The organism is Ignavibacteriota bacterium, assembly GCA_013285405.1.
Lineage (GTDB): Bacteria > Bacteroidota > Ignavibacteria > Ignavibacteriales > Ignavibacteriaceae > IGN2.
Genome location: CP053446.1, coordinates 1,557,127 through 1,614,797 on the forward strand (window position 1 = coordinate 1,557,127; position 57,671 = coordinate 1,614,797).

Genomic DNA, 57,671 nt, shown 5'->3' on the forward strand with positions numbered 1-57,671 from the left:
GATATTGATTCAAGGAATTTTTTTCCTTCTTCAGTTCGGAAATCTCCGACACGTGATGTGAACATATTTATTACAGGCAGCCAGTAAGGAGGGATTGTTTCCATAAGAGTATTAATATTTGAAGGACCAACAATATCAACTCCGCATGCGAACACATCAGGAGTAAACGTCAAACCAATTAAAGTTGCATAACCACCGTAACTTCCTCCCATAATTGCGACTTTATCTTTTTGTGCGATGCCTTCTTTAACTGCCCAATTAACTGCATCAATCAAATCATTGTGCATCTTCCCGCCCCATTCTTTATTTCCCGCATTAATAAAATCTTTACCAAAACCTGTTGATGATCTGAAATTCACACTCAACACAGCATATCCTCTGTTTGCAAGCCATTGATGAGTTGAATTGAAGCCCCAACTATCCCGTCCCCAGGGACCGCCATGAACAAATAATATCATCGGTAAAGGTTTGGATGGATGATAGTCTTCAGAGTTGCTTCCATAAGGCAGCGTCAAATAGCTGATCAGATCAAGTCCATCTCTGGATTTAATAATAACAGGATACATTTTTGAAAGCTTAACATTTTCAAGAGCTTTCCTGTTAGTGAAAAGAAATTTTGCTTTCTTCACTGACCGGTCATAAATGTAATAATAAATTGGTCCATCATCCTTCGTGTATGATACAACCCAGAAATTATCATCCTGCGATCTGTCTGTTACATTCACATCACCATCGGTTACGCTTTTAAGATAATCCATATCAGGTTTGATAGATTGATCAAGAATTTCCCATTCAGTCCGCAAGTAATCACAAGCCGCAGCCTCAATTGTTTTTTCGGTTGGATGGATCATTATTCCACTCAGATCAGCTTTTGGATTTTCAAAAATTAATTTTTTCTCGCCAGTGATGAGGTTTACTGATATTAAAGCAGCAGTGTTTCTGCCACGACTATCAATCATATAAAGTACATCGCCGGTTTTGTTAAAGCTGATAGGAGTTGTTGTCAGTGCATCTTCCATCGGAATTTTATCAAATGTTATCCAGCTACCGTTTCCGTCGGGCGTGAATAATTCCATACCTCCGTCAGATGTATTTTCAAATGCATATCTGATATTGTAATCATCATCAGTCTGAAATCCGGCGAACTTATCATTCTGTTGAATCAAATTCATATCACCTGTAATAATATTCAATCTGTAAATATCAAAGTATTGCGGATTACGGGTATTCAGACTAATCAGAATTTCATTTGGATGTTTATAACTAACTTCCTGAATATCTGCGCGTGGTCTTAGCTTGCGACCGTCGGGCATCGTTACTGGCTGACCATCAGGACCATTAATCTCTTCAAATGGTGTGAGGTTTACATCTTGTTTCGTTTTCACATTAACAGCATGTAACTGCCAATTTTCATCACCACCAAGATCCTGAAGATATAAGATCTGTTCATTGTTGTATGACCAGAAATAAATTCTGATTCCGCGGAGCGTATCTTTTGTAACCACAACTGCATCTTCCGGATTATCAATTGGCGCTACCCAAACGTTTAATACGTCATTGAAGGGTGCCAGATAACTAATCATCTGGTGGTTTGGACTAATTTTTAAAGATGCTTTGTCCGGATTTCCGAATAAAACTTTTCTGGATATCAATGGCTCATCCTGTGCTAAATTGCTTGGAATAAATAAACCGCATATAATAATGGAAAAGCAAAGCAGACGAATAATTTTGTCTTTCATATCAAACCTCTATAAAATTTTTAGTTTTGAGTTGACAATTATTTAATAATAATATTTCAACATATCCTGTAAACAAAATTAAAAATCAAACGTCTGTTGTTGTACATATACTTGATAAACGGATTTAAAGTTACATCATTGGTACCTCAATAAACAGAAGTCTCGAATCTTCACTTGCATTAATTGATATCTCCTCTGTTTCCCAAAGACCAATCCCGTCACGTTTGAATAATTTGTCATCACCCACCGAAATATTACCGTCAATTAAAAATAAATAAACACCATTTCCTTTAGTGTGAATTTTATAATTAAGAGATTTACTTTTTTCTAAATCTGATAATGCAAGGTATGCATCCTGGTTCAACCACAAGTTATCACCCTTCTTTTCAGGAGTGACAATGAATTGCAGTTTATTTTTTCTTTCTTCCGAATTAAAAAATTTCTGATTGTATCTTGGTTCGTGTCCTTTTTTATCAGGGAAAATCCAGAGCTGTAAAAGTTTTGTTGTTCCATCATTCAGATGATTATATTCCGAATGATGAATTCCGGTTCCTGCGGACATCACCTGAATTTCGTCAGGATAAATCACACCTTCACCACCAGTGCTGTCTTTGTGGGCAACAGCACCTTCCAATGGAATGGTTACGATTTCCATATCGTTGTGAGGATGTGTTCCAAATCCTTCTCCAGCTTCAATTGTGTCATCATTCAAAACTCTCAGCATTCCAAAGTTAACGCGTTCAGGATCGTAGTAGTTACTAAAGCTAAAAGTATGATAAGTTTTCAACCAACCATAATCAAAATGACCCCTGGTATTTGCTTTATGAATGATTGTTTTTCCCACAAAGCGGGTTTTCGTTTCACTCAACATTTTATCCTTTCGTTTATTTGTTACTTAACCAAATAATTAAATATAAATAATAATTTAGATGATTAGATAAGCTCTATCTCCGACAGTTTCAATATAACATTAGATGAGTGTTTTGAATCACCATTTATCATTAAAATCCAATATTATAAAATTTAAACTTGAATTTAAGATAATACTAATAGTAACTTACTATCAACAGCACTAGAATTCTTTATCTTGTTTTCCTTTCTGTGTTTTAACTTAACACCAAGCTCGTCCACTTTGTGGTCAATCAAAAATTTTCGTTTTAATAAATTAATTATTTTATTCAATTAATAAATCCCGGAGGATAAAATGAAATCAATAAATCCTTATTTAAATTTTCCCGGAAACACCGAGGAAGCTTTTAATTTTTACAGAGACATTTTTGGAGGAGATTTTGTCGGCGGTATAAATCGCTTCGAAAATGTACCCGGTACTGAAAAGCTGAGTAAAGCAGATAAACAAAAAGTAATGCATATTGGTTTGAAAATGGGAAAAGATAATTACCTGATGGCTACAGATGCATTGGAATCAATGGGCTTCAATGTAACCTTTGGTAATAATTTTTATATTTCAATTGATGCTGATAGCAGAGATGAAGCGGACAAATTATTTAATAAACTTTCCAACGGTGGTAAAGTTGAAATGCCAATGGCTGATCAGTTTTGGGGAGATTATTTTGGTTCACTCGTAGATAAATTCAACATCCGATGGATGGTAATTTATACTCCTCCAAATGCGAATTAGAAAAAAATAAAGGAAGGAATTATAAATGTCGAATGAATCAAAATCTCTATCTGCGGGAAGAAAATTAAAACTGCAAGTTCAAATGACAATTGATGGTTTTGTTGCAGGTCCAAATGGTGAACTGAATTGGTTAACATGGAATTGGGGTGATGATATTAAAAAGTATGTAAATGAATTGCACGATTCTGTTGATACAATTCTTCTTGGAAGAAAAATGACGGATGGATTTATTTCGCATTGGTTGTCAGTCATTGAAAATAAAGATGTATCGTCAAAGGAATTAAGCGAAAATTATGAATTTGCAAAAAGAATGATTGATATTCCAAAAGTTGTTTTCACCAAAACTATCAAAAAACATAATTGGGTAAATACGTCACTGGCTACTGGTGATTTAACAGAAGAAATAAAAAACTTAAAAGAAAAATCTGGTAAAGATATTATTGTATATGGCGGTGCCGGATTTGTATCATCATTAATTAAAAATAATCTTATTAATGAATACAATCTTTTCATTAATCCATCTGCAATAGGAAAAGGTGTGGAAATGTTCAGCAGACTTGATGAAAAAATAAATTTAAAACTTTCAGAGAGTGTTGCATTCGATTGCGGAATCGTTTTGAATAAATATGTAACAAATAGTAAAGGAAATTAATATGCAAAAAATAACTCCATTCCTTTGGTTTGATACACAAGCTGAAGATGCAGCAAAATTCTATTCAACTGTATTTGACAATTCGAAAATAGTAAATGTCAGCAGGTACGATGAATCTGCTGCAAAGGTAACCGGAATGCCTGTCGGTTCAGCATTTGTCATTTCATTTCAACTGGAAGGAAATAATTTTACTGCAATGAATGCGGGTCCACATTTTAAAATCAATGAGTCGATATCACTTTTTGTTTATTGTGAATCTGATGAAAAGATTGAAAGAATTTACAAGAAGTTATTGGATGGCGGAAGTGCATTGATGTCATTGGATAAATATGATTGGAGTCCGAAATATGCCTGGGTAAAAGATAAATTCGGACTTTCATGGCAATTGACGGTTGAGAAAATAAATTCAGCACAGAAAATTTTGCCAGCATTTTTGTTTGTGAATAAAAAATCAGGTAAAGTAAAAGAAGCAGTTGATTTCTATACTTCAGTATTTCCCGATTCAAAAATTCTTCTGGAAGCTCCGTACCCGGAATCACAAAATCTTCCGAAGAACACTCTTCTCTTTGCTCAATTTAGTTTGTCAAAATATTTATTTAACTCAATGAGCAGTACGCTTGAACATGATTTCGATTTTAACGAAGCTTTCTCTTTTGTTGTTGATTGCAAAGATCAACAGGAAGTTGACCATTATTGGAACAAACTAACATTTGATGTCGGCGAGGAAAGTATGTGTGGTTGGCTAAAGGATAAGTTTGGAGTATCATGGCAAATAACTCCCAAAATTCTGATTGATATGATGAATGATAAAGATCCGGTCAAAGCTCAAAGAACAATGCAGGCAATGCTGAAGATGAAAAAAATAATTATTTCAGATCTGGAGAAAGCATATAAAGGAAATTAATATGAGAAAATTAATTATAAATACTTTTGTTACACTCGATGGTGTAATGCAGGCACCAGGTGGACCAGAAGAAGATCCAACAAGTAATTTTAATTTCGGCGGTTGGTCTTTCCATTACTGGGATGAAGTGATGGGAAATTTTATGGATGAATTTATGTCAAAGCCATTCGAACTGCTTCTCGGAAGAAAAACTTATGAAATATTTGCTGCTCATTGGCCATATATAACAAACGATCCGGTTGCTGATAAATTTAATGCAACAAAAAAATATGTTGCTTCCAGAACAGTGAATAAACTTAATTGGGCGAATTCTATTTTGATAAAAAGTAATGTCGAAAATGAAATTAAAAAAATAAAAGAACAAAATGGACCAGAACTTCAGGTTCATGGAAGCAGCAACCTTATCAAAACTCTCGTTAATGAAAATCTTGTGGATCAATTTAATATCTGGACTTTCCCTGTAACTGTTGGAAAAGGAAAACAACTGTTTGGTGAAGGAGTGAATGCATCCAATCTCAAACTTGTTGATGTTAAATCATCAGGCACAGGAGTAATCATTGCAACTTATCAACCTGCCGGAGGATTAAAATTAGGATCATTCGCATTAGAAGATGAAACTGAAGAAGAACTTGCCAGGCGTAGAAAGCTTGCTTCTGAATAATGAATTATAAAAAAATATTAAGGAGTATAGCCATGCAAAAACTAAATTTCTCAATCGTAATTAAGGCATCGAAAGAAAAAGTTTGGAACACAATGCTTGATGACAAAACATACCGTCAATGGACAGAAGCGTTTTCACCCGGTTCTCACTTCGTTGGCAGTTGGAATAAAGGAAGTAAAATGCTTTTTCTCGGACCGGATCAGGACGGTAATATTGGTGGAATGGTCAGCAGAATAAAAGAAAATAAAAAACACGAATATCTTTCTATCGAACACCTTGGTCTTGTTCAGGATGGAAAAGAAGATACAACAAGCGATGCAGTAAAACAGTGGGCTGGTGCACTTGAGAATTACACATTCAAAGATCTTCACGATAAAACAGAACTGTTGGTTGATATGGACATCAATGATGAGTACAAAGAAATGTTCGAAAATATGTGGCCTCCAGCACTTGATAAACTAAAAATACTTGCAGAGACAAAGTAATTTGTAATAAATTGCCTGCCATTTTTTGCTATTAAAAAAATCAGAATAAAAGTTGAAAGAAGAATTAGAATATGAAATAGGTTTGGAGAATAATCCAGACAACCGAAATATGAAATCCCTTTGGCAGGAATTAAAAAATGCAATAAGGGGAAGCGATGCTGATTATACAGAAATAAAAATTGGCAAAGCAATTTTTCTACTTGCAGTTCCGATGATACTTGAGTTGATTATGGAATCAACTTTTGCAGTTGTTGATATTTATTTTGTCGGAACACTTGGTGCTTCTGCTGTTGCAACGGTTGGTCTTACTGAAACATATTTATTTCTGCTTTACTCAATTGCAATGGGATTAGCAACAGGAGTTACTGCAATAGTCGCAAGACGAATTGGAGAAAAAGATAAAGAGAAAGCAAGCATTTCTGCTATACAGGCGATCTTTATCGCACTGGTTGCTTCAATTCCATTTATGATCGCAGGTATATTTTTCGCAAAAGAATTACTCGTATTGATGGGTGGTGATAAATGGACAATTGATCATGGTTATAAATATACTCAGTGGATGCTGGGAGGAAATGTTGTAATCATATTGCTGTTTGTTATTAATGCAATCTTCCGTGGTGCTGGTGATGCTGCAATTGCTATGCGTGTACTCTGGATAGGAAATGGAATTAATATGATTCTCGATCCTATATTAATTTATGGACTTGGACCATTCCCCGAATTAGGAATTGAAGGTGCGGCGATTGCTACTAACATCGGAAGAGGTGTTGGAGTAATTATGCAACTCTGGTTTCTTTTCAAAGGTGTTAAACATATCAGGGTTTTAAAATCACAATTTCAACTTCAATGGGAAACAATTAAAAAAATAATTAAAACTTCTCTTGGCGGAATTGGGCAAATGATTGTTGCAATGACCTCGTGGATTTTTATAATGAGAATAATTGCAGACTTCGGAAGTCAAGCCGTGGCAGGTGCAACTATTGCAATCAGAATAATGATGTTTACCATGATGCCTTCGTGGGGAATGTCAAATGCAGTAGCTACACTTGTTGGTCAAAACCTTGGCGCAAAGCAGCCCGATCGTGCTGAACGATCTGTTTGGATCACCGGAATTTGGAACATGTCATTTTTAATTCTGGTTTCAGTTGTATATTTCTTCTTCAGTGAAAACCTGGTCGGAATTTTTACAGATGAGCCAGGTGTTATAGAAGTCGGAGGAATGTGGCTCAAGATAGTGTCATATTCGTATTTTGTTTATGCATGGTGGATGGTTTCCGTACAGGCATTTAATGGTGCTGGTGATACTATGACTCCAACAAAAATAAATCTTGTATTTTTCTGGTTGATACAAATTCCGCTTTCATACTTTCTCGCAAAGATTGTTGAAATGGATATTTCAGGAGTTTTCTGGGCAATATTCGCTTCAGAAACTGCAGTTGGTTTATTCACACTTTGGTTATTCAAAAAAGGAACTTGGAAAAAAGTTGTATTATAAAGTAAACCATTACAAATGAAATCGGATTTTAAAAAACAAATTTTTGTGATGTTGGATTTATGTCTGCAAATAAAAAAGTAGTAGAAAAGTATATTGATGGATTTAATAAGTCTGATCACGAACAAATTTTATCTTGTCTAGCAGATAATGTCGAATGGATTTTGCCCGGAGTCTTTCATTTAAAAGGAAAAGATGCCTTTGATAAAGAAATTGAAAATCCTGCATTTGAAGGTAAGCCAGTTATTGTTGTTACAAGAGCCATTGAAGAAAATAATATTGTCATAACAGAAGGGACTGTGCGCGCAAAGAAAAAAGATGCTGAATATATTAATCTGGTTTTTTGTGATGTGTTTGAGATGAAAGACAGTTTAATTAATAAACTGACCTCATACTTGATGGAGGTAAAATAATTTTTAATGGATATGAAAGAACCTGTCGTCAGGAAATTTTTGAATCCCGCTATTCATCATAAACCTATTTGGTATTTCTTCTGTAGATGTCACAAAGAATAGTCAACAAAGCAGATGTTAAAAAACTCACTTCTAAGCACAAAATATTTTTAAATATTAAAGAAAAGTACGGCACCCCTCCAAACTGGAACAGACCCGAAGGATTTATATCATTATCAAAAATTATTTTAGAGCAGCAGGTAAGTCTTGCATCTGCTGAAGCACATTTCAATAAGCTAAATAATTATCTGACTGAATTTTTGCCAACGAATGTTTTGAAATTGACTGATGAAGAAATGCGTACTTGTCAGATCAGTAAACAAAAGGCAGAATATCTTCGTGCTTTATCGAAGGCTGTAATAAACAAAGAATTGGATTTTGATGAATTGTCAGGAATAAATCCTGACGAGGTTCGTAAAAAACTTACAAGCATAAAAGGTATCGGCGATTGGACAACAGATATTTACTTAATGTTCTGTTTACAAAACAAAGATATATTTCCTTTAGGTGATATTGCCCTGATAACTACAATTAAGGAGTTGACTAAAGTAAAATCTGATAGTGGTATTGTTTGTTTTACAAAAAAATTAAAACCATATCGCTCATTAGCAGCTTACTTTTTGTGGTTCTACTATCTGAAAAGGAGAAACCGAATTTAGATCAGCCTCTGAAAATTGTTTTTGCATCGAATGCCTTAACGGGATTAGCTGGTTAGAGTTCAAAATTTTGATCTCTTATAAACTCATATCAAAAATTTGCTTAATAGAAATTTGTATGATAATGACTCAAATACTATATTTATCAGCATATATAGTGTAAAATATTATATACCACAAAAAGAAAGTATATAAAATATGCCAGAAATCAACTTTAAAGAGAAAAAATTTAACAATCCTGTTGAGCTTTCACTGGATATTATTGGTGGAAAGTGGAAAATACCAATAATCTGGAGGCTGCGAGATGACCCCAAAAGATACGGCGAACTTAAAAGATTACTACCACAAGCAACGCACAAAATGCTGACACAACAACTTCGTGAACTTGAGCGCGATGAAATTATTATACGTAAAGTTTATCAGGAAATTCCACCTAAAGTTGAGTACAATCTTACTTTACTCGGGAAATCGGTTATTCCGATTATCGATTTATTGAACGATTGGGGTGATGAATATAGAAGTGTGTTCAATAAAGATTGATCTCTGATTGGAAAGCTGAACTAATTTATCAGCTACCCGTCTATGAGTAAAATAAAATTAAATAGATTTTTTCGATCCGAAGCAATATTTATCTTAATACTGAAAATTATTCAATTAAGAAAACAGGTTGAACATGTCATCCTACAGGGAACAAAAAAAATTACTTGAGACATTAAAGAAATATGAACGTAATTTCTCTCGTCAGGAATATGAGGAATATAAGATGTTTATAAAGAGAGATAAAGATGATGATGAGTTTGACACACTTTCTATGCAACGGTTGAAAGATTTACATGATAAATATCATAAACCGGTCGATACATCAAAGTATGATAAATTCTTCAAGAAAAACACTGATCAGGGATCAGGTAATTGAATATTAAAAACCCTCCATTTCATTGTAAACAAATCGAATTGTAACTAATTTTGACCTTCTTATTCTAACGAGGAAATAATGAACCTGAAACTTTTACATAGAATTTATGCAGCCGGAGTTTTTTTTGTAACACTGGTCGTTTATTGGATGACCGTTCAACCTTCGGTATCGTTCTGGGATTGCGGTGAATTTATTGCCGCGAGCTATTACTTGCAGGTACCACATCCCCCCGGAGCTCCTTTCTTTCTCATACTGGGTAATATTTTTTCAAAGATTCCCTTCTTTGAAAATGTTGGGTTTAAAATAAATTTAATTTCTGTTTTATCGAGTGCACTCAGTGTGTTTTTACTGTACTTAATTGCTGTAAAGCTTATCAACATTTTCACCGGTAAAAAACCAGAAACGTTTTCAGAGGCAATAGCAACATATACTGCATCAGCTATTGGAGCGCTTTCACTCGCTTTCAGTGATACATTTTGGTTCAATGGTGTTGAAGCTGAAGTTTACGCCTTCAGTACTTTGTTAGTTGCTGCAATAGTTTATCTGATCATAAGATGGTATGAACGAGCAGATAATAAAGACAGTGAAAAGTATATACTCGGTATTGCTTATCTGGTCGGTTTATCCATTGGTGTTCACCTGATGAGTGTGTTAGCTATTGTTCCTGTAGTGATGATCGTTTTCTTCAAAAAATATGTAGATGATGAAGAAGCCTTAAAGAAGTCAGGTTACATTTTGCTTGCTCATGCCGGAATTATTTTATTACTTGCAATAATATGGTGGGCAGGAGAGACTAGCTCCACTCCGCCGACCAGCGATGAATACAAAGATTTTGATACAAAATTTAAACTTATGATTGTTGTGATAAGCATTGTTGTTATGGGAATTTATTGGAAAAAAGTTTTCAGTAAAAACTCATTTTATCTCCCGATCATTATTGGTGGAGTTGCACTGTTTGCAACCTACCCGGGTGTAGTTAAACTTTTACCGGCAGTAATGACTGCAATCGGGAAAGATAATATCATAGTTGAGCTTCTAATTTTTATTGTATTACTCGCACTACTTGGTTATGCTGTTCATTATTCTGTGAAGAATAATAAGCCAACGCTGCATACAATCTTTATGTCAACAATTTTTATTCTTCTTGGCTTCACTACTTTCTCAATGGTTATTATCAGAGCAAATCAAAACCCTCCGATGAATGAAAATGAACCGGATACTTTTCCAAAGTTGGAACAATATCTCAACAGAGAGCAGTATGGTGATTTTCCAACATTTAAAAGAAGGTTTACAAGTGAACCGCATCAACAGGGAGTTTTTACAAATTATCCCAGCGATTTATCATTCTTTTATAATTACCAGATGAATCATATGATGACCAGATATTGGTTATGGAATTATGCAGGTCGTGAAGGATGGGTTCAGGATGATGGAGCAAATATAGCACCATTCAATTTTCTTGGGAATATTTTCGGCAAAATAATTAATGTGAAGTTTGAAGGCAACGCTGCGGATTCTTTATTCGGAATTCCATTTTTGGTTGGATTGTTTGGCATTTATTATCATTTCCGGCGCGATTGGAAAATGGCATCTGTTTTTATGGTAGCATTTATTTTATTGGGATATCTGACCGCTTTCTATCAGAACCAGCAGCAGCCGCAACCAAGAGAACGAGATTACTTTTATGTCGGTGCATTCTTTGTATTTTCAATCTGGATTGCAATAGGAGTACGTGGTTTAGTTGATTTGGTAAAAAAATATTTTAAGAAAGAAACTTATGGAACTGCTGCGTTGATGGGTGTATTGATGTTGATGTTTGTTTTTATTCCGATTAAAATGCTGCAGGCTAATTATCATACGCACGACCGTTCACGCAATTGGGTTCCATGGGATTATTCATACAATATTTTACAGAGTACAGAACCGAATGGCGTTCTCTTTACTAATGGTGATAACGATACTTTCCCTCTATGGTATTTGCAGGATGTTGAAGGTGTTAGAAGAGATGTAAAAATTGTTAACCTTAGTCTGCTAAATACCGATTGGTACGTACGTCAGTTAAAAAAATAATGATCCCTATGGAGTAGGCACAATAAAAATCAGAATACCGGATTCACGAATTAATCCACAAGATTTAAGACCAATACAATGGTCCCCGACTGATGTTAGTATCACAACTCCCAAAGCGGCTAATCCGGAAGAATTTTCTAAAATTATTAATGAATATGCAGTAAACGATACAACTATACTCTATGCTGGCAAAATGACCTGGAGAATGCCCAACACATTAACTTTTGGCGAAATAAAAGCAATTCGTGTTCAGGATATTATGGTCAAAGAAATTATCGAAGCAAACAATTGGGAACGACCAATATACTTTGCAGTAACTTGTTCGGATGATAGTAAAATCGGTTTGCAGGATTATTTAAAAATGGAAGGGATGACTTTCAAACTTGTACCAGAAAAACGACAACCAGGCAGCGAATTTATAGATGTTGAAATGGTAAAAGCTCAATTGAAAGGAAACACTGAACCGAGCAAAAGCTATTTGCCCGGTTTCAGATTTACTGGTCTTAACGATCCTAGTATTTTCTTTGACGAGAATCATAAACGAATGGTACAGAATTATCGCAATGCATTTATGAGATTAGCAGTTTATTACAGAAGTATTGGTGATAACAAAAATCTTATCGCAGCACTTGATGATATGAATGAAAAATTACCATACAAAGTCCTGGGTATGGAAAATGGTTTGTTATTCGAAGTGGCAAATCTTTATCTGTCTGCCGGCGATAATAAAAAGTTTCTTGAAATAGCATCAGATGTTGAAATGAAAGCATTGGAAGATCTGGAAAAAAATCCAACTGATGTTCAATCATATTATAATCCGTACCGGCTGCTTATTGAAATTTATGAGAACTCAGAACAATATGATAAGCTCCTTGCACTATGGCAGAAGTTAGAAACGATGTTTCCTAATGATCCAACGGTTAAATCCAATATTGAAAAATATCAGCAAATGATTCAGCCGAAAGATTCTACGGTTAAGTAGTTTGACATTAAGTACCTAAAAATTGGTCCGGCAATTGCCGGACTTTTTTTTGTAAATTTTCATTATGAAAATATTAATAATTGCTCTCTCCGGAATTGGTGATGCTTTAATGTTTACACCAGCATTAAAGCTGCTTCGGGAAAATCAACCAAATGCACAAATAGATGCACTCGTAATGTACAAAGGTGCTCAGGAAATTTATGAACTCAATCAGAATCTGAATAAAGTAATTCACTTTAACTTTATGCGGGAAGGCGCAGTCAAATCCTTAAAATTCCTTTCTGAATTAAGAAAAAAATATGATGCTTCAGTAAATGTTTACCCATCAAACAGGAAAGAATATAATATTATAAGCTATATCATCGGTGCGGGAAAAAGAGTCGGGGCAGTTTATTTACGTGAGGACAAAAAGAATTTTGGCTTTTTAAATAATATCAGAGTTTTAGAAGACGATAATGTTCATAATGTTCAAACCAATATTAAGTTATGTGAAGCCCTGATAGGTAAAAAGTTTGTTGAAGAACCTTCGCTTGAGTTTCCAATTCCGGATAGAGATTTAAATACTGCAAAAGTATTTTTATCTGAAGAAAAAATAAGTGAAAATGAAATAGTAATTGGTTTTCATCCAGGTTGTGCAACTTTAAAGAATCATATTAAAAGAAGATGGGAGCCGGAGAAATTTGCAGAACTCGGAAAAAGATTGATTGAAGAAAAATCAGCACGCATATTAATTTTTGGAGGTCCCGAGGAAAATGATCTCAAAGAAAAAATTTATTCATTAATTGATTCTGATAAAGTAAAAGTAATAAAAGCTGAAAGCCTTGCGGGCAGTTCTGCTGTTATGCAGCGGTGTAATATATTCGTAACGAATGATTCGAGTCAGATGCATATTGCTGCAGCACTTGGATTGAAGGTTGTCGCAATAATTGGACCCACAAATCAAAAATATATTCATCCCTGGAAAACAGAACACGAAATTGTTTCACTAAACCTGGATTGTTCGCCATGTTTTTTTTATTCACCTAAACCGCTTACTTGCAGCAGGACTGACGTAAAATTCAAATGCATTAAAGAACTTACAGTTGATATGGTGTATTCAGCAGTTTTTAAATTCTTATAAAATCAATAATAAAATTTTTATGGGACTTTCTTTAGTTTTGAAATGTAAAGTAATTAAAAGTAGTATTTACAAAATCAGTGAGAATCAAAATGACTTCAAAAAAAATAGTCGAGGAATTCTTAATCCAAAAGAAAATTGCAGTTGTAGGAGTCTCGAGAACAAAAACAAAATTTGGAAATGCGATCTATAAAGAGCTTAAGCAAAAAGGATATGATGTTTTCCCGGTAAACCCGAATCTGCAAACTTTTGAAGGTGACGTTTGTTATCCTGATCTGCTTTCAATACCTGATAGAACAGATGCTGTTGTAATCAATGTTCCTCCTGTGCAGGCAGAAAAAGTTATCCGTGAAGCAAATCAAGCCGGGATTAAAAAAGTCTGGTTACAACAAGGATCACAATCTGATTCCGCTGTAAAATATTGTGAAGAGAATGGAATTGATTGTATTTCTAATGAATGCATTCTGATGTTCGCACAACCATCTGCTTTTATCCATCGAGCACATAAATGGATTTTGGGAGTATTAGGAAAACTTCCGGGTTGAACAATTGTGTCATCAGTTTTCCTAAAAAAATCAGCCGACTCTTTTATCAAACGAAAACATCCGTGGATTTTTTCGGGTGCGATTGAAAAAGTAGAAGGCAATCCTGCCAATGGGGAAACGATTCAAATTTTTTCTTCAAACAAAACACTGGTCGGTGTTGGGAGTTATTCGCCATCTTCACAAATCCGGGTAAGAGTTTGGTCATTTAATCCGGAAGAAAAAATCGATAAAGATTTTTTCAGAAAAAAATTTTTAGCCGCATCGCAATTCAGAAAACGAATTGTTGACACCTCACAAACAAATGCTTACAGAATAATAAATTCAGAGAATGATGGATTACCGGGTTTGATAGTTGACAGGTATGCAGATTATTTGATTTGCCAGTTTCTTTCTTCCGGGAGTGACTTTCATAAAAAAATAATTACCGAAACACTTGATGAAGTTTTTAACCCAATCGGAATATATGAAAGATCAGATGTTGAAATAAGAATTAAAGAAGGTCTCGAACCAACCAAAGGAACATTATCAGGAAAGGAACCAGACGATTTAATTCAGATTTTAGAAAACGGTTTGAAGTTTTCTGTTGATGTGAAGAACGGACATAAAACCGGATTTTATCTTGATCAAAGAGATAACAGAAAACTTGTTTCAGAATTTTCAAGAGGGAAAAACGTTTTAAATTGTTTTTCTTATACTGGTGGATTTTCAGTTTATGCCCTTTCGTCTGGGGCAAAAAATCTAACACAAATAGAGGCTTCAGAATCTGCTTTGGATTTATCAACAAAAAACATCGAATTAAATAATCCCGATGATTCAAAGATTGAAAATATTAGTGGTGATGTTTTTGAAGTCTTAAGAAAATTTCGTGATGAAAGAAGAACTTTTGATTTGATTATTCTTGACCCGCCAAAGTTTGCTGAGTCAGAATCACAAATTCAGAAAGCAAGCAGAGGATATAAAGATATTAATTTGCTTGCAATAAAACTTCTTAATCCGGGAGGAATACTTTTTACATTTTCCTGCTCAGGGCACATCTCGCAGGAACTATTTCAAAAAATTGTTGCCGATGCAGCACTCGATTCTGGAAGAGAAGTGAAAATTATTAAACAGTTAACTCAAGCTGCTGATCATCCGGTTGCTCTGAATTTTCCTGAAGGATTATATCTTAAAGGATTGATTTGTTGTGCTAATTGATAAATTAAAAAATCACTTCAACATCATCCCCGACAAGGTCGGGATTTCTGACCTATCTGCTGACAGGCAGGTTGTATGATCAGTTCATTTAATCAACAACATTTTTTTCACTGAAATAAAATCTCCGGCTTGTAACCGATAAACATACATTCCGCTTGCAATATTAGCTGCATTGAATTGAACCTCATAATAGCCTGGTTCTTGCTGTTCATTAACTAATGTAATGACTTCACTACCAAGTATATCATAGACTTTCAATGTTATGTTACTGACCACCGGTAACTGATAACTGATTACTGTACTTGGATTAAATGGATTCGGATAATTCTGCTCAAGCTTGAATTCTTTCGGCCCGACATAACTGAAGATAAATGTCTTTGTCATCATCAGTCCGTTTGCATCTGTTATCATAAAATCAATTGTATCTTTTTTTGTAATTGAAACATTTCTGCTTATATCAAATGTGAATGTTACTTCCGCTTCTTCTGTTGGTTCTATCCTCTCAATTGTTTGCTCTGATTGGTGAAATGTAATTCGCTCTTCCTGAAAGCCCCTCGTTTGGAGGGGTTGGGGAGGCATTACTTTGATATTTTCTGCAGGATTTGTTTCTGAAGTATTTGCAACTGTCAATGTTATTTCGTTGCCTTTTGTACCGGGTGTTACTTCGTAGATTGTTTGTCCCATCATTGTTCCGAATAATAATATGATGATTGCTATTGTTTTCACTTCATCCCTCCATACATATATCGTCCCTGACGGGACTTGATTTTTTTTGTTTTTTCTGTTTCTATAAATATGTCGCTCCTACGGAGCTATGAATCAGAACCTTCATCTTCATTTTTAATTTTACATTGTAAATTCTTAATTGTTAATTATTCATCACTTACGGACACGGAGTTGATTTACTATTGGCTGTTACACTTGCCTGATCCAGAGTCCAGGTTAAGTTTTTTCCGTTGAAATTTACACTGAATACATTTGTATGTGTGCCGGGCAGAAAAAGTTTTGGCTGTCCTCTGTCTATTGGATTTAGTAGAAACTTGTTTTTACTGCCAATCGGTACATAGATACTTACACCATTATCATTAACATATCCGAAATATGCTGTGTATGATCCTCCACCATTGTTTCGTACGCATTGGAGAGTTGGTTTAAATAACAGCATAGTGATCAGGTTATCAACTACTCGCAATGCAACTGTATCAGAGTTGATACCATAATTGCTTATCCAAACAGGAAAATTTCCGAGAGTTGACATCTCCATTCCGGTAATTGTGAAAGTAAGCACTGTGTCTGAAACGACTGTTGTTGTTTTTGCACTACCATTAAAATATGCAACTGATGAATCAGAGAAGTTCTCTCCTGTTGCAGTTACAGTTAAACCGGTTGGCGGGCTGCCACCCGAGACATATCTCAATATCACCTGAGGTGTAATTGAGGTTAATACTGGTGGAGTTACCGCCGGAAGATGTTCCAATAAATACTCTGTGTTAAATCTTAAAAGTGCATAAGCTTCGCTTGTAATATTTGCTGAACTATCTGCATTACATTCTTCAAGAACCGTGTGTAGTGTACTATCCACCCAAGGAACGTGATTACCCTGAAGAAGAATTTTAGCTGTTGTAAATAAGCTGTCGTATTTATCTGCAGTTGTTTGGTTTGCTATCCAATCAAGTTCGAAGGCGCGTTGGTTGTAGTACAACAATGTATCTACAAAATTCACTGCATCGAATGGCACAGGGGAATAAGCTGGTGATATCGAAAATTTTTGTTTTGAGTTAATGAATATATCATCATAATTATAATTATCTGTGTTCCATCCTTTAGAATAAAAATTGGAAATAGTTGGTAGCGTTTCTTGATGCGTTTTTAGACTGAATAGGACTTTAGAGTCACCGGGATTAATAAAATTGTAGCAATGAATATATTTTGAAGTCCATAATACAATTGCAGAACTATCAGGACGGTAGAGAATCCCCCAACATTCATTTGTCGTAAACAGATTAGATACCGCAACATCAATTTTTAATGCCATTTCGTCAATAGACTGAAAACTGGAAGACAAATTAGTCAAGGAATAAACATATTCTAATGAATCGTTAATATTAGAAACAGATGAGAAAACATAAAAATCCAATTTATCTTTAGGATAGAAGGCATCTTCTAACGGTTGTGGGGTGTTTTGCCATTTACCATAGAATTCACCGTTCCAACTAAATGTCCTTAGTACGAAACCGTTATATTCGGTGATATGAAGAGAATCCTCATAATTTAATGGATAAGCGTAACCTTGAATTTCCCATATTCCATCTCCTTCAACATCTGCTAATCTAAAAACACCATTTGAACTTATCTGCAGGGTTGAAACACCTGAATTATCCACATCATTCAGAATTATTCCTTCAGTACCGTTCCAACTTACAATCCAGAGATACATTAAAGGCGATCTACCGCCATCTGACCAAATGTCATAAGATATTCTCGAAATCCAAGACGTCATAATTTCCAAAGAGCCATCTCTGTTTAAATCCTTGATTGACCAAATATATCCACTTTTTAAGAGCTCATAATTTTTTTTAATCATGTTATCCGTATGCCAAAGTATTTGATTATTTTTAAATATGCCAATAACCCCACCAATAGAATCTTCAATAGCGGAATAATTAGCTACGGATGCTAAAAAAACATAACAGCTCTTCAAAAGCTCATTAGAATCTTCAATAATTCCCACATCAGGCCAATGCGAACCCAGTTCAAAACCTAGACTGCTATCAACATTTAGAACATCGGTAACATACAAATCTTCATCAATTATTTCTTTTACTCTATTATCAATTGTAGTAAATAATTCTTCAGTAACACCTGGAGGATAACTTTGTGCATTTGTAAAAGTTATTTCTAAAAGGCAAAAGCTTATAACTATTAGAAAAAATATTTTTTGTTTCATATTTACTCTCCTTCTATTCCGATTGGTGTAAATTCTAGCCCATTACTTATAACATCAGAGCCATAACCTGATTTTCCAGGATTCCATCCTTGATAAACTAACGTCAAAGTGGCTTCTAATCCATTAGACCAATTGTTAAGAGTTTGACCGACTTCATCCTCAAGTAAATTCTGAAAGTGATCCAATGCAAAAGGCCAAAATATATCCAGATCATTTAGGTTTTCTGGAGGGCTATCTTTTGCCTCTGAAAAGCCGTAGTTTAAAACTGTTATATACAAAGGCTGAATTGGACCATATGAACTTGCTATCCTTGATTGTGCAACTCTGTTTTCAAGTCCTTCCATATAATCATTTTTCATATAGTCAATAAATTCCAACCTTGCTTCTTCATTAGCTTGTGGGTTTTCTACTTCTACATTCAGTCCATTTGATCTGTAAATTCTATTTCGAATCTGATTGTATTCTCTGGTTGGTCTGCCATAGAGCTCAAATATTAGTCTATTGGTCTCCAAATTTCTATTACCTAAAACTCTCCAGCCTCCGGGAGAAGGACTATGTTCTATATTTGAATACCTATCTATAAAGTACCAAACAGAATGTGGTGTAGTCTCATAAGACATATATCTAGTGTTAATATGATCTGGAACAGGATTTCCGTTTCCCATACTCTCCCACGTAACCCAAAAATGTCCACCAGTTAAATCAGGTTCGTCTTCCACATCAAATTCCCAGTTCCAAGCCTCATATCTATATCCCGGAGTAACAGCTTGAAGATTGTTATCATAAAATGATTCGCCAACATATTGACCTTTAATGTATTGAGGGGGAAATCCATATTGGCCACCCCATTTAATACAAACTGAATCAATACTGTAATGATTGCTTTCAATGTCAATTCCATTATTAAGTCTGATTGCTTGTGTGCTGTTTCCAAGTTGATCGGGTTTTTTAACAGTAATATTTATGTAAGCAGAGTCATCATTTCTCTTTGCTCTCAGTTTAACAATATAAGTCGAGTCTGAGTACCAATGTTTACCAACAAGCCGAATTAAACCGGCCGGTAAATTCTGACCATTCACCATAGGTTTTGCCTTTTCCCAATAAACACCCATCTTTTTTCCGCAATCATTACAAGTATCAATAACTGTTACAGGATTATTACCCCAAACATCCTCTGACAATCCTCCATCAAGGTAAGGAATTCCATTTGCATCAACAGGGGCTTCTTCAATCATCAATTCATCAACTGTTTTATATCTTGCCTGGTAATATTTTGTCTCTCCAAGCAGTATTGTTGGTTCTTCATTTATATTTGCTTGTACAATTGCATAACTGGTAGTTTGAGGTGGTCCCGGCAGACAATCAAATAAAACATCTTCATCATTATTACTTTTTAGCATCGTTGTTTCTTCAACTAAACCAATTCTTAATAATACTAATCCTGTGCTATCTGCTGTTGTATCTGCAACAAACTTTATTGGCTGGTTTATATCATAAAAATATACATCAATACTGTCATCAACTAAAATGTTTCCAAGTGTACATCCTTCAAGCATTGCTGCTTCAAAAGTTTGTGTTGTATCAAAATCCGTTAGTGTTCCATCAGGTAATCGTTTCTTTATATTTATATCAGCCGTATCTCCGGGAAATAATTCAGATGGGCTTACTTCCACAAAGAGACTGTCCCACTTAATTACTAATTGTTCATCAGCGTACTCGTGGAAAATATCTACCATATATGGAAAGCAAGGACAGTTAACTCTGTTATCAAAATGTGTTGTGTTGTTTGTACTATCCCTTAAGCTCCAACCCGCACAAATCCAGTAATAAATATCATAGTGTAATGTTATAACAAGAGAATCAACCGTTAATGTGTCAGGACTGGTAAACGAATATGTACCCACACCATTCTTAATCAATCCACCACAGTTTGGTTCTAATGTTAAAGTTTCTTCTAACAAACCTTCATAATCGAATGGCCCGGCTTCTAATAATACAGTTTCACCAGGTCCAATTGATGAGGGTGAAAAAACTATATTTCCTTCAGTAGAATCACAATCTTCGTACGAGAATCCTTCTATTATCCAATTACAGTTTGATTGCATTTTTTCGCTTGTCTGTTTATCCGGGTTTATTTCTATTCTTTCTTTTATCACAACCTGTGCTAAAATATTACTTACAAATAAAATAATTAAAATGATGGTTTGCATAGCAAAGTTAGTAAGAAAGGATATATTCGGTAAGTGTTGCTTTTTCACTGTTAACACTGTGACAAATCTCTTTTTGTTAGAGAAAAATTTTTCAAGTCTGCCTGAATATATGAAAGGGGGGTACAAAATCAAGTGGTTAGAAATTTATTTTTACTTTCAATAATTGTGCAAAAAGAAATTACCGCTTGTTTTACTTTTCTTCGTAATTTAATTTCAATCATAAAATATTTTTAGTTAGTATAAAATGGAAATGAATATCTGGTTATTGGGTGCCTTCATATTTTTTGCAAGGATTATTGATGTTTCTCTTGGCACTCTTAGAACGATCAGCATAATTCAAGGAAGAACAAAGATTGCTTTCTTTCTTGCATTTATAGAAACAAGCGTTTGGTTAATTGTGCTTAGCGAAGTATTACCTAAAGTAGTTGCAATGCCATTGCTCGGAGTTTTTTATGCTTTTGGTTTTGCATCAGGAAATGTTGTTGGGATACTAGTTGAAAAAAGACTTGCAATGGGCTACATCAATTTCAGAATTATTACAAGCAAACACTCAAAAGAAATTACAACATTACTGCGGGATAAAGGTTTTGCAGTTACTACATTTGAAGGCGAAGGCAAAGATGGAAAAGTCACGGAAATTTATGTAGCAACAGACAGAAAAAATTTACCGGGGTTAATTAAACTGGTAAAACAAATTGAACCGGATGCATTTTATATTGCTGAACAAGCTGGAATTGTTAGTAGAATAAGAAGACCTACGATGGTTCCTTCGACAGGTTGGAGAGGAATTCAGAAAAAAAAGTGAGAATAAAAAAATAACAACTAAAAAATTTATCGGTTTGCAGATCTTAAAAATCATCCGAATAATGAATTTCCATTAAATAAATTAAGTTGATTAAAGATTAGGTTTATATCGTAAATACTTTTTATTTTTCAATTGAGTTATTGACTTATTCATTGGATTGTTGTTCAACTGAAAATATTTGTTCTAAATTTTAAATTGTGAAATTTTGAAAAAAGTAGTTTCAATATTAATTCTTTCTGTTTTTGTGTATAATACTGTTGGATTCATTTCTGTATATCCGATTATATCGATGTATTATAAGCATCGTGGAATTCAAGAAGTTGAAAAACTAGCCGAAGAAGAATTGGTTGAAGTGTTAGTGTTTGAAAAAGAAGATATTCTTAAAGGGAAGATTGATTTCGTGTGGATACATTCCCGTGAGTTTAAATATAATGGGGATATGTACGACATTGTTAAAAAGCAGGAAAACAATGATCAGATTATTTTACATTGTATTAATGATATAAAAGAAAAAAAGTTTGAAGAAGAATTTCAAAAAAAAGTAAATGACAATTCTGCGAACAAAAGACAAAAAACCAGAAATTATAATCCATTCAAAACGAGTATATCAAAAGCCGTACAAAATTCTGCATTCGAATTCGAAGATGCTGCAAGAATAAAATACGGCTTCAATTATTTTGTAAAATACATACCAATCTGTTCTGAGATTCCTTCGCCACCTCCCAAATTATCCTGATCATTTTATTTCTATAATATAAAAACAATGTTGAAACGGTTATTAATCGAACCGTTACTCAATTATTTAATTTTTAAGAATGTAATAATGAGAAGGATTATTTTATGAAAAATTTTTCTATTCTTTTTTTTGTTCTATTCCTTTTTGTCATTAACACAAATGCACAGGATGAAAAAAAAGGTGTGGACACAGTTAAATATGAGCTGGATCAGGTAACAATTTCTGCTACCCGTTATCCGGAAAAAATTATTGAGGTGCCTTATGCAGTTACAATAATTCCTCACGAAGATCTGATGAACACAAAAGGTTACGGTCTGGATGAAGTATTAATGCGAGTACCTGGAGTTCTCGCTCAATCCAGAGATGGAAATCAGGATGTGAGACTTGTAATCAGAGGATTTGGTGCACGCGGTTCTGGTGACAGATCTAATTCAGGAACTTCACGCGGTATAAGGGTTATGTTAGATGGAATTCCCGAAACGGTACCGGAGGGAAGAACTTCATTCGACAATATTGATCTCAGTCTATCCTATGATATTGATGTAATCAGGTCTAACTCTTCTTCACTTTGGGGCAATGCCAGTGGTGGAGTAATAAACATTTCAACCATTCCTCAATTCACAGGAAGTTTTGCCTCACTCGGTGGAATGTGGGGAAGTTTTGGATTGCAAAAATATCTTTGGCGAAGCGGCGCAACGCTTGGTATGGGTAAACTCTCCGCAAATTATTCATACACAAATTTTGATGGATGGCGTGAGCATTCCAGCAGCACAAGAAATACTGCAAACATCGGACTCGTTTCTCCAATCGGAGATCAGACCAATATTGGAATTTATCTGCTTGCTACAAATAATTTATTTCATATTCCGGGTCCTCTTACAGAAGAGCAATATATATCCAATCCTCAACAATCTAATCCTGTTTATAAAGCTCGGGATGAAAGAAGATATAACAGGTTTATACGTATAGGAACCACATTCGATCACAAGTTTGATGCGATGAACGAAATCTCTGCAATGGCATTTGTTAATCCTAAAGATCTTGATAGATCTGAAAGAGGAACTTACAGAGATTTTACAAGGTATCATTTAGGTGGAAATTTGATGTACACAAATAATTATAGTTTCAGCAGTACGGTCTCAAACAAAATAATTACTGGAATAGATGAAGCATATCAGGATGGAGCAATTTTATTTTATACGCTGTCAGAAACAAATGGCAGAGGAGATGTTTTAAAAGATAATAAACGAGAAGGCGCAAACACATTTGGTGCGTTTTTTCAGGACGCAGTAAAAGTCGGTAAAGATTGGAGCTTTATAGTTGGAGGACGCTGGGACGACATAACTTACTCTGCTGAAAGCTTTATGGATCCAGAATTTGGTGAACAGAAAAAAACTTTCTCCGGGTTTACTCCCAAAGCTGGTATTACATATATGTTATCACCAACTCACAGTATTTATGCAAACCTCGGTGGTGGAATTGAAGTACCTGCTTATAACGAAATTGATCCTGCCGGCACTTATGGACAGGATACAGTTTATTTGATTAACCCGTTGTTGGATCCAATAACATCAACAACAATAGAAGCGGGAACAAAGCAGGTTGCATTCATGAGTAATACTTCATTTTTGCAATCACTGAGCTACGACCTTGCGCTATACTATATTATAATTAATAATGATATCATTCCGTATCGTGGTGGAAGATTTTATTTTACAGCAGGTGAAACAAGCCGGATGGGCGCAGAAGCCGGAGTAAATCTTTTCTTCAATTACGGTATTTCAATGGATCTTTCATTTACATATTCTGTAAATAAATATCTGGAATATACTGTTGACTCTGCTCACTATGGTAATCCGGGTGCCTTTGCAGATTACGGAGACAATGATCAAGCCGGCGTTCCGGATTATTTTTACTTTGCTTCCATCAAATATGCACCGCAATTTTTAAGCGGTTTATTCCTGAGTTTAAACATTAATGGAACCAGTGAATACTATGTGGATGATGCAAACACAATTTCGGTGCCTTCATTTAATATATTCGGAGCCACACTTGGAATCACAGATCAGATCAAACTCAGTGACCATCTTTATATTAATGGATTTATTACTGTAAATAATATTGCAGATGAAAAATATGTTGCTTGTGCGTTTATAAATCCTGATGTTGTCAATGGAGTCCCGATATATATAGAACCCGGTCTGCCAAGAAATGTTGTTGCATCAATTAGTCTTGGAATTGAATAATTATATTTAAAAATGAGGCTGTCTCGCAAGAAATGTTTTCTCGATAACTTTTTCTGATTCTGTCAGAAAAAACCTGCTTGCAGCATGCAAACTCGAAAACCAAAACAAATAAAAGGTTCTCGAATAATGAAAAGTATCGAGAGAATCTTTTGAAACAGCCTCTTTTATTTAAGAGCGGAACCAGACTAAATATTTACCCGCAGGGATCCGATAAAATTTCTTCCTGCTGCTGAAATTCCTGATGAGTACGGTCTGTATCTTTGATCCGTTATATTTTCAACACCCAGATATAACTCAAAATTATCAAGCAGTTGATAACTAATCTTCAGGTTTAAAGTATACCAGGAAGGTTGATATGGATTACCGCTTTCGTCCATTGCATATATATAATCTTTTTCTTGTTCGCTTGGTGCCAGGTCTTCGTTTTTAATTTCACCATTGTAAACCATATAGAGATTAGCTTCCAATCGGTTCATCATAAAAATAAATTCAGTCTTACCAAACCAGGGAGCTGCATGTCTCAAAGGAACTTTGTTGCCTGCATCGTCTTCTTCTTCACCTTTCTGATAACTGAAGCTGCTTCTTAAATTAAAATTCTCAAGGAAATTTAAATTCAAGCCTAGCTCTACACCGTAGATAGTTGCGAATGCTGCGTTCTGAATTGCCTGCACCTGGCTCATTTCACCGTTATACATAATACTATCCATTCCATTAAGCGTAAAGTCTCTTCTTACTAATGCGTTATCAAGGTATGTGTAGTATCCGACAGCACTAAACTCAGCTAAATTTGAAAATATTTTTGTCAACCCGAGTTCAATATTGTATGCATACTCAGGCTCAATATCCGGATTGGGTATAACTACTGATCCGGGTTCAGAATCAAATACTTTTCCAATGTCATCAATATTTGGAGATCTGAAACCTGATGCAAGGTTTAAGTTTATCTGCCAATCACTCTGAGGATGCCAAACCAATCCTGCATTACCGGTTAGCGCACCATTTCTTTCTTCTGCTTTTGTAAATGGGAATGGATAAAAAGTTGTGTCGAATGTTGCATCCAAAGTAACGTAATTATAACGCAGCCCTGCCTGGAAAATATATTGCGGACTAAATTTATTTTTATAGGTTAAATAAGCACCGTATGAATTCCAGGTTGAACCATCAGGATATCTTGAAGGTCCGGGCGTAATTTCGCCGGTAACTATATTTTCTGAGTTGCCTGTTGATTCAACTTTATTCAGAACTATTTCAACACCGTAAAAAAGATTTGAGTTCTCGTTTATTTCTTTAATCATATCCAGATTTGCAGAAAAAGCATTTACCTTTTCTGTATTGTTTGTTCTATCATCATTATTAAGATTTCGATCATGTCTGCTTTCTTCAAAATTCTGATAAGCTACTATCAGTTTGGATAAATCATATATCGAATTACCGGAAAAATTCGTGATCATTAAATTATTCATCATCCATTTTTGAGGACCATAGTACCATTCTGCTGAACGTAATGTATTTCCTCTCGGTCGAAGAAGTCTATCATATCGGGGATAATCCGAAGTAGTTGAATAATGAAATGCATATTCAAATTCCCAGTCACTAATCGGAGCGAATAAAATTTTCTGAAGAAAGTTTACCTGGTTGTAACCGGAAGGAACCTGCTTTTTAGGATCCGGGTTAACCACAACAGTGTCTTTACCATTAATTCTGGTTTGATAAGTTGGTCTCAGATATTCATCAGGACCATTTGATCCCATAACCAGATCATCAAAATCAGAATAAGTAACACTGGTAAGAAAACCCCAATTGTTTAATCCTATATTAAAATGTAAATGACCTGATTTTTCAAGATCTGCTGATGAAAATCTTCCCATCACGCCAACATTTAACATAACTTCATCACCCAAAGAAAGTCTTGGAGTTAAAGTATGAAAATTCATTACACCGCCAATCGCATCACTTCCATAAATGACCGATCCGGGACCGAAAATAACTTCTGTGTGATCAAGAGCGTTTGCATCGAGTGAAATTACATTTTGTAAGTTACCGCTTCTGAAAATAGCTGTATTCATCCTTACACCATCAACAACAATTAGCAACCTGTTTGTTGCGAAACCTCTGATCATTGGGCTTCCTCCACCAAGCTGACTTTTTTGGATGAATACATTCCCGGACATTCCTAACATGTCGGCTGTTGTCTGCGGATTCTGAAATTCTATATCCCGTGGAGTGATCATCTCAATTGTATTAGGAACTTCACTCTTGTTTTCTTCCCACCTGCTTGAGCTTACTACCACATTATCGAGCGATATAGCTGTTGGTTTTAGCAGAATTACGAAATTATTTTCTTCAATTTTTGAATAAGATAATTCAGTTTTTTCATATCCGATTAACCTGAAAATCACAGGCTGAGATTTATCTATTTTGCTTATATCTGCCTGACCATTTGTATTTGTTATAACTGATCTGTTGGGATCCGAATTATATATTGCAACAAGTTCTAAAGATTTGTTTGTGCTTTGATCTTTTACTGTAACAACCTGTGCAGACACAACCGCAGTCAACAGAAATATTAGTAATAATATTTTTTTCATTTTTATTCCTTAAATGTTAAGTTGAACAAAGTTCACCTAATAAATGACAGAAAATATGCTGTCACAAAAAAATTAGGTTTAAATTTATAATTAAAGGATGAGTAGGGTTATGAACGGGGAGGAGGAGTGTCAACTAAACGATCACCATCCAGAAGATGAAATATTTTTATCGGAAGATTATTGCTGGTTTCTTCCGGATAAAAGTTATTTAATTCGGAAGCTGTATAAAACTCACTTAATATATTATTTATTGTGTTTAACTTTCCGGCGTTATCTTTCTCTTCCCCAAAGAGTTTATTAATAATTTTCACTATGCCGGAATATAAAACTGATTCTTTTTCATCATGCAAGCAATACAGGTACATCGTGTCTTTTTTAAACTCTTTTTTTACAACGTCGTACATTTCTCCTTCGATTCTGAATTCATTTTCTTCAACCCATTCAATATGGCTGCTGCCTTTTTCGAGTTCCTCATTGCTGAATTTAAATAAGACTAATTCATTTTCGCACGTTCCATTTTCAATAGATTGAAATACATTTCTCCTGTGATGTGTTTGAATAACCCTTAAGATTAAAAGCTGCGCTGATCCATGAGAAATAAAAAGGATTAACATCAGAACCGAAACGAATTGCTTATTAAAGGTTAATAAAAGTATTGGAATGCTCCGATATAATGTAGTGATTTAAGAACTTCTCATTGTGCAAACATAATAATTTTTTGATTATTTACAATAATTAGTCTGTGTATATAAATTTTATATATAGAATAAAGTAAAATTTTTTCGTATAAGAAATTAAATCTGTAATTTTACAAACGAATAAATTCAACTAAACTGTTCAAAGCAAAATTAATCTATAGGTTGTGCTAGTTTATTCTAATTCATTTTTCTGCTTATTGTGAGAATTACTATGAAATCATTTCTAATTTACCTTGTAATTGTTTTTTCTACCCAAATATTAGCTCAGGAAATAGAAAGTAAAGAAGAGAGAGTTGATTCATTAGAATACGGAATGGATGAAATTTCTGTGGTGGGTACCAGAACAAAAGAAAAGATTATAGATATTCCATATTCTGTTTTCAGCGTTGACAAAAAAGAACTTAAATATGGTAAAAAAGTCAGTGCCAGAGATGTACTTGTGGATGTTCCGGGGTTGTTTATTCAAAACATGTATGGCAACCACGATTTAAGAATTTCAATAAGAGGATTTGGAACCCGATCAAGTACTGGGGTACGTGGTATTCGAATTCTCTACGATGGAATCCCCGAATCAGATCCTGATGGTGAAACAGTTACAGATGCAATTGATTTTACTTCGCTCGGCGGAGTTGAAGTTGCAAAAGGGAATCTTTCATCATTGTACGCGAATGCACCGGGTGGCGTTGTTGATTTCAGGACGGATCTTTATTTCCCCGAAAATTTTGTTACTACAGCAAATCAGTTTGGAAAATATGGTTACCGGCAGAATGGAATCAAGTTTGGAATAAAAGATAATGATCAACGAATTTTTGTTTCCTATTATTATCGTAACATTGATGGTTATCGCCAGCATAGTGCAGAGTATCAGAATCTGGTTAATGCTGTGTATGAAGGTTATCTTGGGAAAAGATCGAGTATTACGGTGCTGGGAAATTATGTAAACGGACTCATCCAAACTCCGGGGTCATTAACGCAGGAAGAGTATGATGCCAATCCTTTTGCAGCGGCACCATTATCAATTTCTCAGGATACGAGAAAGATAAATAAGAAGGGAAGAATGGCTTTTAAATATACAACTGGTTTCGGAGGTCCGGATGAGAATGAAATACAAATTATGGGTTATGGTACACAAAAGGAATTTCAAAAAGTTGATAATGAATACTTTACTTTATCAGCACGGCATTCACTCGGCGCACTTTTAAGTTATACTAACCGCACAACATTATTGGGTCGTCGGAATGTTTTTACCTGCGGGATGGAATACGCAAATGAATCGGGTCCGGTTAATCAATTTGAAAATATTGGTGGCAACAGAGGAATTTCAGTTTTAAAAGAACATGACCAGGGGATTAACAATCTTGGGTTTTATTTTCTTGAACATTTGAATTTGATTGAACAAAAATTTGATCTTTTTATTTCCAGCAGATATGACATCAGTAAATTTAGCTCTGATATTTATATTCCGTACGGATATGTAGATTCCGCAAGAGTATTCAAAGGATTCACACCAAAGATTGGTTTGAACTACAAAATAATTCCTACAGTTGCGCTTTATACTTCGTATGGCTTGGGTTATGATTTTCCAGCACTCTACGAGATGCAAAATTATACCTTCTCATCAAATCCTATGTATTCATTAAACCCGGATATAGAAGTTCAAAAATCTTATAACTTTGAATTTGGGATAAAAGGGAACCTGATGAATGAAGAATCAGATTTTATGAAAAAAGTAGTCTTCGATGTTGCATTTTTTTATTACAAGATTACAGATGAAATAGTGCCGTTCACTATCAATCAAACATCTTACTATAGAAATGCTGCAAAGACAAACCGTATTGGAGTTGAAGGCGGAATAAAAACAGAACCCTTTGAACATTTTGATATGATAGTCAACTATACATACACCAATTTCAAATATGATGAGTTCGAAGCGCTGAACTATACTCCGCAAGGAACTGTTACAGCAGATTATTCAGGGAACAAGGAACCATCTATACCAACGAGCATTTTGAATTTTATTTTAGAATATAAGTTGGAACTTTCGGAATCTATGACAGGGTTACTGCTTTGGGATTGTGACTACATCTCTGATATGTACGTTGATGATGCGAACTCGACTATCAATAAAGGATATTTTTTTGGCAATATAATGGCAGGACTGACTTACAATACCGAAGAATATGGTGCGATTATTTTTCTGAGTTCAAATAATATTTTCGATAAGACTTATAGCGGCTACATTAATATTAACGACTACTATGGCAGATACTATAACGCTGGAGAGCCCAGAAATATTTCTTTAGGTTTAAATCTCAGTTACAAATTTTAGAATTTTTCGTGTTCAGTATTAAAAAAATATTTTTCTGTGTTATTCTGTTTGCGAATATTTTATTTGCACAGATGTCTTTAAATTTTCCCAAATTCAGAATTTACCCAAGCGTAATTACTCAAACCGAGCCGGTGATTACTACAAATCCGGTCAATCACAATATTTTATTTGCTGGTGCTGTTACAATTAATTTTAGCGGAGGATTTTCAAGCGAAGGTGTTTATGTTTCAACAGATGGTGGGAATACATGGACGGGGACTGATACTTGTAAAGGTGCAAATGTTTATAATCATGGCGGCGATCCCGGCGTTGTAATTGCAGAATCCGGTCGATTTATAATTTCACATATTGGGGCAATATTCCCCGGAATTTATACTCACTATTCAGATAATTTAGGCTTGAACTGGTCAAATGCAACTGTTGTTACTGATCATCAGACTAGCGACAAAGGAACAATTGCTCTTGATTACTCGAATGAAAGCTCTTACAAAGGGAGAATATATTTAGCCTGGGTTGATCTGCAAATAAATCCTGCAACTGTTTTTTGTTCATATTCAATCAACGATGGTGTATCCTGGAGTAATCCGCAGAGTGTCAATCCTAACCCTCCTAAAAGATGTGTTGGCGGATCAATTACAACCAGTAGTGATGGTACGGTTTACATTTGCTGGTCGGGTATTACTCTGTCAAGTCCTTTTATTGAAGATTACGCTGGATTTGCAAAATCAACAAATGGTGGAGTTAATTGGGCTTTTCAGCAAAACATTTTTGATATGAATGGAATAAGCGGCACACTTTCCTCTAAAGGGAATATCAGAGTTAATGGATTACCACAAGTAGTCGTTGATAACAGCGGTGGTGAAAGAGATGGCTGGATTTATATAGTTACAACTGAAAAAAATATTTCTCCTGCAGGAAGCGACCCGGATATTATTTTGCACAGATCAACAGATGGCGGGATGAACTGGTCAGGAGGAATCAGAGTTAATCAGGATCCGCTGAACAATGGAAAGATACAATACTTCCCTTGTATTCAGATAGATGATCAGGGAGGAATTGATATACTATATTATGATGACAGGAACACAACCTCAGATTCAACCGATATTTTTATTGCCCGCTCGCTTGATGGTGGCAATACATGGGGAGAGTACTCACTCACTAATTCACGGTTTAAACCAAAACCAATCGTTGGTGGTGCTTCTTCTTATCAGGGTGATCATATCTCGCTGCTCGCAGTAGATGATAAACTTTATGCGCTTTGGATGGCAGATTATTCCGGTTTGTATCAGGTATGGGCTTCAATAATTGATATGAATGTATTATATACCGGGGAACCCGGCGACGACTCGATTGAGAAATTTTATTTATATCAAAATTATCCCAATCCATTTAATCCTGAAACAACAATTAAATTTCAGATTGCAAAGCCAGGATTTGTTCAATTAAAGATTTACGATTTGCTTGGAAACGAAGTAGCTAATTTAGTAGATGGCTATAAAACATCCGGAGTATATAGTATAAATTTTATGGCTCAGGATTTACCGAGCGGAATATATTTTTACAAATTGGATTCAAATCAGTATTCAGAAACAAAAAAACTTGTCATACTTAAATAGTGACTTATGGAAAGTTTTAATTTCATCTTTCGGTATAAATTGAAAACTATACTGGCTAAAGTAGTGTTGGTTTCTTTTGTTTACAGCACTTTTGGATTTTTAGCCGTTCATCCGATTCTTTCTACTTACTATAAATACCTGGGGATCGAGGAAGCAAATAATCCATCAAACGAGGAATTGGTTGAACTTTTAATTTTTAATAAGAAAAAAATTATTTCGGGAGAATTAAATTTCAGATGGATTCATTCCCGTGAGTTTAAATACAATGGGGATATGTATGATATCGTTATAAAAGAAGAGACCGAAAAAGAATTGATAGTTTTAGTAATAAATGATACAAAAGAAGAAAAGCTGGAAGAAGAATTTGAAAAAAGAATTCATAAAAATTCTACCGAAAACAAACATCTGCCGCCAGTAATAAAACACAGTTTATCAATTTCAGAAGCGGTTCAATCAATTCGAGTCGGTTTCACACTTGAATATCAGTCATCATTTGACTGTCAGATAAACAATTTATACAAATCTATTTATTTCGATACACCTTCACCGCCGCCGCGACTCGTTTAGTTCAATCGTATTTAAAAATTAATTAAACGAATAATGAAAGGTGAAATATGTTTCAACCAAAACACTTTTTTTATTCAATTATTCTTCTTTCTTTTTTGAGCGGCAGTTTTTTGCTGTTTGCACAGCAGACGGATGTTGTGAGTGATTCAACAAATGCAAAGGTTGATTCACTTACTTATTCAACAGACGATGTTGTGGTTACTGCTACTCGTGTAGAAAAGAAAATAATTGATATCCCGTATCCGGTAATCAGGTTAAAGAATACTCAGTACAAGTTTTCCAAGAAAGTATCAGTAGATGATGTTCTGGAAAATGTTCCGGGCTTGTTTCTTCAGTCACGGTATGGGAATCATGATGTCAGAATTGCTATAAGAGGATTCGGCAGCAGGTCAAATACCGGAATAAGAGGCGTGAGAATTCTGCTCGATGGAATACCGGAATCAGAACCCGATGGTCAGACAAGAATAGAAGCCATCGATTTCAACTCAATAGGAAGCATTGAACTTGTTAAAGGAAATTCTTCCTCTCTTTACACAAACGCACCAGGCGGTGTAATAAATTTCATAAACGATATTTATTTTCCATATTCATTCGTTACACAATTCAATGAGTTCGGTTCTTATGATTTAAGAAGGAACGGATTAAAATTTGGAGTAAGAACTGATAAGTATGGTTTTCTCGGAACGTACAGCTATCACAACTATAAAGGATTCAGACCACATAGTGAAGATTACTGGCATATTTTCAACACAGTTGTGGATGTTCTTCCGGGAGATAAAACTAATTTGCAGATCTTCGGATATTTTGTTGATGGAATAATAAAACTTCCTGGCTCCTTAACTAAAGAAGAATTTGACGATGATCCATATCAGGCAGCTCAAAGAGAAATTGACCGTGATTCAAAACGATTAACTACTAAAGGTCGTATCGGATTAAAGTTTAATATGAAATTTGGTAAGAACGATAACCAGGAAATAGAAGTAATTCCGTATGGAACTATAAAATATTTCCATCGTACTGCAGCCACCTACAGAATTATGAACCGGTACGGATTAGGTTCTTCTTTCAGATACATCAACAGACATATCATCAGTGGATTGGACAATGAATTTTCGATTGGTGGAGATCTGCTCTATCAAGCCGGACCAGTTGAAGAATATGATAACATCGGTGGTCAAAAAGGCGATCAGCTTCTTTTCCTAACCGATGAAATACAAGGTAATAACGGTGTTTATTTTTCGGACTTTCTTGAGCTGTATGGGAAAAGATTTTATTTACTAATCACAGGCAGGTATGACAATGTGTATTTTCAAAATGATGATATGCTGCTAAGCAGTCGAAGTGCTTTCAGAAGATTTGAAGCATTTACTCCTAAAGCAGCGCTTAACTTTAAACTAACACCAAGCGTTGCACTGTACACATCTTATGGATTAAGCTTTGATTCTCCTGCCGGAAATGAGATGGACAATTATCCAACCAGTTCAGACCCATCTATCAATTTAAACCCGGATTTGAATGCTCAGAAATCCCAGAACTTTGAAATAGGAATTAAGGGAAACATACGAAGCTTTGATGAACAACTCTTCAATAATGTTATCTTCGAAGCAACCTTCTTTAATATTCTTATCGAAGATGAAATAATTCCTTTCGAAGTTTATGGAGATGTCTTTTTCCGTAATGCGGCAAAAACTACAAGAAATGGTATTGAGGTTGGTGGAAGCGTTGATATTTTTAGTCGTTTAAATCTGCAAGCTTCATATACTTTCTCAGATTTTACGTACGATGAATATATTGCACTTACTATTGATGAGAACCTTGATACTACTTCGCAAAACTTTGCAAGTAATTATGCACCAAGCGTACCGCAGCATAACTTATTCTTTGCTGCTTCATATAATCAGGAATTCGCTCGTGGTATTACAGGTTTTATTCGCGGCAGTGTAAGATATGTCAGTGGAATGTATGTTGACGATGCAAACTCAGACAAGACTGATGACTACACTACCTTTAACGCTGGAATCGGTCTGGATATGGTATTTGGTAAATTTAATCTACTTCTTTCCGGTGGAGTTAATAATATATCCGATCTCGTTTATGTTGGTTTTGTGAATATCAATTCAAGCAACGGAAGATATTATGAAGCTGGTGAACCGCGTAATTTTTATGGTGGAATAAACCTGGGTTATGCTTTCAATTAACTTCTATTCAATAACGGCTGGCTTATTATAGGTCAGCCGATTCTTTTTTCTTTGTCAGATTAGTTTTACTTTACCGAAACAAATGAAATCAATTTATCGTATCTTATCTTTTGATGAAATTAAATAAAGCAGCTTTCAGTTTAATCCTCCCTATTTTTTTATCAGTTAATAATTCATTTCCTCAGACTTCAGATATCAGACCTTTTGAGTTGAAAACAGGGCGGGAAGCTGCAATAATAAGTAGCGGTGCAGCAATCGGAATTACTGCTCTTATTGTTATCCTCAACAACGACAGACTAACAAAAGATGAAATTAATTCGCTTAATCCGAACGATGTGAATAAGTTTGACAGAGCTGCTATTGGACCTTACCAAAAAGATATGCTTGGCGATGCACTATTATACAGTTCATATTTATTTCCTCTTTCTTTTCTTGCTTATGATGAAACGAAAAACGATTTTAGCACTCTGGCATTAATGTATGGTGAAGTCTTGCTTATCAATCATAGTTTAAATGCACTGGTCAAAGGCTTAACAAAAAAAACCAGACCATTCGTTTATGATAATACCAGTCCATCAGAAGAAATATTTTCAGTTAATGCCAGGCATTCTTTTTATTCAGGACACACATCAACCACCGCTTCGAATTCGTTTTTTACTGCAAAGATTTTTTCAGAATATCTGACTGATAATACGGTAAAAACTTTAATATGGACTGCTGCTGTAATAATTCCTGCGGTTACCGGATTTTCAAGAGTAAATACTCACAATCATTTTCCAACGGATGTTATTGTTGGTTATATCGTGGGTGCCGCAATCGGATATCTGATTCCGGAACTTCATAAAAGTGAAACTAATGGAAATGTAGTTGCTGCTCCACAGGAATTTAAATACAGACCGGTATTCGGTTTTCAATTTCAATTTTAACAACTATAAATGAGGCTGAGATGCAGACTTTAATACAAGTTGTTTGTTCAGAAAAGAAATCTCTTAGAGATGTAATTGCCCACGACGAAAGACTTAAAAAGTTCAACTTCTATGTGGAAGCGAAACAGAAACCCGGAAGAAGCCCAGGCTGGGCTAAGATTCACAGCGTTGATTCAAAAGTCAGAGGTGCTATAAATATTTCATGGCAGAGCAGGGTAAATATTCTTAATTGCAGAGTGATTACAAAAGGGACAGGTAAACCAGCAAATATAATCGGAGATTTTACCAAATATCTTCTTTCAAGATTCTCAAAGAAAATTCAATCTGTAATAATTGTCCCCAGATGATTGATTGAAGGACTTTTTATTTAATGGTGAGGAAACAATATTCAATGTGTTCTAAAATATATTTGAGGAAATATAATTACTTCACTTTGCTGTTTATAATGCAGATTGCTTTTTCGAATATTTCATTCTGTCAGCAGCAAAGCTACAAGCCGTTTAATATTGACTTCAATCGTGAGGCAGCTTTATTTGGAGCCGGTGCTGTTGCCGCTGTAACAGCTTATGCAATTCTTGAAAATCTTAAACCAATGTCAGTTGAAGATATAAATTTACTTTCTCCTTCAAACATTAATGAATTTGACCGAAATGCAATCGGACCATACACAGAAGATCATCTTGGAGATGCATTACTTTATACATCTTATCTTGTTCCTCTTTCCGTTGTGTTTTTTGATGCAACAAGAAAAGATATCTGGGAAGTGGCTCTAATGTATAGTGAAGTACTCCTGATACAATCAAGTATAAACGGTATTGTTAAAGGAACAGTTCAAAGAGTACGTCCGTTTGTTTACGATGAACAATCACCGATAAATGTAAAACAGACAAAAGATGCAAGAGTATCGTTTTTTTCGGGACATACTTCAATGACAGCAGCACTTTCTTTTTTTACAGCGAGAGTTGCAAGTGAGTATGTTAGTAATAATACTATACGGATTTTAATATGGAGCAGTGCTGCGCTTTTGCCTGCTATTACTGCCGTTTCGCGTGTGAATACTCACTGGCATTTTCCTACCGATGTTATGACAGGATATGTTATCGGTGCACTAATCGGTTATTTTATTCCGGAACTTCATACAACAACAACTAGTATGAGTGGAAATCTGTCAATTTATCCTTCTGTAAATCTGAATAAACCCTCATTGAATTTTCAACTGCAATTTTAGTCCAATTATCTTTATTCCAACCAAATTCCCGAGGAGATTTTAATCTGTAATAATTTTTAATTATTCATTCTCAATTATTTGCTACGTCCACCTTCTCACATATAAGAAAACACTAAAGATAGCTTTCCATTTATTGAAAAGGAACTCCGCTAAAAACCAATATTTAATCAAAATCTAACAGGTAATTAGTTGCGGTTTGTGGAATATTATTTGTCAACTGAATACCTGAAACAAAAACGATTAAGGACAGATGTTAGAATTAAAACTTACCGAAGAACAGCAAATGCTGAAAGAAATGGTGAGAGATTTCACCAACAACGAAATAAAACCTATCGCTGCAAAGATTGATCAGGAAGCAAAAATACCGGAAGAGTTAATTAAGAAAATGGCAGAACTTGGTTTCCTTGGAATATCTTTTCCTGAAGAATACGGCGGCGGTGGAATGGGTGAAGTTGGATATTGTTTAATGCAGGAAGAAATTGCGCGCGGATGTATGTCAACTGCAACATTCATCGGCGCTCATCAGTCAATCGGTTCAAATGCAATATATATTGGAGGCACTGAAGAACAGAAGAAAAAATATTTAACTCAGCTTGCAAGCGGAGAAAAGATCGGAGCGTTTTGTTTAACAGAAGCTCAGGCTGGTTCAGATTCATTTCATCTTAAAACAAAAGCTGATCTTGACGGAAATGAATGGATTATAAACGGAGAGAAACTCTGGATTACAAACGGTGGCATTGCAGGAATACTTTCTTTGTTTGCAAGAACTGAAAAGGGTATCAGCGCATTCATCGTTGAAACAGACACACCAGGATTTAAAGCTGGTCCGGCAGAAAAGAAAATGGGAATCAAAGGCAGCACTACAAATGCACTAAGCTTTGAGAATGTACGAATTCCAAAAGAAAATTTACTTGGTACAGATGGCAGAGGATTTTTAATTGCTATGAAAACACTCGATGCAGGAAGACTCGGGCTCGGCGCTGCATGTCTCGGTGTTGCAAAAGAATTATTAGAACTTTCAACAAATTACGCAAAGGAAAGAAAACAGTTCGATCATCCTATTAGCTTTTTTCAGGCTGTTCAGTTTATGCTTGCAGAAATGGCGACGATGGTTTTCAATATGGAATCAATTGTTTATCGAACTGCAACGGAATATGATTTGAAGAAAGATATCTCCACAAAATCAGCAATGGTAAAACTTTATTGTTCTGATGCACTTGATGAAGTTGTTGACAGAGCAGTTCAGATACACGGGGGAATGGGTTATTCGCAGGAGCTTTCGATTGAAAGATATTATAGAGATTCCAGAATCAACAGAATTTTTGAAGGTACAAACGAAATCCAGAAAGGGATTATCGCAAGAGACATTCTCAAAAAGGGTGGAAAAATTTTCTAATTTTGTAATGAGGTTATAGCATGACTTTAACTGATGAAGTATTAATAATAGAATCTGAAAAATCTCAGGGAAAAAACATGAGCAAGAAACAATTGTTTTACTATCGGATTTTTGATGACAAAGAAAAACTGAATTATCTTAAATGTTCTTTATGTCATGAAGAAGTTGAACATTGGCTTAAGGAATATGAGAAGTCTCGTCAAAAATATTTTAATCCGGAATTTATCACTTACTTAAACGAACACGATCCGGAAGCAGAAATTATAGAAATAAGCGATATATCTTATTAATACCCACCCGGTATTTTATGTCGCTTGTGCGTTCCCGGTATCTTGAATGGTTAACTCTATTCTCTGCCGGGAATATTTATTTTTATGTAGTCAAGTGAAAAAATTCAGGCTGTAACTATCTAAAATTATTTCTAAGTTGACAGCAGAAAATTGTAATTTTATATGAAAGAATTTATCTTCAAACCCTTCGGTGAGATGACAGAGGCTGACTATCAGATGGTTGGTTTCAAATCCGGTCTCGAAATTCATCAGCAGCTTTTCACTGATAAAAAATTATTTTGTCATTGTCCTGCAGGCATCTATAGCGATAACTATCACGCAGAAATACTCCGGCATATGCGTCCGACTCTATCAGAACTTGGAGTTTATGATGGCACAGCTTTGATGGAGTTCAAAACAAAAAAAGAAATTATTTATCGGATTAATCGGAACACCGTCTGTACTTATGAGATGGATGATACTCCGCCATTCCTGATCAATGAAAATGCGCTTGATATCGCACTTGGAATCGGGATGTTGTATAACTGCAAACTTGTGGATGAACTTCATATTGCGAGAAAACAATATCTGGATGGAAGTATTCCTACAGGTTTTCAACGAACGGCGATTTATGCAGTGGATGGATGGATTCCTTACAAAGACAGAACAGTAAAAATAGTTCAGATGTCAATTGAAGAAGATTCATGCAGAGAAGTTTCTGATCAATTTCACACAAGAACATATCTTACTGACCGACTTGGGATGCCGTTGATAGAAACAGTAACCGGTCCGGATATGCGTACTCCGTACGAAGTTGCTGAAGTTGGATGGATTTGTGCAAAGCTCGTAAGAAGCACTCACAAAGTAAGAAGAGGAATTGGTGCAGCACGTCAGGATGTTAATGTTAGTGTTGAAGGAGGAACGCGCGTTGAAATAAAGGGAGTTCCGAAAATTGGAATGATTCCTCTGTTAACTCACAACGAAGCAATGCGTCAATGGAATCTTTTAAGATTAAGAGAAGAGTTGAGGAAAAGAGGAATTACAACAGAGACTTTCCTGGCAAAAGATTACGACATCACTTCGCTTATCAAAAAACCACACTACGTTCCACTAAAAAATGCAGTCGAGAGTAAATTAAAAATACGGTGTATAGTTCTAAAAGGATTTAAGGATTTACTTCGATGGCAGACACAGACTGATACCTATTTCTCCAAAGAAATTTCTGACAGAGTAAGAGTAATTGCATGCTTAACTACCATTCCGAATTTGATTCATTCAGACAGCAGAACAGATACAATTACTTCCTCGGACTGGTTGAAAATTAAAAAGCATGTTGAAGCAACCGATGAAGATACAATAATTATCGTTTGGGCTAATGATGAGGATATCCAAACTGCGGTAAATGAAATTATTATCCGTGCGAAGGAAGCTACAATCGGAATTCCTTCTGAAACAAGACAGGCATTGAGCGATGGTACAAATGGATTTGAAAGAATTCTTCCCGGTGCGGATAGAATGTATCCTGACACAGATCTACCTCCGAAAAAAATTGCAGAAGAAAGAATCAATGCAATTAAAACATGGCTGCCTGAACAATTCTGGAAAAGAAAAGAATGGTATAGAAAACTTAAAATTCCTGCAGATACAATTGATGAATTATCAATCTCAAAATACGCTGAACTTTTCAAGAAAGCTGTGAACGAGTGGAATATAAATCCGGTTAATGCAGCAGTCATTTTAATTCAATATCCAAAAAGATTAAGCAGAAGCAGTTATGTGATTGATTCAATTGATGAAAAAATGATGTCATCAATTTTAAAAGCATATGCTGATAAAAGATTAACTTATGATTTTATTCTGAGGGCAATGAAAATCAGCTCTGAACTTGGAATGTTCGTTGATGAAATTATTCCCCAGCCAATGAGTGATGATGAACTTGAAAAAGAAATAGTACTTGCCGAACAAAAAATGCAGGGAATGGAATTCGTTAAAGAAAAAAATGCAAACAGCATTTTAATGGGAATATTGATGAGCAAGCTTCGCGGAAGAATCAGTGCAAAAAAAGTTTCGCAGAAAGTTGGATCGCTCCAAAGGAGTTTAAAGAATGTCAAATAATGATGAATACAAGGGTTATAAAGGAGAAGCATTAAAAACACTTCAGAAGTTTAATGCGCTGGTATGGAGCGATGTGGAGATTTCGACAGATGACGGAAATTTCAAAGGACTTATTCTTCCTCGTTCGGAAACTGCTGATGAATTCCATATCGTCATAAAGCTTCCCGTTGGTTACAACATTGGTATTGCAGCAAGGAAAATTAAATCAATAAATATTTTTGGGAGGAAAGAAGCTCACTACAAAATTCCCGAAAAAGATTTTCCATACGATCCAAAAAAACCAAAAGTAAAACTTCTCGGAACTGGTGGAACTATTGCAAGCCGGCTTGATTACAGAACCGGTGCTGTTATTCCCGCTTTTTCTCCCGGTGAACTTTACGGCTCTGTCCCTGAACTTGCTGATATCTGCAATCTCGAAACTGAAAAACTTTACGGAGTCTTCAGCGAGAATATGGGTCCTGATCAGTGGATTGGTTTGGCCGAAGCAATTGGTAAAGAAATTGAAAAGGGTGTTCAGGGAATTGTGATCGGTCACGGAACGGATACAATGCATCACACTTCTGCAGTACTTTCGTTTATGATTCAGAATTCTCCGGTCCCGATTGTTATGGTTGGTTCACAGCGTTCCAGTGATAGACCTTCATCTGATGCTGCACTGAACCTTATTCACTCAGTTACAACTGCAGCAAAAAGTGATATCGCCGAAGTAATGGTTTGTATGTTTGGTCCAACAAGCGATCTGTACGGACTTCTTCACCGAGGAACTCGTGTTAGAAAAATGCATTCGAGTTACAGATCAACTTTCAGAACAATTGGAGATATTCCTATTGCAACTGTTAGCCGCGAAAAAATAACACCGCTTCGTAATGATTATATAAAAAGAAGATATGATAACAATGTAAAAGTAAACGCTGTGTTTGATGAGAGAGTTGCTATTGTTTATTACTACCCGAATATGAAACCGGATATGATTGATTCGCTCGTTGATAACGGTTACAAAGGAATTGTAATAGCAGGAACAGGACTCGGACACGTAAACAAACCTCTTTATCCCGCACTAAAGTATGCACAGGAAAAAGGTGTAGCTGTTTATATGACAGTTCAAACTTTATGGGGCTACGTGCAAATGTATGTTTACGATACCGGAAGAGATATGATGGAACTCGGTGTAATTCCCGCAGCAAATATGCTTCCAGAAGTTGCGTATGTAAAACTTGGCTGGGCACTTGGACAAACAGATGACCTCGAAAAGATAAAAGAGATTATGCTAACTCCTATTGCCGGAGAAATTACAGAACGCGAACCAAGCAACGGTTATCTCATCTACCAGGGTGGCTTACCTGAGGTTGAAGATTTTATAAAGCAGTTCAGGAAATAGTAAAAGCATTTCAAATTACGATTTAATCATTTGACAAAGAACAACAATTGAAGTTATCCTTTTTTTGTTTCCTGTGAATCTTTCTGGTGCAGAATAATATGACTTGCCTGAAGTAGCTCTCAAAAGTAGTTTTTAAGTGTTCAAATAAATTCATCGACCCGATAAATATTTTTCATCAACCAATATAAAGGGGTTCTGGAATGAGAACAATAAATTTTATCCTATCCGCAGCAGCAGTTCTTTTTCTTATGTCTTGTGAGGAAGATCCAACATCTGCAAACTTTTCAAATGGATTGAGAAGCATCAAGCTGTATAATTTAAATAGTAATTCAGTCAGCAAAATTGAAGATGTGAATAATGTGGTTTACGATTGTGTCTTTAAAGACAGTTCTAATTTTGTTTATGCGACTTTTTATCATGCTGTGGGTGAACTGGTAGCACGAAATCTTTACTCGCATTATGGTGGCTCTAACTATTTCGAAGGTGGACCTATTTACGATATTAAATTATATCCGGAAATAACAACGATATTTCTTACGGCGAGTGACGGCATTTATTCAGTAAACGAATATGACCAATTGGTTTCTAACTTAACAAAGAATTATGGTGCTTCATTTGCAGGACCAGTATTTATTTCCTCTATGAATTCTTTAACATACGGTAACACACTCATTTTAGAAACTAATGATGGCGTAATTATTTCTCAAAATCTTGAATCGGCAATAATAGATACATTATTAATAGTTCGTGGAAAAATGGTTATTCCGATTTTTTCAACTGCTGATGGCACTCATCTTATCTATACCGAGACAGATTTTAGTTCAAATGATGTTGCAATAAAATCACTAAATCTTTTTGATTTACAAGATATAAAAACATTAACAAGTTCAATTCCTATATCAAGACTCGGTAAGAATAGATCTGTTAATGATAAAATCGTCTTCACATCTAAAGGCACTGTTTACGTTTTGGAATTAAATACCGGAAATATTTTAAATGTTGCTACAAGCGGTCAGTTTGCAGACATATCAAACGATGGGCAAAAGGTGGTCTTTACAACAGGTTCTGAAATGTATTTGATTAATTCTGATGGGACAAATCAGAAAAAGTTAATTAGTAAAAGTGCGGAGAACAAATATGTATTTCTTCCATCCTTTTCGTCAAATGACGAGCAAATAGTGTTAGTTGAGAGCGATTATTACTATGGTTATTATTCACAATAAATCACTCTAAAATATTTTTAGCACAAATTATTTGTTTTTGACAATTCCTGCTTTAACGCTAAAAAATCAATTGTAGTTTTAGCATAATTATCCCTTCGGGATTGATGTAAGATTGAAAAAATTTTCGTCAACTCATTTTGCTTGAATTTCAAACAGTTGTCCGTTGGTGTTAATTTCGTAAAAATGTATAAGTAATCCCGCCTTTTGTATATGTTCATCTATCAGTTGCCAGCTTATTTTTGAATCGTAAATAACAAATAAATAAATGAAAGATACGAGGTGATAACAATGCAAAAACGAAAACTTGGAAATAATTTAGAAGTTTCAACTTTAGGACTTGGCTGTATGGGGATGAGTTTTGGCCTGGGTCCTGCTGCTGATAAAAAAGAAATGATCTCTCTTATTCGTACTGCTGTTGAAAAAGGTATAACTTTTTTTGATACCGCGGAAGTTTATGGACCTTTTACCAATGAAGAACTTGTCGGCGAAGCGCTTGAACCATTTCGTGATAAAGTAGTAATCGCCACTAAATTTGGTTTTAATATTGATGACGTTACAAAACAATCTAATGGGCTTAACAGCAGACCTGAAAATATTAAAAAAGCTGTTGAAGGTTCATTAAAAAGATTAAGAACAGATTACATTGATCTTCTTTATCAGCATCGTGTTGATAAGAATGTACCGATTGAAGATGTTGCTGGAACAGTTAAAGATTTAATCGCTCAAGGAAAAGTAAAACATTTTGGTTTATCAGAAGCTGGAGTGAAAACAATTCGTCGTGCTCACGCTGTTCAGCCGGTAACCGCATTACAAAGTGAATATTCTTTATGGTGGAGAGAACCCGAAGAAGAAATTTTACAAACACTGGAAGAACTCGGAATCGGTTTCGTACCGTTTAGTCCTCTTGGCAAAGGGTTTTTAACCGGAAAAATTAATGAACAAACTGAGTTTGATAAATCTGATTTTAGAAATACAGTTCCAAGATTTTCACCCGAAAACTTAATAGCAAACAAAGCACTTGTTGAGTTGCTTGAACGAATCGCAAAAAGAAAAAATGCTACCCCTGCACAAATAGCACTTGCCTGGCTGCTCGCTCAAAAAAATTGGATCGTTCCAATTCCCGGAACAACAAAACTGCATCGTCTTGAGGAAAATATTGGTGCGGTTGATGTTGAAATTACAAAAGAGGATATTAAAGAAATTGAAGCGGCATCATCAAAAATTAAAATACAAGGTGAGCGATATTCAGAAAACAGTCAAAGAATGATTGACAGATAATTTATTTTAAATTATAACTAAAGGAAAAGTATTGGTAGAATTACTGGAAACACAGGAAATGCTGAATTTCTGTGCAGAACATAATATCACTGCTGATATTGAACTTATTAATGTTGAGCAAATCAATGAAGCATTTGAACGCTTGTCCGAAGGACTCCTTCGGAGGAAAAAGGAGACCTGCCTACCGGACAGGCAGGTGTAAAATATCGGTTTGTTATTGATATGGGTTCTTTGAAAAGATAATCGCTTACATCTGCAGGGCAGAATTTGCTGGAGCAGATGAAATTATATAAAAGCTTTCTTCATCGCTGAACTTAAGATTCAATACGATAGTTCAAAATGTCCGGATTATTTTTGAGAAGTTCTAGCAATACTTTTGTTGAACCGGTTGGATTTTTTTTACCTTGTTCCCATTGTCTTACTGAAGATGGACTAACATTCAATACCTTTGCAAACACACTTTGGCTTAGCTTAATTCTTTCTCTTATCTTCAGTATATCTTTTGCATTTATTTCTACTTCGGGAATTTCGACTTTAAATTCTTTTAATTCTTTTTCAGTGAACGAAGTTTTTATTCCTCTTTTCAGCAAATCCTGTACAGTATTGCCTATTGCTTTTTTTATTGATTTTCTCATAATCATTCCTTTATTCTTATAAAATTTCCTAATTCCTCAAGCTGCTTATATTCTTCTCTGCTTATTGATAATAAATCTTTAGATAATTTTTTGAAATATCTTAATTCCTCACTGTTTAAATTATCTTTTTCATTTTTTGAAAAACCATAAACAAAAATAGCGGCTTCGGATTCTTTAAAAACCACGATTGTTCTAAATCCACTACTTTTTCCTTGTCCTGCTTTCGGAGTACGTATTTTATATAAACCCGCGCCTAAATCAACAACTCCAAGTTTTTTTGAAATACTTTCCAAAGTTTCTAAAAGTTTTTTATCTGTTATCTCATTCTTTATTGCCCATTTATCGAACCATTTTGTTTTTAGTTTTAACATAAGCAAATATATCACTTTGTGATACACTCTGCAAGTTACTTTTTAATTTACTTTTTGAGAGGAACTTTCTTTAGTTAATATTTCGAGTGTTGCAGAGGAAAGACCCACTCTTTCAGGTTCTAATATTGGTGGAATTACTGAAAATCAGGAAATGCTGAACTTCTGTGCAGAACATAATATCACTGCTGATATTGAATTCATTAGTGTTGAGCAAATCAATGCAGCCTTTGAACATTTGTCCGAAGGACTCCTTCGGTGAAAAAAGGCAAAGTAAAATATCGTTTTGTTATTGATATGGGTTCTTTGAAAAAATAAAATCCCCAGTCAACTTTCGGTCATGCATTTGTTAGTGGAGAAGGCACAATTTCCCGGACTATAAAAATATTATTTATAATGGGCGGTATATTGCCCGAAATTTATATATTTGTGCAGTATAAAACACATTATAAAGGCATTAGAAAATATGTTACTATCTAAAACAGATAAAATCTTAAAAGAACTTGGGGAAAATATCCGGCTCGCTCGATTGAGAAGAAAATTAAGTACCCAGCAGGTTGCTGAAAGAGCGGGAATTGGCAGAAGAACTTTATATGAAATAGAAAAAGGAAAACCTAATGTTGGCATCGGTAACTATGCTCGTGTTTTATCTGTGCTTGGATTGGAAAATGATCTGTTAAATATTGCCAGAGACGATGAACTTGGTCGTAAACTGCAGGATGCAAAATTAATCATGAAAAAGAGAGCGCCAAAAAGAAAATCTGAGAATTAAAATATGACAAAAACAAACTCAAGAAAAGAGATACTGGTATATGCTTCCTGGATAGGACTAAAGGAGCCAACACAATTAGGAACTCTTTATTCTGAAATAGTAAGAGGTAAAGAAATATTTTCTTTTGAGTACGATAAGGGATGGTTGAAATCCAAATTTGCACAAGTTATTGATCCGGATCTTCAACTTTTCTCAGGCACGCAATATTTACCCGGCAGCAAAAATAACTTTGGCATTTTCCTGGATTCCTCGCCCGACAGATGGGGAAGAGTTATTATGCAAAGACGTGAAGCAATTATAGCTCGAAGAGAAAAAAGACCGGCAAAAACTTTAATGGAATCAGATTATTTATTAGGTGTTTACGATGAGAACAGGATTGGAGGATTAAGATTTAAAGAAGAACCCGATGGTCCATTTTTAAATAAAGATGAAAATCATTCAGCGCCACCCTGGACTTCTATCAGTGAATTACAGGAAGCAAGTCTGAAGTTTGAGAAAGATGAAGGATCAGATTCAGAACATCTTAAATGGTTGAATATGTTAATCGCTCCGGGATCATCACTTGGCGGCGCAAGACCAAAAGCCAGCATTTATGATTCTGCGGGAAATTTATGGATAGCTAAATTCCCGAGTGTTAATGATACAAAAAATATTGGCGGATGGGAGATGGTCGTTTATAATCTTGCAGCAAAATGTGGAATAAATATTACCGAAGCAAAAGTAGAAAAGTTTTCAAATCATCAACATCATACTTTTTTAGTTAAGCGATTTGATAGAATAAAAAAGGAAAGAATCCACTTCGCTTCCGCAATGACAATGCTTGGCTATACAGATGATAAAGATTCTCATGCCGGTGCAAGTTATCTTGAGATTGCAGATTTTATTATTAAATATGGCGCAAGAGTAAATGAAGACCTAAGAGAATTATGGAAAAGAATTGTGTTTAGCATTTGTGTTTCAAATACAGATGATCATTTAAGAAATCATGGTTTTATTTTATCTGAAAAAGGCTGGATGATCTCTCCAGCATTTGATATTAATCCAAATGAAACGGGTACAGGATTGAGTTTAAATATTTCCGGGAACGATAACTCATTAAGTTTTGAGCTCGCATTGGAAACTGCAGAATATTTTAGATTAGACACAAATGAAGCCAAAAAGATTATAGATGAAATTAAAAGTAAAGTTAGTAGTTGGAAGGCAGTTGCTGAAAAGTACGGAATATCCAAACGGGAACAGTCATCAATGGAAAAAGCTTTTAGGGTAAAATAAAATTATTCAACTCAATAGTGTTCAGCAAATTAATGAAGCATTGACAATTGAAAATCACCATTGCCTCAGCCTGGATTTTGATTTTTGTTTCTCATATTTTGCAAAGTAAAATAAAAGGAGTTAGCAATGAATATTCAAAAAATATTTGAAGCTGTAGATGCTGATGAAATGAATTCACCGCTGCAGTCAATCATTTGGGAACTTGAACAACAGGACTATAATGTGAAGATTGAGGGACTTGTTGTTACTGCAGAAGATATGGAAGATAAATTATTTGAGGATCTTGAAAGAGCAACGAATGAATTTTGTATTGAGATAAACAAAGAAAATTTAATACAAAAATTTAAACTTGTTTTTAAAGATTATCACAAATTTTATTTCCAATGCTATTGAAATGGCGGATGTTCATTCTCCTGAAGTAAGAAGTTATAATATGAGTATGATAAGGGGAAAGAATACAAAGCCCGAAATCACAGTAAGAAAATTTTTACACTCCAAGGGGTTCAGATTCAGATTACACAAGAAAGAACTGCCCGGTAAACCGGATATAGTTCTGCCCAAAATTAAAACAGTAATTTTTATTCATGGTTGTTTCTGGCATGGACATAAAAATTGCAAATATTTTGTTGTACCCAAAACAAGAACAAAATGGTGGTTGAATAAGATTGATGGAAACAAGCAAGTAGATAAAAGAAATAATTTTAAACTCAAAAAAGCAGGTTGGAAAATCATTACTCTCTGGACTTGTCAATTAAAACCCAAAAAGGTCGAAAAGGTATTTAATAAATTATCTGTACAACTCTGGTGAAATTACACAATAAATTTTTCCTTATTATGGTAAAGAAGAAATTCTTTGTCAGGCAAAAATCTTGAAGGCAAGATTATTTTTTTATTATCATATCTTAAAAAATAATTTGTAATAACCTGGCCTTTATTTTGTCTTATGAGAACGGAAGAAATTCTGACTTTGTATTCCGGTGTTATGGTTATCAACCCGGCATCAAATGCTTTGTCGTGCAATCCGTTTATAGCAATTCCATTTCGGAGATTTAGCCTGTTCTTAATATCATCTTTCCATGGTTTTATATGTCCCGCAATGAGTAATTCTTTTTGCTGAATTCCTGTAATACAACAAGTATTGTTGTAAGCAGCTAAAACAGATTTTCTGAAAAAAGATTGATTTACTCTGACTTTTACTATTTGCTCTCTTGTTTTTCCTTCTTTTGGTAATTCGCTCTCATCTATGTTGTGCAATTGCTCTAATGATATTTTATTAATCTTTGCAAGAAGTTTTTCACTCTCAAATGGTAAGACATCCCAATTGTTATAAAACTCATACCATATTTCCTTATCCTGTTTGCTTACGTTGTAAGCACCTTTTATTCCCCTGGCTTTCAAAGTCGGATCAAGACTGGCAAAGTTAACAAGCTTGTATGCAACAGAACTGGGAGTTCTGCCAATGAGTTTTGCAAGTTGAATAATTGCAGAATTATTTGAGTGAAGGCGACCGAAAGGAATTTTGAAATAAAGATTGATTGCTAAAATTAATTCTTCCCTTGACCATGCCCGCTGTCCTTTTTTCATCGAGTTTATAGCAAAAATAAAAGATAATATTTAAGAAATATTAGTTAAGAAATTCAATGTTTCTTTTTAGTTTTATCTAATTTTCCAAATAAATAAGATATCATGCTTAATATATCCAGACAGTCTTTATCATTAAAGACTTTAGGATATAATGTTTCTTTGACTTCATGAGAAACAGGATTTCTGAAACCAACCACTGCTCCTGCCGAAATATGTTTTTGACCGTTTTCAAGATTTATTTCAGTTTCTGTTTTACAAGATGTAAAATTAAGTTTTCCTTTATCTCCGAATGCATTAAACATTAAATCTGTTCCGTCTTTCAGTTTGCCATCTTTATCTTTTATACCTGATTTCTTCTGAACATTTTTAATATATTTCTTAATAGCTTCATCGGCAGCTCTTAAATAATCTGCCTCTTTATAATCTTTTTCTGAAACTTCCTGAATTGACGAGTGAAGATGACGCCAATGGTAATAAGGATATTCAGGAACAAGTTCATGGAGTTGCCTGATAGTTGAAATTTGTTCATCGTCGGGAAGTTCAGACTTTTCAGCGATGGCACTAATGATGGGCTCTACTTTAGTTCGAATATCTTTAGGCAGTGAGTCATACCAATTTTTAATATTAATCTTTGTTTTTAAACTAATGCCTTTATCTCTTTCTTCTTTTCGCTTTGCTCTCCATTCTCTTTCTATGTGAGACATAAGTTTTTTAAGATAACTTCTTAGAGGAGTAGTTAATGGCAAGTCCCAATTAAGCGATTGTCTGTGAGTTGAAATTACATCATCTTTCCACTCGTCGACGAAATCTACTTCTAGCCAGCCCGTTAAATAGGAGAACCCATGACTAGATTCGGATATACCAAAAAATTCGGGGGAATTAACTAATCTTTTATTTGCAAATAGTGTAATACCTCTTAATTCTGGTTTTATGGGTTTTGGAGAGCTTATGATCTTGCCTGTAATTTTACCTTTATATTCATACTCAGTTTCAAAAGTGGCAATCAAATCTTTGTATTTCCATTCAAATTGTGTTTCAATATTCTCGTATTTCAATTTATCATCTATTCTAAGTGGAGAATCATTGTTTCTGCTTATGGTTACCTTGAAAGTGTTATCAAAAAGGTTAAAAAGTTTAGATAAGCTTATAGCTAGACCTGTTTTATCAAATACTGTTTTACGATGAATCTTTGTTAATGTTATTTTCGTACCATATGAGGCTTTACTCTTCTTTACAGTAAACTTTGGTTTGTAATCTTTCTCAGTGACACTAGTTAGCTCTTCCCAATCTAATATGAATGTAATTTTCTCATTTGAATTTTTTCTTATTGTCTCAATTTCTATTGTATTACCAATTCCAAAAAATGAAAGTTTTCCCAAGCCCTTCTTTCCTGTAGCTTTTCTTTTTCCACTGGGACTTAATTCCAACCCTTCTTTCCTTCTATTTCTTCCAATCCTTAAAAAATAATCATTTATATCGTCGAAACTCATTCCGAAACCATCATCTTCTACAACTATCTTTTTTTCCTTTTTATCATACAAAAGGATTTTAACATTTTTAGCATCTGCGTCATAAGCGTTAGCAATAAGCTCTGCAATTGCATTCGGTAACTTAGAATACATTTTAACACCTAAGTGCTCAATTGTTGCCGGATCGAAAGTCATTTTTAGGGTCTTTTCTTCACTCATAATTTTCCCCTTTAATTATTTTTAAGGCAATTCTTTTTGCAAATTCCGGTGGCACAGCATTTCCAATATGTTTTGCAACTTTTCCAATACTTTTTTCTTTAAAAATATAATCTGTAGGAAAAGTCTGTAGTGTCGCTCCTTCCCTTAATGAAATTGCACGATCTTCATTAGGATGTCCAAACCTACCATTTGATAAACTGTGGAATTTCGTTGTAATAGTCGGTGCGGGTTTATCCCAAAACATTCTTCCATAGATATCACTGAAACCTTTTTCTAATTTTCTATAACACTTCAACTGTAGGAGGGTATTGTTTTCCCATTCTAATCTGCTTCCGCCATTATGAGAAATTTTTTTAATTCGCTTTAAATTTTTTTCACTTAGCTTAGCTGTTGTGTGTGAGAAGTCGGATGTATCATTGTGTCCGGCGGTTATTTTTCTGAACCCGTTCTTAACTCCAATGAATTGCTTTACAATTGGCACATCTTTTTTGTTCGCTTTGGGAAGCCCGATCTCTCTTTTGACACGCGAAGCAATTAATGTAAACCTTCTTCTTCTTTGGGGAACACCATAGTAATTAGCATTAAGTATATCGTACTTTACAATATATCCTAAATTTTGTATTTCCTTAACAAATTTCTTAAGCCCACTTCTACTATGCTTTTTAATAATTCCAGGTACATTTTCCAGAACTATGTACCCAGGCTTGAAATACAAAACGTATTTTTGAAAATCTAAAAGAAGATTTTTTAAAGGTTTCGATTTCGTTTTGTCAGTGTTAATGATAGACCAATATTGGCAAGGACTGCAACCTATAAAAATAAGGTTGTCATCGTTCGCTGCAATACCTGTAGTTTTTTTTAACTCGTCAAAAGTGTAATTCTTGATATCTGCTTGAATAAATTTTGTTCCTGGATTGTTGTATTCGTAAGTTTCTTTACAGGATGGATCAATGTCTATTCCGGCAATAACATTAATCCCGGCTTTTCTGAAACCATAAGTCATCCCACCGATTGAACAGAAGAAATCAACGGCTTTGAGTTTTGCCATTCAGTTCCTTTAATGTAAGAGATAAATTTTCATCTCTTAAAAAATAAGAAATTTTCACGAAGGATTTTATCTGTTTCATATCCAGTTAATCTTTATCTCCCTTTCCAGCACTTTAAACTCTCTATCTCCTGTAACTAACTGTGCTTTTTTCATCTTTGCCAAAGCGGCAGCAAAAGCATCTGCATAAGAAACTTTGTGATATGCTTTGTACTGTGCTGCCTGCAGAGTAAGTTCTTTGTTGGCTTCTACAATTGTAATAGGATATCTGGCAAAAGTATTTTTGTAGAGTTCAGCTCTTTCTTTGCCGCCTTCCCGCAAAGCGATGTAATACATTTCTCCCCAGTTAATAACACATAAAAACAATTCGGCTTTATCATCAAGAGCTTTTTTTAAAATGTCTCCAACCTCATCAACACCTTTTTCTTTTTCTGCGTAGGCTAATAAAGAGTAACTGTCCAAAACATATTTCATAGATCACGCTCTTTTTTCTTCTCTTCCATAAGAGCTTTTAAAAGCTTTCCGCCTGTTCCTAAAAAACCTTTATTAGCATCTATAATTTCAGGCGTAATAGGAATAATCTTTATTCCATCTTTCTCCTCAAAGAAATTAATCCTGGTTCCCGGTTTAATCCCATACTTTCTTCTCATCTTTGAGGGAATTACTAATTGCCCTTTTGTAGTTACATATCCTGTTTCCATTTCTCATAATTCCTTTTTGTAATATTATCAATGTAAAGTTAGAAATAATATAAATGTAAGTCAATTTATTTTTGTAAGATGATTAAAAATGTTCGCCTTTTAGTAAAAACTTCCCTGATTGATATAAGAAGTGATGTCTTATAATCTTCAATATAAAACCGCATTCTGTATCCATCTTCCCGCCTTTTGTATACGTCCTTTCGGTATCTGCTTTCTTAATTTTGTATCAGAAGTTTTAGTATAAATATTAACTTATAAGTTTTAGTCAACAAGGAGAAATAACAATGACAATAGCAAACAATGACATCACCCGTCGTGACTTCATAGCTAAAACAGCACTTGTAAGTGCAGGTTTAGCTTTTGGAAAATTTGCATTTGCATCAACAAAATCTATGTTCAATGGAAATGCTCTAAATCTATTAACAACTTTAGATGGAAAGCTTGCCTTGCCGGCAGGCAGGCGAAAGCTCGGTTCACTCGAAGTTTCTGAATTAGGTTTTGGGTGTATGAATATTGCGTGGGCTTATGGAGATCCACCGAGTAAACAAGATTCTATTAAGTTAATTCGAAGTGCTCATGAACAAGGTATTAGCTTTTTCGATACCGCAGAAATTTATGGACCTCATATCAGTGAACAAATTACAGGCGAAGCTTTAAAATCTGTTCGTAATGATGTAGTAATTGCTTCTAAAATAGGTTTTGATATTGATTTCGATTCTGGTCAGATGATGGGCGGTTTAAATAGCAAACCGGAACACATTAAGCAGGCGGTAAATTATATGCTCAAGCGATTGCAGACAGATCATATCGATTTATTATATCAACACCGGGTAGATCCAAACGTACCAATTGAAGAAGTGGCTGGGACTATGGCAGAATTAATAAAAGAAGGAAAAATTCGTCATTACGGATTATCCGAAGCAGGTGCTGCTACAATTCGCAGAGCACATGCAGAACATCCGGTTACAGCAGTTCAAAATGAATATTCTTTCTGGACTCGTGACCCTGAGGCAGAAGTAATTCCTGTTTGTGAGGAACTTGGAATAGGTTTTGTACCATGGAGTCCGCTTGGGATGGGTTACTTAACAGGAACGGTAAAATCTGATTATCAGTTTTCAGAAGGTGATATCAGAAAAAGTTTAAACTTTCCAAGGTTCAGCAAAGAAGCTTTAGTTAAAAACCAACCGATAGTTGATCTTCTGATAAAAGCAGGTGAGAAACATCAGGCTACACCCGGTCAAGTTTCTTTAGCTTGGTTATTAGCAAAAAAACCTTTTATTGTACCAATTCCGGGTACCAGGATAATTTCACACATGCAGGAAAACACAAGTGCGGTAAAAGTAAAATTATCCACTTCCGATATTCAGGAACTCGAAACCGGTTTTAATTCTATTGGTGTATTTGGCGACAGAGCGCCCGAAGGTTTAAAAGAATCTCACGACATTGGGACAAGTTTGGGAACAAGTTCTAAAGGCACTAACGGAAAAACACCTTTACCAAAAACGAAGGAATAATTATAATGATGAAAAGTAATATCAATCGCAGAAATTTTTTGCAAAAAAGTACCCTGATTTCAGCAGGACTACTTTTAAGTACTACAGGATTGTTTTCCTTTGCAAGGAATGTGAATAAAGCTTCAAACAATCCGCCTATTTCTTATTCCAAAAAAATAAACCGTAAAATTGGTTCGTTGGAAGTATCAGCAATCGGACTGGGATGCATGAGCATGGCAGGTGTTTATAATCCGCCGCAGGACAAAGCCGAAATGGTGAAGTTAATTCGCAATGCTGTAGAAAATGGTGTTGACTTTTTCGATACCGCAGAAGTGTACGGACCATTTTATAGTGAAGAAATTGTGGGCGAAGCTTTAAAACCTTACCGCAACAAAGTAAATATTGCTTCAAAGTTTGGATTCAGCTATAATGGTAACAACGTTACCGGAAGAGACAGCAGCCCACAACATATCCGCAGTGCAGTAGAGGGTTCGCTGAAGAGATTGCAAATTGAATCCATTGACTTGCTATATTTACACCGGATGGATCCGAATGTTCGGATAGAAGATATTGCGGGAACAGTGAAAGAATTAATTAATGAAGGCAAAGTTATAAATTTTGGCTTATCTGAAGTGTCGCCTGAAACCATTCGTAAAGCTCATGCTGTGCAACCTGTCGCCGCTTTACAAAGTGAATATTCTATGTTGGAACGAGTGATGGAATTTGACATTCTACCGCTTTGTGAAGAATTAGGAATTGCCTTTGTGCCTTGGGGACCATTATGTCGTGGAATGCTGACTGGAAGATTTGATGAAAATTATATTCCCGAACCAGATTTTCGCAGAGCAGGTGTTCCCTATTTCACTCCTGAAGCATTACAAGCTAATTTAAAAGTAACTGACTTAGCCAAAGAATGGGCATTAAAGAAAAATGCAACACCAGCACAAATCGCTTTAGCATGGCTAACTGCACAAAAACCGTTTATCGTACCCATTCCCGGAACTACCAATCAAAATCATTTGATGGAAAATATCGGAGCATTAAATGTTGAATTTACAAACACAGAATTAAAGGAACTCAGAACTTCTTTAGAAGCCATTCCAACTATTGGTTTCAGAAATCCTGAATCTGTTTTTCAAAATCTATAGGACAATCAATTATGAAAACAATAACATCAATTTTAGTATCTCTTTTATTTTTTAACCTATCAAATGCTCAAACTATGAATCCTCAAAACATAGAACAACGTATCGCTGCTATTGAAGATAAAATGGCGATAAAAAATGTTGTTGACGTATTTTCCAACCTTGCCGATACAAAAGAAATAGACAAACAAGTTTTACTTTTTACTGAAGATGGTGAGGTGGAATCGTACGCAAACAGTGAACGTACCTCATTGCTAAAAGGAAGAGAACAATTAGAGCAGGCATTTTCAGGTTTTCTTTCAAATTTTCATACCATCTACCACCAAAATGGGCAGCAAACCATTGATGAACTAACGGATAATACAGCCAAAGCAACTTCTTATTGTCGTGTAATTTTAGTTGGTGAACAGGATGGCAAACAAATGAAGACTACAATGTACACCATTTACAAAGACGAGTTTGTAAAGCAAAACGGACAATGGCTCATAAAACATCGAACATCAAATTTTATGTGGCAGGAAGTGGAAGAAGTAAAGTAATCTGTAGAACTGGTAAGCAGAAGAGTAATTCAGGTAACAATTTGTCTTTGCTGGTTCAGCGAACTTTATTTTATAAAATAATTCATAAATTAGCATTGAATTATTTATACATACACAATGGAAAATTCTGTTTTATTATTTCTATCCCTGCTATTGGTAATCGTTTGCATCATTATGATTGCCAAAAAAATACGGGTAGCCTATCCTGTATTGTTGGTAGTTGCAGGTTTGCTTATTAGTTTTTTACCGGGCTTACCCAAGATTCAACTGGAACCCGATATCGTTTTTATTCTTTTTTTACCTCCCATTCTATATGAAGCAGCCTGGTCTTCTTCATTCAGAGAACTTTTCAAGTGGCGAAGGATTATTCTCAGCTTTGCCTTTATCGTAGTTTTCATCTCCGCAATAAGTGTGGCGTTTACTGCATATTGGTTTATCCCCGGTTTTACTTTGGCATTGGGTTTTTTATTGGGAGGTATTGTTTCTCCACCCGATGCAGTAAGTGCAAATGCTATTACAAAGTTTGTAAAAATACCCAAGCGGCTTTCAACCATTTTAGAGGGTGAAAGTTTATTGAACGATGCTTCTTCACTTATCATTATGCAATTCGCTATTGTTGCGGTTACTACAGGTATGTTTGATATCCCGTCAGCGGCTTTGCAGTTTCTTTGGATGATAGTAGGTGGCGTGGGTTGCGGAATTATTTTGGCATGGGTGTTTACCAAATTACACAAACTGCTGCCAACCGATGTGAATATAGATGTGATCCTAACTCTTATAGCTCCTTATTTAATGTATATACTTGCAGAAGAAATACATGGTTCCGGAATTTTATCTGTTGTGGCAGGCGGTTTATTTGTTTCTCAAAAACGTTATGAATTTCTTAGTTCATCGTCAAGGGTACACGGAACAAATTTTTGGGAGAGTTTTATTTTTCTGCTCAATGGAATAATTTTCATACTTATTGGGCTCGATCTGCCTCAAATTATAAATGGTTTAGGAAATACAAACCTGGTTGAAGCTATAAGTTATGGTGTGTTGATAACAATGGTTGTGGTTTTGGTAAGAATAATTAGTTTCTATGGTGCCGTGGGAGTTACACTGATTATGCGGAATTTCATCAAAGTAGCGGATCCAAACAATCCTGGTATCAAAGGACCTTTTATTTTAGGCTGGGCAGGAATGCGTGGCGTAGTTTCGTTAGCAGCAGCTTTATCCATTCCACTTTATTTGGTAAATGGTGATGTTTTTCCACAACGAAATTTGATTCTGTTTATCACCTTTATTGTCATTCTATTAACACTGACTATTCAAGGTTTAACACTTCCCTACCTCATTAAAAAAGCCAATTTAAAAGAGATAGATTACCCACAACCTAAAAACGAAGTGGGAGAATACCTGGATAAGGAACTACATAAAATATCGCTTGAGTTTTTGAATGGTAAGTCCAATGAAAATCGGCAAGACGGAGTAAACTACCAAAAGATAATTGCATTCTTACAAGATGAGTTGAATGACGAAAAAGAATTCCGATTTAATAGTAACACTACCAAGGTGTACAGGGAGCTTTTAGAGACACAACGGATACACCTTATCCAAATCAACAAAACACAACCATCCATTGATGAAGAAGTTATACGTATAAAAATGATGACGATAGACTACCAGGAAGAAAGGTTGAAGCTGAGAAGCTAAGCCGTAGCAAATTTTCAAAATAAAATAATAATTTTTATTATTGCGGTAAGTTATTAGTTATTTGCAACTCTATTGGGACAGTGCAATCTTGAAACTGTGGTGCTCTTGAAACAAACAAAGATGATTTGCTTTCACTTTGGTTGGCTGATCAAGCTTATGATATTGTCAAAGATGAAGATATTGCTTTGAAAGCAATTCGGGTAGCAGAAGAAGAAATTAAATATATTAAAAGAAAGTAATGGCATCAATTAACGGAGATTGGTTTCACTCACGAAGCAGCTCAAATATTGACGAGTTGTTGGCTGTAAGAACTTTGGTTCTTGAAAGTCAGAAGCTGGAATACATTGGTTTTGGTTGGAGTAGTGGCAGACAAGGGAACCAAAAGATGTATCAATTTGCAGCTGTTGCGGGAATTGAACCATCAACAATGCAAACAAAAATCCGAGCAATGATTCGCTATGGGTTTGTAAGAGA

General features: G+C 35.0%; 53 protein-coding genes and 1 pseudogene (2 of these 54 only partly in view). 40 read left to right on the plus strand and 14 right to left on the minus strand.

Features of this window, described 5'->3' with window-relative positions; all coding sequences use genetic code 11:
• Window positions 1–1,739 carry the 5' portion of a S9 family peptidase gene (locus HND39_06750; GenBank protein QKJ96007.1) on the minus strand. 337 nt of this gene lie to the left of the window's left edge, so the window shows 1,739 of its 2,076 coding nt (coding positions 1–1,739); it begins with the start codon at window positions 1,737–1,739; its stop codon lies off the left edge, out of view.
• Between the two features lie 130 nt (window positions 1,740–1,869).
• On the minus strand, window positions 1,870–2,610 hold the full coding sequence (locus HND39_06755) for a pirin family protein (protein QKJ96008.1): 741 nt from the start codon (window positions 2,608–2,610) through the stop codon (window positions 1,870–1,872).
• Window positions 2,611–2,943: 333 nt separating this feature from the next.
• Between HND39_06755 and HND39_06760 the strand changes: the two genes are divergently transcribed.
• The 14 genes and pseudogenes from HND39_06760 (at window position 2,944) to HND39_06825 (ending at window position 15,504) form a co-directional block, all read left to right on the plus strand.
• Entirely contained in the window at window positions 2,944–3,378 is a 435-nt protein-coding gene (locus HND39_06760; protein ID QKJ96009.1) for a VOC family protein, read from the plus strand.
• Window positions 3,379–3,403: 25 nt separating this feature from the next.
• The gene (locus tag HND39_06765) at window positions 3,404–4,030 is read left to right on the plus strand and encodes a dihydrofolate reductase (GenBank protein ID QKJ96010.1); all 627 of its coding nucleotides are present in this window, start codon (window positions 3,404–3,406) and stop codon (window positions 4,028–4,030) included.
• Between the two features lies 1 nt (window position 4,031).
• Window positions 4,032–4,934 (plus strand): VOC family protein, encoded by a 903-nt coding sequence (locus tag HND39_06770; protein QKJ96011.1) that lies wholly within the window; start codon window positions 4,032–4,034, stop codon window positions 4,932–4,934.
• A gap of 1 nt (window position 4,935) precedes the next feature.
• Window positions 4,936–5,595, plus strand: coding sequence for a dihydrofolate reductase (locus HND39_06775; protein QKJ96012.1), 660 nt, complete (start codon window positions 4,936–4,938; stop codon window positions 5,593–5,595).
• Window positions 5,596–5,627: 32 nt separating this feature from the next.
• Window positions 5,628–6,080 (plus strand): SRPBCC domain-containing protein, encoded by a 453-nt coding sequence (locus HND39_06780; protein QKJ96013.1) that lies wholly within the window; start codon window positions 5,628–5,630, stop codon window positions 6,078–6,080.
• 109 nt (window positions 6,081–6,189) lie between these two features.
• Window positions 6,190–7,575 carry an MATE family efflux transporter gene (locus HND39_06785; protein QKJ97910.1) on the plus strand — a complete coding sequence of 462 codons (1,386 nt, stop codon included), beginning with the start codon at window positions 6,190–6,192 and terminating at the stop codon, window positions 7,573–7,575.
• 59 nt (window positions 7,576–7,634) lie between these two features.
• On the plus strand, window positions 7,635–7,985 hold the full coding sequence (locus HND39_06790; GenBank protein QKJ96014.1) for a nuclear transport factor 2 family protein: 351 nt from the start codon (window positions 7,635–7,637) through the stop codon (window positions 7,983–7,985).
• A gap of 86 nt (window positions 7,986–8,071) precedes the next feature.
• Entirely contained in the window at window positions 8,072–8,683 is a 612-nt protein-coding gene (locus HND39_06795) for a DNA-3-methyladenine glycosylase 2 family protein (protein QKJ96015.1), read from the plus strand.
• A gap of 195 nt (window positions 8,684–8,878) precedes the next feature.
• A complete protein-coding gene (locus HND39_06800) occupies window positions 8,879–9,220 on the plus strand; it encodes a helix-turn-helix transcriptional regulator (protein QKJ96016.1) in 342 nt (113 codons plus the stop codon).
• Between the two features lie 133 nt (window positions 9,221–9,353).
• A complete protein-coding gene (locus HND39_06805; GenBank protein QKJ96017.1) occupies window positions 9,354–9,596 on the plus strand; it encodes a hypothetical protein in 243 nt (80 codons plus the stop codon).
• Window positions 9,597–9,674: 78 nt separating this feature from the next.
• Window positions 9,675–12,648, plus strand: a pseudogene (locus HND39_06810) (DUF2723 domain-containing protein).
• 64 nt (window positions 12,649–12,712) lie between these two features.
• Window positions 12,713–13,768, plus strand: a complete 1,056-nt coding sequence (locus HND39_06815) for a glycosyltransferase family 9 protein (protein ID QKJ96018.1) — start codon at window positions 12,713–12,715, stop codon at window positions 13,766–13,768.
• A gap of 89 nt (window positions 13,769–13,857) precedes the next feature.
• Window positions 13,858–14,310 (plus strand): CoA-binding protein, encoded by a 453-nt coding sequence (locus HND39_06820; protein ID QKJ96019.1) that lies wholly within the window; start codon window positions 13,858–13,860, stop codon window positions 14,308–14,310.
• Between the two features lie 3 nt (window positions 14,311–14,313).
• Complete coding sequence (locus HND39_06825; protein ID QKJ97911.1) at window positions 14,314–15,504, plus strand: 23S rRNA (cytosine(1962)-C(5))-methyltransferase RlmI; 1,191 nt, start codon at window positions 14,314–14,316, stop codon at window positions 15,502–15,504.
• A gap of 84 nt (window positions 15,505–15,588) precedes the next feature.
• Here the strand turns inward: HND39_06825 and HND39_06830 are convergent, their stop codons facing one another.
• From HND39_06830 to HND39_06840, 3 genes are all read right to left on the minus strand, one after another.
• Window positions 15,589–16,191: a T9SS type A sorting domain-containing protein gene (locus HND39_06830; protein ID QKJ97912.1), complete on the minus strand. Its 603-nt coding sequence runs from the start codon at window positions 16,189–16,191 to the stop codon at window positions 15,589–15,591.
• 196 nt (window positions 16,192–16,387) lie between these two features.
• Complete coding sequence (locus HND39_06835) at window positions 16,388–18,451, minus strand: IPT/TIG domain-containing protein (GenBank protein QKJ96020.1); 2,064 nt, start codon at window positions 18,449–18,451, stop codon at window positions 16,388–16,390.
• A 2-nt stretch (window positions 18,452–18,453) separates the two neighbouring features.
• Window positions 18,454–20,709 (minus strand): hypothetical protein, encoded by a 2,256-nt coding sequence (locus tag HND39_06840; protein QKJ96021.1) that lies wholly within the window; start codon window positions 20,707–20,709, stop codon window positions 18,454–18,456.
• A gap of 196 nt (window positions 20,710–20,905) precedes the next feature.
• Here HND39_06840 and HND39_06845 point away from each other — a divergent pair, with 196 nt between their 5' ends.
• The 3 genes from HND39_06845 (at window position 20,906) to HND39_06855 (ending at window position 24,448) form a co-directional block, all read left to right on the plus strand.
• Entirely contained in the window at window positions 20,906–21,466 is a 561-nt protein-coding gene (locus HND39_06845) for a DUF2179 domain-containing protein (protein QKJ96022.1), read from the plus strand.
• A 205-nt stretch (window positions 21,467–21,671) separates the two neighbouring features.
• The gene (locus HND39_06850) at window positions 21,672–22,202 is read left to right on the plus strand and encodes a hypothetical protein (GenBank protein QKJ96023.1); all 531 of its coding nucleotides are present in this window, start codon (window positions 21,672–21,674) and stop codon (window positions 22,200–22,202) included.
• Between the two features lie 104 nt (window positions 22,203–22,306).
• The gene (locus tag HND39_06855) at window positions 22,307–24,448 is read left to right on the plus strand and encodes a TonB-dependent receptor (protein ID QKJ96024.1); all 2,142 of its coding nucleotides are present in this window, start codon (window positions 22,307–22,309) and stop codon (window positions 24,446–24,448) included.
• Window positions 24,449–24,633: 185 nt separating this feature from the next.
• Here the strand turns inward: HND39_06855 and HND39_06860 are convergent, their stop codons facing one another.
• The gene (locus HND39_06860) at window positions 24,634–27,036 is read right to left on the minus strand and encodes a TonB-dependent receptor (protein QKJ96025.1); all 2,403 of its coding nucleotides are present in this window, start codon (window positions 27,034–27,036) and stop codon (window positions 24,634–24,636) included.
• Window positions 27,037–27,143: 107 nt separating this feature from the next.
• Window positions 27,144–27,650 carry a hypothetical protein gene (locus HND39_06865; protein QKJ96026.1) on the minus strand — a complete coding sequence of 169 codons (507 nt, stop codon included), beginning with the start codon at window positions 27,648–27,650 and terminating at the stop codon, window positions 27,144–27,146.
• Between the two features lie 295 nt (window positions 27,651–27,945).
• Here HND39_06865 and HND39_06870 point away from each other — a divergent pair, with 295 nt between their 5' ends.
• The 14 genes from HND39_06870 to HND39_06935 all read left to right on the plus strand — a co-directional run bounded on the left by HND39_06870 (window position 27,946) and on the right by HND39_06935 (window position 44,462).
• Window positions 27,946–30,063, plus strand: a complete 2,118-nt coding sequence (locus tag HND39_06870; GenBank protein ID QKJ96027.1) for a TonB-dependent receptor — start codon at window positions 27,946–27,948, stop codon at window positions 30,061–30,063.
• A 71-nt stretch (window positions 30,064–30,134) separates the two neighbouring features.
• Window positions 30,135–31,682: a T9SS type A sorting domain-containing protein gene (locus HND39_06875; GenBank protein QKJ96028.1), complete on the plus strand. Its 1,548-nt coding sequence runs from the start codon at window positions 30,135–30,137 to the stop codon at window positions 31,680–31,682.
• Between the two features lie 39 nt (window positions 31,683–31,721).
• Window positions 31,722–32,249 (plus strand): hypothetical protein, encoded by a 528-nt coding sequence (locus tag HND39_06880; GenBank protein ID QKJ96029.1) that lies wholly within the window; start codon window positions 31,722–31,724, stop codon window positions 32,247–32,249.
• Between the two features lie 47 nt (window positions 32,250–32,296).
• Entirely contained in the window at window positions 32,297–34,447 is a 2,151-nt protein-coding gene (locus HND39_06885; GenBank protein ID QKJ96030.1) for a TonB-dependent receptor, read from the plus strand.
• A gap of 113 nt (window positions 34,448–34,560) precedes the next feature.
• Entirely contained in the window at window positions 34,561–35,373 is an 813-nt protein-coding gene (locus tag HND39_06890) for a phosphatase PAP2 family protein (GenBank protein ID QKJ96031.1), read from the plus strand.
• Between the two features lie 20 nt (window positions 35,374–35,393).
• Window positions 35,394–35,720 (plus strand): hypothetical protein, encoded by a 327-nt coding sequence (locus tag HND39_06895; GenBank protein QKJ96032.1) that lies wholly within the window; start codon window positions 35,394–35,396, stop codon window positions 35,718–35,720.
• Window positions 35,721–35,818: 98 nt separating this feature from the next.
• Window positions 35,819–36,601 carry a phosphatase PAP2 family protein gene (locus HND39_06900; protein QKJ96033.1) on the plus strand — a complete coding sequence of 261 codons (783 nt, stop codon included), beginning with the start codon at window positions 35,819–35,821 and terminating at the stop codon, window positions 36,599–36,601.
• 250 nt (window positions 36,602–36,851) lie between these two features.
• On the plus strand, window positions 36,852–37,997 hold the full coding sequence (locus tag HND39_06905) for an acyl-CoA dehydrogenase (GenBank protein ID QKJ96034.1): 1,146 nt from the start codon (window positions 36,852–36,854) through the stop codon (window positions 37,995–37,997).
• A gap of 20 nt (window positions 37,998–38,017) precedes the next feature.
• Window positions 38,018–38,287: a hypothetical protein gene (locus HND39_06910; GenBank protein QKJ96035.1), complete on the plus strand. Its 270-nt coding sequence runs from the start codon at window positions 38,018–38,020 to the stop codon at window positions 38,285–38,287.
• 162 nt (window positions 38,288–38,449) lie between these two features.
• Window positions 38,450–40,381, plus strand: a complete 1,932-nt coding sequence (gatE, locus tag HND39_06915; GenBank protein QKJ96036.1) for a Glu-tRNA(Gln) amidotransferase subunit GatE — start codon at window positions 38,450–38,452, stop codon at window positions 40,379–40,381.
• Window positions 40,371–41,759, plus strand: coding sequence for a Glu-tRNA(Gln) amidotransferase subunit GatD (gatD, locus tag HND39_06920; protein ID QKJ96037.1), 1,389 nt, complete (start codon window positions 40,371–40,373; stop codon window positions 41,757–41,759). The genes gatE and gatD overlap by 11 nt, the downstream gene beginning before the upstream one ends.
• Before the next feature lie 200 nt (window positions 41,760–41,959).
• On the plus strand, window positions 41,960–42,982 hold the full coding sequence (locus HND39_06925) for a hypothetical protein (protein QKJ96038.1): 1,023 nt from the start codon (window positions 41,960–41,962) through the stop codon (window positions 42,980–42,982).
• 288 nt (window positions 42,983–43,270) lie between these two features.
• Window positions 43,271–44,260, plus strand: coding sequence for an aldo/keto reductase (locus HND39_06930; protein ID QKJ96039.1), 990 nt, complete (start codon window positions 43,271–43,273; stop codon window positions 44,258–44,260).
• Window positions 44,261–44,291: 31 nt separating this feature from the next.
• Window positions 44,292–44,462 (plus strand): hypothetical protein, encoded by a 171-nt coding sequence (locus tag HND39_06935; GenBank protein ID QKJ94781.1) that lies wholly within the window; start codon window positions 44,292–44,294, stop codon window positions 44,460–44,462.
• 112 nt (window positions 44,463–44,574) lie between these two features.
• On the opposite strand, the gene HND39_06940 is transcribed toward HND39_06935, so the two are convergent.
• Window positions 44,575–44,895, minus strand: coding sequence for a helix-turn-helix domain-containing protein (locus HND39_06940; GenBank protein QKJ96040.1), 321 nt, complete (start codon window positions 44,893–44,895; stop codon window positions 44,575–44,577).
• Between the two features lie 2 nt (window positions 44,896–44,897).
• Window positions 44,898–45,266, minus strand: a complete 369-nt coding sequence (locus tag HND39_06945) for a type II toxin-antitoxin system RelE/ParE family toxin (protein ID QKJ96041.1) — start codon at window positions 45,264–45,266, stop codon at window positions 44,898–44,900.
• 463 nt (window positions 45,267–45,729) lie between these two features.
• Here HND39_06945 and HND39_06950 point away from each other — a divergent pair, with 463 nt between their 5' ends.
• From HND39_06950 to vsr, 4 genes are all read left to right on the plus strand, one after another.
• Window positions 45,730–46,035, plus strand: a complete 306-nt coding sequence (locus HND39_06950) for a helix-turn-helix transcriptional regulator (protein ID QKJ96042.1) — start codon at window positions 45,730–45,732, stop codon at window positions 46,033–46,035.
• A 3-nt stretch (window positions 46,036–46,038) separates the two neighbouring features.
• Window positions 46,039–47,307 (plus strand): HipA domain-containing protein, encoded by a 1,269-nt coding sequence (locus tag HND39_06955; protein ID QKJ96043.1) that lies wholly within the window; start codon window positions 46,039–46,041, stop codon window positions 47,305–47,307.
• A gap of 126 nt (window positions 47,308–47,433) precedes the next feature.
• A complete protein-coding gene (locus tag HND39_06960) occupies window positions 47,434–47,700 on the plus strand; it encodes a hypothetical protein (protein ID QKJ96044.1) in 267 nt (88 codons plus the stop codon).
• 1 nt (window position 47,701) lies between these two features.
• Window positions 47,702–48,115 carry a DNA mismatch endonuclease Vsr gene (gene vsr / locus HND39_06965; GenBank protein ID QKJ96045.1) on the plus strand — a complete coding sequence of 138 codons (414 nt, stop codon included), beginning with the start codon at window positions 47,702–47,704 and terminating at the stop codon, window positions 48,113–48,115.
• A 2-nt stretch (window positions 48,116–48,117) separates the two neighbouring features.
• Here vsr and HND39_06970 read toward each other — a convergent pair whose 3' ends face one another.
• The 5 genes from HND39_06970 to HND39_06990 all read right to left on the minus strand — a co-directional run bounded on the left by HND39_06970 (window position 48,118) and on the right by HND39_06990 (window position 52,325).
• Window positions 48,118–48,891: an HNH endonuclease gene (locus HND39_06970; GenBank protein QKJ96046.1), complete on the minus strand. Its 774-nt coding sequence runs from the start codon at window positions 48,889–48,891 to the stop codon at window positions 48,118–48,120.
• A 53-nt stretch (window positions 48,892–48,944) separates the two neighbouring features.
• Window positions 48,945–50,579, minus strand: coding sequence for a TIGR02391 family protein (locus HND39_06975; protein QKJ96047.1), 1,635 nt, complete (start codon window positions 50,577–50,579; stop codon window positions 48,945–48,947).
• On the minus strand, window positions 50,572–51,627 hold the full coding sequence (locus HND39_06980) for a DNA cytosine methyltransferase (GenBank protein QKJ96048.1): 1,056 nt from the start codon (window positions 51,625–51,627) through the stop codon (window positions 50,572–50,574). The genes HND39_06975 and HND39_06980 overlap by 8 nt, the downstream gene beginning before the upstream one ends.
• Window positions 51,628–51,702: 75 nt before the next feature.
• Window positions 51,703–52,098, minus strand: coding sequence for a type II toxin-antitoxin system VapC family toxin (locus HND39_06985; GenBank protein ID QKJ96049.1), 396 nt, complete (start codon window positions 52,096–52,098; stop codon window positions 51,703–51,705).
• On the minus strand, window positions 52,095–52,325 hold the full coding sequence (locus tag HND39_06990; protein QKJ96050.1) for an AbrB/MazE/SpoVT family DNA-binding domain-containing protein: 231 nt from the start codon (window positions 52,323–52,325) through the stop codon (window positions 52,095–52,097). The genes HND39_06985 and HND39_06990 overlap by 4 nt, the downstream gene beginning before the upstream one ends.
• Before the next feature lie 284 nt (window positions 52,326–52,609).
• Here HND39_06990 and HND39_06995 point away from each other — a divergent pair, with 284 nt between their 5' ends.
• From HND39_06995 to HND39_07015, 5 genes are all read left to right on the plus strand, one after another.
• Entirely contained in the window at window positions 52,610–53,839 is a 1,230-nt protein-coding gene (locus HND39_06995; GenBank protein ID QKJ96051.1) for an aldo/keto reductase, read from the plus strand.
• Between the two features lie 8 nt (window positions 53,840–53,847).
• Window positions 53,848–54,966, plus strand: coding sequence for an aldo/keto reductase (locus HND39_07000; protein QKJ97913.1), 1,119 nt, complete (start codon window positions 53,848–53,850; stop codon window positions 54,964–54,966).
• 11 nt (window positions 54,967–54,977) lie between these two features.
• Window positions 54,978–55,502 (plus strand): nuclear transport factor 2 family protein, encoded by a 525-nt coding sequence (locus HND39_07005; GenBank protein QKJ96052.1) that lies wholly within the window; start codon window positions 54,978–54,980, stop codon window positions 55,500–55,502.
• Between the two features lie 117 nt (window positions 55,503–55,619).
• Window positions 55,620–57,197 carry a Na+/H+ antiporter gene (locus tag HND39_07010; protein QKJ96053.1) on the plus strand — a complete coding sequence of 526 codons (1,578 nt, stop codon included), beginning with the start codon at window positions 55,620–55,622 and terminating at the stop codon, window positions 57,195–57,197.
• 238 nt (window positions 57,198–57,435) lie between these two features.
• Window positions 57,436–57,671 carry the start of a hypothetical protein gene (locus tag HND39_07015; protein QKJ96054.1) on the plus strand. It continues 1,039 nt past the right edge of the window, so the window shows 236 of its 1,275 coding nt (coding positions 1–236); its start codon is at window positions 57,436–57,438; its stop codon lies beyond the right edge, outside the window.

Excerpts from the sequence above, each read along its gene's own strand:
- HND39_06820 (QKJ96019.1), top strand. The coding sequence starts at position 13,858 with ATGACTTCAAAAAAAATAGTCGAGGAATTCTTAATCCAAAAGAAAATT.
- HND39_06985 (QKJ96049.1), bottom strand. The coding sequence starts at position 52,098 with ATGAAATATGTTTTGGACAGTTACTCTTTATTAGCCTACGCAGAAAAA.
- HND39_06925 (QKJ96038.1), top strand. The coding sequence starts at position 41,960 with ATGAGAACAATAAATTTTATCCTATCCGCAGCAGCAGTTCTTTTTCTT.
- HND39_06855 (QKJ96024.1), top strand. The coding sequence starts at position 22,307 with ATGAAAAATTTTTCTATTCTTTTTTTTGTTCTATTCCTTTTTGTCATT.
- HND39_07000 (QKJ97913.1), top strand. The coding sequence starts at position 53,848 with ATGAAAAGTAATATCAATCGCAGAAATTTTTTGCAAAAAAGTACCCTG.
- HND39_06890 (QKJ96031.1), top strand. The coding sequence starts at position 34,561 with ATGAAATTAAATAAAGCAGCTTTCAGTTTAATCCTCCCTATTTTTTTA.
- HND39_07010 (QKJ96053.1), top strand. The coding sequence starts at position 55,620 with ATGGAAAATTCTGTTTTATTATTTCTATCCCTGCTATTGGTAATCGTT.
- HND39_06755 (QKJ96008.1), bottom strand. The coding sequence starts at position 2,610 with ATGTTGAGTGAAACGAAAACCCGCTTTGTGGGAAAAACAATCATTCAT.
- HND39_06875 (QKJ96028.1), top strand. The coding sequence starts at position 30,135 with ATGTCTTTAAATTTTCCCAAATTCAGAATTTACCCAAGCGTAATTACT.
- HND39_07005 (QKJ96052.1), top strand. The coding sequence starts at position 54,978 with ATGAAAACAATAACATCAATTTTAGTATCTCTTTTATTTTTTAACCTA.
- HND39_06905 (QKJ96034.1), top strand. The coding sequence starts at position 36,852 with ATGTTAGAATTAAAACTTACCGAAGAACAGCAAATGCTGAAAGAAATG.
- HND39_06800 (QKJ96016.1), top strand. The coding sequence starts at position 8,879 with ATGCCAGAAATCAACTTTAAAGAGAAAAAATTTAACAATCCTGTTGAG.
- HND39_06785 (QKJ97910.1), top strand. The coding sequence starts at position 6,190 with ATGAAATCCCTTTGGCAGGAATTAAAAAATGCAATAAGGGGAAGCGAT.
- HND39_06795 (QKJ96015.1), top strand. The coding sequence starts at position 8,072 with ATGTCACAAAGAATAGTCAACAAAGCAGATGTTAAAAAACTCACTTCT.
- HND39_06865 (QKJ96026.1), bottom strand. The coding sequence starts at position 27,650 with ATGTTAATCCTTTTTATTTCTCATGGATCAGCGCAGCTTTTAATCTTA.
- HND39_06990 (QKJ96050.1), bottom strand. The coding sequence starts at position 52,325 with ATGGAAACAGGATATGTAACTACAAAAGGGCAATTAGTAATTCCCTCA.
- HND39_06955 (QKJ96043.1), top strand. The coding sequence starts at position 46,039 with ATGACAAAAACAAACTCAAGAAAAGAGATACTGGTATATGCTTCCTGG.
- HND39_06975 (QKJ96047.1), bottom strand. The coding sequence starts at position 50,579 with ATGAGTGAAGAAAAGACCCTAAAAATGACTTTCGATCCGGCAACAATT.
- HND39_06805 (QKJ96017.1), top strand. The coding sequence starts at position 9,354 with ATGTCATCCTACAGGGAACAAAAAAAATTACTTGAGACATTAAAGAAA.
- HND39_06995 (QKJ96051.1), top strand. The coding sequence starts at position 52,610 with ATGACAATAGCAAACAATGACATCACCCGTCGTGACTTCATAGCTAAA.
- HND39_06870 (QKJ96027.1), top strand. The coding sequence starts at position 27,946 with ATGAAATCATTTCTAATTTACCTTGTAATTGTTTTTTCTACCCAAATA.
- HND39_06775 (QKJ96012.1), top strand. The coding sequence starts at position 4,936 with ATGAGAAAATTAATTATAAATACTTTTGTTACACTCGATGGTGTAATG.
- HND39_06860 (QKJ96025.1), bottom strand. The coding sequence starts at position 27,036 with ATGAAAAAAATATTATTACTAATATTTCTGTTGACTGCGGTTGTGTCT.
- HND39_06970 (QKJ96046.1), bottom strand. The coding sequence starts at position 48,891 with ATGAAAAAAGGACAGCGGGCATGGTCAAGGGAAGAATTAATTTTAGCA.
- vsr (QKJ96045.1), top strand. The coding sequence starts at position 47,702 with ATGGCGGATGTTCATTCTCCTGAAGTAAGAAGTTATAATATGAGTATG.
- gatD (QKJ96037.1), top strand. The coding sequence starts at position 40,371 with ATGTCAAATAATGATGAATACAAGGGTTATAAAGGAGAAGCATTAAAA.
- HND39_06830 (QKJ97912.1), bottom strand. The coding sequence starts at position 16,191 with ATGATGGGACAAACAATCTACGAAGTAACACCCGGTACAAAAGGCAAC.
- HND39_06885 (QKJ96030.1), top strand. The coding sequence starts at position 32,297 with ATGTTTCAACCAAAACACTTTTTTTATTCAATTATTCTTCTTTCTTTT.
- HND39_06760 (QKJ96009.1), top strand. The coding sequence starts at position 2,944 with ATGAAATCAATAAATCCTTATTTAAATTTTCCCGGAAACACCGAGGAA.
- HND39_06815 (QKJ96018.1), top strand. The coding sequence starts at position 12,713 with ATGAAAATATTAATAATTGCTCTCTCCGGAATTGGTGATGCTTTAATG.
- HND39_06940 (QKJ96040.1), bottom strand. The coding sequence starts at position 44,895 with ATGAGAAAATCAATAAAAAAAGCAATAGGCAATACTGTACAGGATTTG.
- HND39_06960 (QKJ96044.1), top strand. The coding sequence starts at position 47,434 with ATGAATATTCAAAAAATATTTGAAGCTGTAGATGCTGATGAAATGAAT.
- HND39_06950 (QKJ96042.1), top strand. The coding sequence starts at position 45,730 with ATGTTACTATCTAAAACAGATAAAATCTTAAAAGAACTTGGGGAAAAT.
- HND39_06845 (QKJ96022.1), top strand. The coding sequence starts at position 20,906 with ATGGAAATGAATATCTGGTTATTGGGTGCCTTCATATTTTTTGCAAGG.
- HND39_06895 (QKJ96032.1), top strand. The coding sequence starts at position 35,394 with ATGCAGACTTTAATACAAGTTGTTTGTTCAGAAAAGAAATCTCTTAGA.
- HND39_06770 (QKJ96011.1), top strand. The coding sequence starts at position 4,032 with ATGCAAAAAATAACTCCATTCCTTTGGTTTGATACACAAGCTGAAGAT.
- HND39_06900 (QKJ96033.1), top strand. The coding sequence starts at position 35,819 with ATGCAGATTGCTTTTTCGAATATTTCATTCTGTCAGCAGCAAAGCTAC.
- HND39_06930 (QKJ96039.1), top strand. The coding sequence starts at position 43,271 with ATGCAAAAACGAAAACTTGGAAATAATTTAGAAGTTTCAACTTTAGGA.
- HND39_06835 (QKJ96020.1), bottom strand. The coding sequence starts at position 18,451 with ATGAAACAAAAAATATTTTTTCTAATAGTTATAAGCTTTTGCCTTTTA.
- HND39_06980 (QKJ96048.1), bottom strand. The coding sequence starts at position 51,627 with ATGGCAAAACTCAAAGCCGTTGATTTCTTCTGTTCAATCGGTGGGATG.
- HND39_06780 (QKJ96013.1), top strand. The coding sequence starts at position 5,628 with ATGCAAAAACTAAATTTCTCAATCGTAATTAAGGCATCGAAAGAAAAA.
- gatE (QKJ96036.1), top strand. The coding sequence starts at position 38,450 with ATGAAAGAATTTATCTTCAAACCCTTCGGTGAGATGACAGAGGCTGAC.
- HND39_06910 (QKJ96035.1), top strand. The coding sequence starts at position 38,018 with ATGACTTTAACTGATGAAGTATTAATAATAGAATCTGAAAAATCTCAG.
- HND39_06945 (QKJ96041.1), bottom strand. The coding sequence starts at position 45,266 with ATGTTAAAACTAAAAACAAAATGGTTCGATAAATGGGCAATAAAGAAT.
- HND39_06790 (QKJ96014.1), top strand. The coding sequence starts at position 7,635 with ATGTCTGCAAATAAAAAAGTAGTAGAAAAGTATATTGATGGATTTAAT.
- HND39_06765 (QKJ96010.1), top strand. The coding sequence starts at position 3,404 with ATGTCGAATGAATCAAAATCTCTATCTGCGGGAAGAAAATTAAAACTG.